This window comes from Neobacillus solisequens (assembly GCF_051233465.1).
GTDB lineage: Bacteria > Bacillota > Bacilli > Bacillales > Cytobacillaceae > Neobacillus.
Genome location: NZ_JBKFGJ010000006.1, coordinates 173,014 through 230,684, shown reverse-complemented (window position 1 = coordinate 230,684; position 57,671 = coordinate 173,014). Strand labels below are relative to the sequence as shown.

Genomic DNA, 57,671 nt, shown 5'->3' with positions numbered 1-57,671 from the left:
GGATTAAATGCTGGAAAAGTATATATTACGATTACTCAGCCGAATAAGGCAGAAAGCGACCGCTTAGAAGTTGCATTTTTAAAAGAATAATGTGAAAAGGCTTGGGACATTTGTCCTAAGCCTTCTTATTTGTTTCTTAGTGCACGACTTGCAACAGAAAGTTAGTTAAAAACAATAAAGATATGATAAAGCTAGATAATGAAAGTTGTTTGTGATTGTTTGTAAAAATCTTTGCAAGTGGGTAGGCAATAAAACCAAAGGCGATGCCATCCACAATGCTGTATGTTAATGGAATCATAATGATGACTAAAAATGCAGGAAAGGCCTCTGTGAAATCGGAAAACTCGATGTTTACTACATTTGTCAGCATCAGGCCACCGATAATGATCAGGATTGGTGCAATGGCTGCATCCGGTATTAGTTTAATAAAAGGTATGAAGAATAACGATAAAAGGATGAAAAGACCTGTAACAACAGAGGTTAGACCTGTTTTTCCACCCGCAGTAATGCCTGCCGCTGACTCAACAGTTGAAACGGAAGGGCTTGTGCCAAAAAATCCGCAAACAATGGTTGAAATGGATATGGCCTTTAATGATCTCCCGCTCTTTTCAGGTGCTTGAAGCATTCCATTCACTTGGGAATGCACCAGTCCTATATTTTCAAAAACGAGTACCAACACCATTGAAAACACGGCAGTCCAAAACGGGATTGTCGTTATTTTTCCAAAATCAGCGCTCATAAGGACATTCTTATAGTGGTCAAAAGAAATAAAGTCCGCATCCAGTTGAGAAAACTTAACTATTCCAAAGAGCCAAGAGATAAAGGTGCCAAAAATAATACTAATTAAAAAATTGCCCGGTACCTTTTTCAAAAATAAAAACAATGTAACAATCAAGTTAATGATTGATGCCATTACAATAGGCGATGATAAATCACCAAGTCCAACAAAATTATGGGAATTTCCAATGACAATTCCACTTTTTTGTAACCCGATAAAGGCGATAAATAGTCCTATCCCGACTGAAATAGATTCCTTTAATGAAGCAGGTATCGCTTCGGATAATATGGTTGAAAGTTTGGTAAAGGCCACTAAAATGAAGAGAATACCAGATAGGACAACGGCTCCTAAAGCTTCCATATAATTTAGGCCCATTGAACCAACAATGGTATACGTAAATAATGCATTGATTCCCATGCCGGGAACAAGGATCAGCGGTGCGTTTGCCATAAACGCGACTAATAGACAGCCAACTAATGAAGAAAGTACGGTTGCAATGATTCCTGCTTCAAGCGGGATACCTGCATCCTCGAGGATTTTTGCATTAACGGCAATGATGTAAACAATGGAAAAAAATGATGTTAGTCCTGCAATTACCTCCTTTTTCACATTCGTTTGATGATACTTAAGTTTGAATACTCCTCTCATAATGTTAATCACACTTTCGCGTAACGCCCTCTCCCACCCGCATTAAGTCCAAGACTAATGCCGGGGAATATTATAACACAGAAATGAAAGAAGACAAGATTGATAAGTTTGATAAAGTAAACTATAAAATTCCAAATAGTTTCAAGTTAGGCTGGGTATCACTAATCCTGGCCCCTATTATTGTACCAGGAAAACTATGGAGACAAGTGCTAAAGGATGAAAAAGTAAACCCTGAAATCTATGACATATATGAACAATTTTTGAGAGAGGTATATGGGAAGGTCAAGTCTATTAAAGCGCAAAATAAATGATTTAAGGCAGATTCAGGAGCAAAACAGAAAGAAGTTAAAGCTGAAAGCTCAATACCTATCTAATCAATTAGAATAAAAAACTAAAAATGAGAGTCCGTAAAGAGGGACTCTCATTTTTGCTATGATTAATCAGCAGTATTTGCTGACTCTGTTGTATCTCCAGTCGTCGTTGTTTGTGAACTGTCTCCTGTGGTTTGAGTGCCACTATTGTCAGATTCGCTGGTGGTACCTGATGTGGTTGTGCCTTGTTGTTCACCGTTATCATCTGGTTGAGTAGTAGTAGTTTCAGTCCCTTGGTTATCGTCACTATCTCCAGTTTGCGTTGTTGTACCGGAAGTTGTTCCAGTAGTTGTCGTTGTTGTTGGCTTGTTAGCGGCTGCTTGTGCGGCCAATGTTTGAACTTGCGTTATTTCGTTAGTAGCAAGGGCCTGAAGAGTCTTAGATTTCTCAGCTAATATAGCCAGTTCATCTGCAGATACTTTTTTATTCTTTTTATAATTAGCTAGTTGCTTGTCTACTGCTCGAAGCTTATTAAGCTCTGCGTTTAGCTTACCTTTAAAGCTGTTATATGCGTCTGAAGCAGCCTTTTTGGTTAAAACCTTGTCTGTTGTGCCGTCAGAATCTACCTTAAAATAGCTATTAACTGCAATAATAATTTTATTAATAGAATCCTCACTTGAATGAAGCTGTTTTTCCAGCGATTTCCCTACTGATGATTTAATAGTTCCTTTTGTCGTGCTGTGTCCTTTTGTAGCCGTTTTCCCTGGGCTCTTCGTAGTTACTGTTACAGGTTTTCCATGACTTTGATCTGGTCCTTTTGCACTAGCTAATGAAGCACCGCTAAGTACTAATGACGAAACTAATAAACCTGCTGAAATCTTTGAAACTAGTTGTTTTTTCATAACCTTTCCTCCTTATGGTTAGGGCAGCTCGGCTGGCATAGATTTACTCCTTAGCCCCTTTAAGCTTTGTGACACCAGGTTTCCCGTGGCTGTACCTTTATGTCGATTTTAATCGAAATTGCTTAAAGAGTAAATTTAATTTTTAGGGAAAAAGGGATTTTCATTAATTTTTCATAAATCATTGCAAAAAAGCCTCCATCCAATTAAGGATGAGGCTCTCATCGTAATATTCTAGTAATAACGTTTCCGTCTAAAGATCCCTTTAATCAATCGGATAATAATTAAAATAATCATGATATCTAAAAGCATCCCGAACATGGAAAATCCATAAGAATTTCCGTAATAATGGCCGCCGAAAGGATGGAGCATGCTTCCGATAAATGTCCCTGCTCCAAATGCTGCTGCATGGCTCCAAAAGCCACCTCGTTTTGTGGAATAGGATCCTTTATAGGATGACCCTGATTTACTGCTAAAAGGTGATTTAAATCCTGAGTAAGATTTTGTTGTAGAATGCGATCCAAATGAAGAACTATGGCTAAAGGAACTAGAGCCCTTGCTGAATCCTTTTGCTTCCGTCATCCCAGGTGCAACTAAACTAAACAGCAAAACGAAGGCAATGATTAATTTTTTCATCTATAATTCTCCCATACTTTATTGAAATGAAAAGCTATAACCTATTTACGCTTTGGTTTAAAAAAAGTTTCAAAAAGCGTCGTGGTACGTTTTTCCAAAAGTTAAAAACAAAACAGGTTGCCTTAATGGGAATCAGCAACTTGTTTTGACTTAAATGTCCACAACTTGTTCAGAAGAAAATTAAAGATGACATTAAAACTTGTGGCGGCTATTTGGGCCATTATTTTTGAAATCCCCCATAGGTCGATTAAAACAAAGAGGAATAGAAGGTTAAGTAATAGAGAGAACATATTTACCATCATAAATTTCAAAGCTTGATGCGTGTTTCTTTGCTGTTTAAACACGAAAGATGAACTAAACACATAACCATTCAAAAGTCCTGCACAGTAGGAAATTGTACTTGCAAGCAGGTATTGAACTTCAAGCGTTATAAAAATATAATAGACAACTAACGAAATGGATGTATTGGCAACCCCAACCAAACAGAATTTAATAAATTGCCAGTATTTCTGGGCAGATGGAGCAATTATAGAAATTATGGAGTGCTTTATAAACAAAGAACGAGAATTATTTTTCATCAACTTCTACCTCTTTAAAAGCATACTAACATATTTAGTATGGTTGCCTTCCGAGGTTATATTCTATTTTTTTGTAAAAAAGGTCGAAATTTGTTGTATTTTTACTTTTTTTTGTTGTTTTTTATAATAGTCATAATATACTAAAGATACAGAAGTGTTATAGGTAAAAATATCTGAATATTGACAATTATATACCAACGGGAAAAACTATGGAGGAAATGACATTGAAAAGTATTCAATCTAAATTATTGGTACCGCTCATTTTATTTTTCCTGATCGGCTGCGTCATATTATCGTTTGGATCTTATAGGACAAGCGTTGGGGAGTTTAATGATGCGAAAAAAGCACAGGTAGGGAATCTTGCGAACAATATTTCAAAAACTATTAAGGTAGATCAACTATTAGAACTTAAACGGTCCGAGGACCCAGAAAAGACCCCTTATTATCACAAGTTAAGAAAGCGTTTACTCGATTATAAGGAAATTTATGGCCTTAAATACCTTTATACATTAGATGTTAAAAGGATTGGAGATACATATAAGTTAAGCTATCTGGTTGACGGAGGAAACATGGAGTCAAAGGACTTTTCTCACTATGGTGATAAAGCCACTAATGAAGATTATCCAGAAATAACTGAGGTATTCAAGAAGAAAAAGGTCATAACAACACAGATTTATAACACGTCTGAGTACGGATATTTAATGAGTGCGTATGTTCCTATTTTTGATGATAACCGAGAAATTGTTGCGGTATTAGGCGCAGATTTGGATGCTAATGAGATTTTTGACATACAAAATGCCTTAAAGCGAAACTTTATCATTGTCACATTAGCAGTAATGGTTGTTTTAATCATTGGATTATATATTTATATCCGCCAGTTTGTAGTGCCATTGCGAAAAATGAATTTTCAGATTGCTGAGGTAAAAGAAGGGAATTTAACCGTTAACGTTTCATTAAAGCAAAAGGACGAAATCGGGGATATATCACGGAGTTTCGATGAATTAGTACTGGAACTTCGGGGCCTTGTTTCAAAAATAGAAGGGAATTCTATCACTCTTGAAGATGTGAATCATACCTTAAAAGATACCATTCTCCGAAATAATCAGCTATTTGGGAAGGTAATGGAACTCAATGAGGATATGAACCAACATACGAATTTGCAAAGTCAGAAATCGGGGGATTTGGAGTCATTTTTGTTAGAATTACAGAATAATGCGGGGGACATGAATAAGCACATTGAAAGTATTCATGATAATTCGAATGAAAATATGGCTAAATCCTATAAAGGAAAACAGGTCCTGGATGAAACGATTAAGCAAATTCATGCGATTAACCATCTAATGAATAATGTCTCAAGTGAAATAAAGACCTTAATCAGCAGATCGCAAAAAATTGAGGAAATTGTTCAGATGATTACTGAAATATCAGACCAGACCAATTTGTTGGCCCTTAATGCCGCTATAGAAGCTGCTCGAGCGGGTGAACAAGGGCGAGGCTTTGCAGTCGTTGCTGACGAGGTTAAAAAGTTAGCGGAACAATCATCTAATTCAACAAAAGAGATTGCCGCCATTATTGCGGAAATGGTGGAAAACACTAATACTACTGGAATTGAAATAAATAAAACAAACTTGGAACTACAAAAAGGTATCGAGTTAATCGGGCAATCCTCGGTAACGTTTAATGAAATTATGGAGAATATCGAAAAAACAGGTGAGAAATTAGAACAGCTATCGAATACTAGTAAAGATTTAGTTCATAAATCACATGCTGCAGCCCAAAATGTAATGGAAAACAAGGAATTATCCGAGGAAATTAATCAAAAAAATCAGGTGATTTCCTCCATTATGGGTGATCAAATTCAAGTGCTAGAACAGATGAATACAAAAGTTACACAAATAGATAATATAGTAAAAGAATATGAAAATATCCTCTCTAAGTTTGATAAATAGTAGAACAGGCAACCGCTGAGTAGGACCCAGCGGTTTTTTTGCCTGTAAATTCACTATTTATTTGTCATTAGCCAGGAAATTGTAAATATTGGCTTCGCCAGCTCCGTAAAGTGGATCAGCACCTACTTTACCAAAATCGATGGCACTTTGCCTGATAGCCGCCGCTACTTGAGCAGGGGTGTATTCAGGGTGTGCAGCCTTAATAACTCCGGCTACCCCAGCAACTTTTGGTGCTGCCATGGAAGTACCGTGTAGATAAGAATAGCCATGCCAATTGCCATCACTAAATTGGGTAGTTGCATTGGCGCCAACTGGATAAGTTGGATACGTCGATAAAGTACGATACGTGAAATCACGTTTATTTAAATAGTTTCCAGCTGGGTCCTTGCGGTATAGGCTGTCATATAACGGACCATTATCTCCTCCAGGGCCTGCCACATCAATGGCACTTCCGTAGTTGGAGTAGAAGGCGATACCTTTATCTGACCACTGATTTGAGGATGATACGGTTATGACTCCCGGAACCTGGGCTGGTGCGACACGTGATGGACCTTTAATATCAAGTCCATAGTTTGCTTTCCAATATGCTTGCATATCATGTAAATTGTTTAAATCCATAGAATCATTTCCAGCAGATACAACGACTGTTACCCCTTTTTGAATCGCATACTGTACAGCACGGTGATAGGCTACCATGGAGGCTGAGTCCCCTTTTTCGCCATAGTTATTGGCCATCCAGCGCCATCCGCCGATAGACATATTTATGACTTCTACTCCATCATTTGCTGCAGCAACAATGGCATCGGTAATCCATGATTGCTGGGCTCCACCGGTAGGGCCAAAAACGCGGTAAGCACGAACGGTTAAATCAGGGCCAACCCCTTTGACTTTGCCGTTTGCTGCAATAGAACCGGCAACGTGGGTTCCGTGGCCATTACCATCCCAAGGGCTTGTCAACCCTGGAACAAATGACTTGGAACCTTTTTCATCGGCATTTGCCTTTAAATCCGGGTGACTGAAATCGATTCCTGTATCGATCACTGCTACAACGGTATCGTGATTTCCTGAATCTAATTTATAAGAATCTCCGTTATGTGTTAATCGCTGCATATCCCATTGCTTATCCCAGTAACTGGTAGCATTAGGATCCAATGTGACCTTTTGCCCATTAGGGGTCCCCGGGGTAAATTGAATGGCGTCATCTGGGTCTGGTTCTAAGTATGCCTCCAGCTCTTTACCGGCAGATTGAATATCTTTATTCTGTGAAATGCTAGAAAGAAAGGATTGATCAGTAGATGCAGCCTCAACAATTCCTACCTCCTCAATCACACGCTCCACTTTCCCACCGGCTTTTTCAATATCTTGAGAGAAATTAGCAGGAAGTTTTCCTTTATAAGCCAAAACATAATGCTCCTGTTCGGCGGCAGCCTTGGATTTACTTGGTTGAGCCCCAACAAATAAAGAGATGGATAGAACAGAACAAATGGATAGAATAGATAATTTCTTTTTCAACGATAAGTCCCCCTTTTTTATGTACGGAATGGTTAACCTTATGAATTGATTTTAGGACAACGTCACAAATTAATTTGTCAAAACAAGAAAGGAGATTAATAGATTCTTCAGACAAAAACATGGAATTTCCTCTATTAAAACCTTAAAAATAGCATGAATCTATCAAACTTTCGAGAAAGCCCCTACTAAAACAGTAGAATCAAACAATAGAATGTAACTATTTGAAAGAAAACAGAGCTTCAAAACCCAATGTCCACCCCAGACGGCCAAAAAATTTTAGAGTCAATTTAAAAAAGAAAAGCCGTTCTATGGTTATAGGACGGCTTTTACGGATTCAGTTAAAGTAATTAATGTTCGTATTTGTTAGGAAGGTTTTAGCATTGCGAGAAAAACGGACGAAGAACGTTTACAAGAATTAGAGAAAGTGATGGAGCAGATCAAGGCTCGGAAGCAACAGGTTGAGAGTCGATTAAAGGAAAAAGAACGGAAAGCTCGAACATAGAGATTGATTGAAGTGGGAGCTATTTTTGAAAAGTATTTTGAAATGGATGGCCAAGAAGAAGCAGAAAAAGTCGCTTTGGCTTTTCAAAAAAACGTTTTAAAAAATTAAGGCAAACTATTGAATGTGAATTTTGAACAAGTTAAGAAATCTCAGCGATAAATATTAAAATAGCAAAAAATAACTTGGCAGTATAATGCAAAATATGTTTAAATATGGAACGAGAGGAAATTCCACACTTTTCCATTATTGTCAATATAACAATATAGCATTGGGGAATCATTATGAAATCTAAATCTAAAATATTAATTGATATTATTATGTACACATTTTTTCTTGTTTTTTTCGCTTTTTGGAATATAAAAGATAATCTACCTTCCTACTTTTGGGTGGTTAGTATTCTTTTAATAATAATAATTGTTTTCAAGATTAAAGAGCTCTTAATCAAGAAAAATGGATTCATGGAATAGGAAAGGATAGAATAATAAAATGAAAAAAAGAAAAGATATAATGTTAGCAATTACAATGCTTTAAACTCATGAAGTATCCGCTGCCGTCCAAGAAATGGCCGCGGGTTCTGAACAGATGAACCAATCCATGAAGGTCATTGCGCAAATTGGAGAAGTAGCAGCATCCGGAACACGTGAGGTATCAACTGTAGCCCAAGAGCAACAAATGGCCATGGGAGAAATCACTTCATCCGCCGTATATTTATCCAAAATGGCAGAAGAATTACAAGAAATGGTTGGAAAGTTTAAAATATAAACGTAAAACACGCGGTTCGAAAAAACGAGACCGCGTGTTTTTATTAAAAGACGTTTAACGGAATTTCCTTTGCTTGATTTTCAATCATAGAAGTGAATTGCATAACTGTTAACGGCTTGCTGTAATAATATCCTTGAACCTCATCACAATGCATTTCCTTTAGAGAAACAAGCTGTTCATGTGTTTCTACCCCTTCAGCGATGACCGTTAGTCCTAAACTATGAGCCAAGGAAACGATGGTCTCCACAAGTGCCTTATTAGAATGTTTGCTGATTAGATCATGCACAAAAGGCTGGGCAATTTTTAAGGTGTTAATTGGAAATCTTTTTAAATAAATAAACGAGGAGTACCCTGTTCCAAAATCATCAATCGAAATCCGCACGCCTAAATTTCTTAATGCTTGCATTTTATCAATGGCTTCCTCCGCATCATTTAGGGCTACGCCTTCCGTAATCTCCAATTCTAAAAACTTAGGATTAAATCCGGTCTCATCCAGAACATGGGCGACCATTTTAACTAGGTCTTCATGTACGAATTGAAGCGGTGACAAATTGACAGCGAGCTTTAACTGGTTATTTCCGGCATCGTGCCAAGCTTTCGCCTGCTTACAGGCTGTATAAAGCACCCATTCCCCCATGGGGATAATCAAATGTGTTTCCTCTGCCACTGAAATAAACTCCCCTGGTGGAACCATCCCGGCTTCACGGGTGTTCCAGCGGATAAGCGACTCAACGCCGACCACTTTACCGGTTTGAATATCGACTTGCGGTTGATAATAAAGGATAAACTCATCATTTTTAATCGCGCTGCGTAAGCCGTTTTCTAATGTCATTTTTCGCGATACTTGCAGATTCATATCCTTAGAAAAGAATTTGAAGTTGTTTCTTCCATCTTCTTTTGCACTATACATGGCCATATCAGCATTTTTCAAAAGCTCTTCAGTTGTTCTTCCATCTTTAGGATAAAAGGAAACACCAATACTCAGGGAAATATGCAATTCCTTTTCCTTAATGGTAATGGGCATTGCCACCACGGACTGTAATTTTTGAAGGATGGGAATGACATCTTCTTTTTTATGAATATTATCTAGCAATATTGTGAACTCATCGCCACCTTGTCGGGATAGAGTATCAGTACTACGTAAACTTTGGGCCATTTGCTTAGAAACATATTTTACTAATAAATCACCAAATTCATGTCCAAGTGTGTCATTAATATTTTTAAATCGGTCTATATCGATAAACACAACGGCCAGACGATTTCCATGCTGTTCAGCAGCATCAATAGCTTGCTCCAATTTTTCAAGAAACAGCCTTCTATTTGGCAGACCGCTTAGTACATCATGAAAGGCCATATGTCTCATTTTTTGGACGACATCCTCAAGCTGCTGATTTTTTACCGTAAGTTCTTCGGTTCTTTCTGAAATCTTCTGCTCTAATTCTTCTGTAAGATTGTGATACTGGGCAATCAGGGAATTATTCTCCAGTAGAGTAAAGATTTGACGTAAAATCACTAGGGAAATAGCAACAGCCGAACCGATCATCAAACTGTTATAGCTTTTATTTTGCAGGACCATCACCAAAAATAATAGACATACACTTAAATAAGGCAGCAATAATCGTATTGAAAGGATATCCTTTAACGAGATGCGTTTTGTCCTTTTCATTAAATTCTTCTGTCCATATCTTTCCCTTGCATATGTACCCGAAATCGCCATTAATAGAAATCCTAGCGACCATAAAGGATCAAGCAGACTTCCGGAAAAATAAATGTTATCTGCAGTTAAATATAGAAAAGCTGAGTCGGCAAGGGCCTGAATAATTAAGCTTATCAGAATATAATTGATAACCTTTGATGGAAAAAAACTTTCAGAGCCAAAATAAAAGCTTATGGCGCCAAACAAGAGGATTAAATCCCCAATCGGATAACTTACTGACACCATCATAGAAAATGGAGTTGTGTTGCTTTGAAAAATAATCCCGTGCATAATAAAGTGCCAACTAAAGGTAATAGCAACTGTCATAATGATACAGGTATCAAAGGCGAATTTAATTAAATGCAATCCTTTCCCCGTTTTAATAATTTTATAAATAAAGGCGGACATGAAAGAAACAGTTTGCACTATATAAAATAAGTCCGTCCATCCTGGAAAAGGAACTTCCCTCTTTTGGATATTCTCAATAAAAAACCAAAGGATCTCTGAGATCGAATAACTTAAGCATCCAAGAGAAAGGAGGATCCAAAAAACTTTATCTACTTTTTTCATTTTTCTCGAAGCATGAAGTAAGATAGCAAAGGCAATCAGCGGAGCGAGGATCGAGAAAAGATTCCCTCCGAAAGTCTTGATCCATTCATCGTTTTTCCAATAGTAGATCCAAAAGTAATATCCCAAAATAAATATAGGTGTAAAGTAAAACAATATCCTTTTTTGTTTGATGCAATCCATATTATGACTCCTCTTGCGGTTCAATCTAGTAATATTTAGCTACTATTCTATCATTGATAGTTGTAGAAAAATATTGGAATATATCAATTTGGTTTAAAAGTGGGTGAACCGAATTCGAATCATTACTACGTTATATAAGATGAATACTATGTTTATAGATTAAATTTCCTAATTCTCCTCATCAGCGAAGATTGGGTGATTCCTAACGCATGTGCTGCCTTTCTTGTTGATTTATGTTCCTGTAAGGCATCTTGAATCATCTTCTTTTCAATCCCCTCCAGATAGTCTGATAGGCTTTGACCATTGATAATGAAATGGCTCCGTTGCTGCACTTCTTGGATCACTTTATTGGAAAGGTCAGTGATTTCAATACTATTGAACCGGGCAGTTACCACTAAGCGTTCCATCATATTCTCCAACTCACGAATATTTCCAGGCCAGCTATATTCCTGAAGATATTCAAGTAATTCCGTGCTTAGAGTGGAGGTTTTTCCGTATTTTAACTTAAATTGCTCGAAATAGTGGTAGACCAGTGGGAGTATGTCATCTTTTCGCTCTCTTAAGGGAGGAATTTGAATGGAAACAACATTGAGCCGATAGTATAAATCCTCCCTAAATCGTCTTTTTTGAACCATTTCCAGCAGGTTCTGGTTGGTTGCGGCGATAATCCGAACATCGACCTTCTTTATATTCGTGCCCCCAACAGGTATAAAGGACTTTTCCTGGACTAATTGAAGCAACTTTGGCTGAAGGGTGATCGGCAGTTCAGCTATTTCGTCTAAAAAAAGCGTTCCTCCATGGGCTTTCTCCACTAATCCTACTTTTCCGCTGCTATTTGCTCCAGTAAAGGCTCCTTTTTTATAGCCAAATAGCTCAGATTCTAAAAGGTTTTCCGGTATGGCACTACAATTGATTTGTACAAATGGCTGATCAGCACGGTTGCTGCGTTTATGAATCTCAGAGGCAACTAAGCTTTTTCCAACACCGGTTTCCCCATTTAATAGAATCGTGGCGTCCACTGTGGCAACTCTGTTAATTAAATCAAGCATCTCTTCATGCTTTTTACTTTTCCCGATGACAGGTTCCACTGATTCTGACTGTCTGCTTTTTATTTCCTGCAATTCATCCCAGTATTTTTGGAGCAATGCCTCTGCTTTTTCCAGCTTTAAGGAGGCTCTGACTGTTTCTGTTATATCCTTTACGTGGACTAAAATATAGTTGGTTTCTTCCTCAGCGATTTCAATTAAATATCCAGTGGCTAAATACTGTCGGTCTTTGGAGGTTTGAACAATTGTGACGGTCTCCTTTTTTTCTAGGACCATTTTCGTTACGGATGGATTAAACAAGCCGTCCTTCTCTAGATCGATGACATTCCTGCCGATGACTCTTGAACGTGGCGCGCCCATCTGTTTTGAGCTGGTATTATTAATCCAAAGCGCCGTGCCATACTTGTCCGCAATAAAGATACCATCCTTTAAATGATTGAAAACACGGGAAAAATGCTCATCCTCATAAAACTTCTTTTTCACATCATTTACCTCTTTCAAATTAAATTGAGTCAGAATTGACTCGATTTGCATCGAAAACGATTCATTCTTTAACTATATATTAATAATTTTCTGACTATAATGCAAATTTAGCTTGAACTGTCTTGGTTTTTAAAGATTGGCATGGAATTTGCAATATAGGTTAGTGAAGGGGGGATGGTTATGCACACGATGATGCTTGGGGTAAATAGACAACGACTGCTAAAGACCATTGAAGTAAGTGCTTCGATTGGAGCGACAGAAAATGGCGGATTAAACCGTTTAGCGTTAACCGAAGAGGATCAACAGATGAGGAATCAACTTGTTGAATGGATGCTGCAGGCCGGTCTAAAGGTCAGGATTGATGATTTTGGCAATATTTATGGGAGAAGAAAGGGAAAATTGAAGGATGGCCCGGTTGTAGCGGTTGGCTCCCATCTTGATACCCAGCCATGCGGTGGACGTTTTGATGGGGTTCTTGGTGTGTTAAGTGCATTAGAGGCCATCAGGGTCTTAAATGAACAGCAGCTTGAAACTGATTATCCTATTGAAATTATTAACTTTACTAATGAGGAAGGCGCTCGTTTTACTCCGCCTATGCTGGGATCAGGGGGAGTGGCTGGAGTATTTACAAAGGAGTTTATTTATAACATAAAGGACAATAATCAAGTAAGCTATGAAAATGCCTTACAAAAGATTAATTATTTAGGCGAGAGAAAGCATCGTTTAAAGAATGTGAAAAACTATCTGGAACTGCACGTGGAGCAGGGACCTATTTTGGAAAAAGAACGAAAAACAATTGGGATTGTTGAAGGAATCCAGGGGATGAGCTGGTTAACGGTGACGGTGACGGGCGAGACCAATCATGCCGGGCCGACACCAATGGAACACCGCAGAGATGCCCTTGTCCCAACAGCCAAAATGATTTCAAAGCTGCATGAATTAACAAAAGAAATAGCTGGTTTGAAGATTACAGTGGGAAGGCTCGAGGTGAAACCCAATATAGCCAATGTCATCCCTGGGCAAGTAGAGTTTACAATTGACATTCGTCACAAAGACAACGATATCAGATCCAATGCCATCGAGAGCTTAAAAGAACAATTAAGTACTATTGCCCTGTTGAATAACGTGGATGTCATGATTACGGTTAATTGGGATTCCGACGCTATTGAATTTTCTTCGGAGGTCATGGATGCTGTTGCGGAGGCTTGTGAAAACAGGGGTTACTCAGCGATGAGGCTATTCAGCGGCCCAGGGCATGATGCGAAATATATATCAAAAATGGCACCGAGCGGAATGATTTTCGTCCCCAGTGTAAAAGGAATCAGCCATAACGAAAACGAACTTACATTAGAAGATGACATCGAAAAAGGCGCAAATGTACTTTTACATGTTTTATATAAATTATCAATGAAAAAATGAAACTATAAGGAGTGATTAATCATGTCTCAAAATTTAGTTGAACATAAAGGTGTACAAGCATTGGCTTCTGAAATTTCCATACTTGACCGGAAGCACATGCTTCACCCGTCAACCAATCCAAAAACACAAGCACAATTTGGTCCAAAATTGATTTTTACAGAAGGTAACGGAATTTATCTTAACGATATAAATGGGAAAATATACATTGATGGTGTGTCCATGCTATGGAATGTCAATATAGGGCATGGCAATAAGGAATTAGCAGAGGCAGCCTATGAACAAATGACCAAAGTGGCCTATTCATCTGCCTTTTATGGCTATGCCAATGAACCAACCGTAAGATTGGCTGAAAAAATAGCCGCCCTCACACCTGGGGATTTAAATACCGTGTTCTTTACCTCAGGTGGGTCAGAATCAAATGATACGGCGTTCAAGTTATCAAGATTTTACTGGCAATTACAGGGTTATACTGAGAAGAGAAAAATCATTTCATTGCGAAGAGGCTATCATGGTGTGACCATTGCAGCACAACGGGCAACTGGAATAGATGTGTACCGGGACTTCTCAGGCTCCATGGAACCTGACATGATCAATGCGAAGGCCCATCAAACTGATTGTGAACTCGGCGACAGCGGGCATCCAGAATTTGAAGGCAGTATTCGCGGCATTATTGAAAAGGTAGGAGCAGACAAGATTGCTGCTGTCATTGTTGAGCCAATCCAGGGTGCTGGTGGTGTGCATATTCCTCCTGATGGATATCTTCAGGCAGTAAGGCAGCTTTGTGATGAATACCAAATCCACTTGATTGCGGATGAAGTGATCTGTGGGTTTGGAAGAACTGGGGAAATGTTCGGTGTCAATCATTGGAAAATTGTACCTGACTTTATGTCCGTTGCCAAAGGGATCACCAGTGGGTACGCTCAGCTTGGTGGCGTTGTGATGCGTGAACATATAAGAGATGCCTTTGCTCAATACGATGGGATGCTTGCCCACGGATTCACCTATAGCGGTCACCCGACAGCTTGTGCAGTCGGATTGAAAAATATTGAGATCCTTGAGCGGGACGGCCTGGTGAAAAATGCCGCTACCATGGGGCAAGAACTAGAGAGCGGTCTTGCTTATTTAGAGGACAAATATGAGTATCTCACCAAGAGAAGAGTGAAGGGCCTATTGTCAGGATTTGATTTAATGAAAAGCCCAGAAGGAAATGTCCCGTTTGCTGATGACGTGAATGCCGCGGTGACCATAGTGGATGAATGCTACCAGCGGGGGCTATTAATTAGACCGTTCAACTTTGAATCTGGAATGAATATCGTGGCCATTGCCCCGCCATTGATTATTCAAAAAGAAGAAATTGAAAAAATGATCGCTATTGTCGATGACTCCTTGGCTGCTTTTTCGAAAAAGCTATAGAAATCGGTTATAACTAGTAAAAAATTCCCTTTGACGTTTCTCCTACTCTCTTATATGATATGGGAAGAGAAAATTGCATACTCGTTACTGAAACGGGAGAGGTTCATAGCGGATACCCTCTATAAAAAACTATGGATTCATGACGATTAAAGCCATGTCCATATCGGATATGGCTTTTTTATGTTAAATCTTTAGTTTCCACGAGACCTCTCCTGTAAAGGTTGGAATCCCATCTTACAGGAGGTTTTTTTTATGTCTGGACGTACCAATGAGCAAGGATTACAGGATTTAACACTATTAGGGAATCAGGGCACTGCCTATTCATTTGATTATGCACCGGAGGTTTTGGAGGCAGTTGATAATCTTCATGTCGACCGCGATTATTTTGTCAAATTCAACTGTCCGGAGTTTACAAGTTTATGTCCGTTGACTCGTCAGCCTGATTTTGCCACCATTTATATTTCCTATATTCCTGATAAAAAAATTGTCGAGAGCAAATCCCTTAAATTATATTTATTTAGCTTTAGAAACCATGGTGATTTCCATGAGGATTGCATGAATATTATCATGAACGATTTAATTAAGCTGCTGGATCCTCGATATATTGAAATTTGGGGTAAATTCACACCGCGCGGCGGCATTTCCATCGACCCATGGTGCAACTATGGCAAGCCGGGAACAAAGTTTGAAGAAATGGCACAGTTCCGGTTAATGAATCACGACCTTTATCCTGAAAAAGTGGATAACCGTTAATATGAGTAAAGTGTCCCCCTTTGGTTTTGAACCAAGGGGGTTTTTTTGCATAGGTATTGATTGATCTTGTTACTTGGCCGCTGTTAGTTGGATTAGGTGGAAATAGTTGTAAAAACATATTGACACGTATCTTTGTATTAGTGTACTATTTGATTAGAACACTAATACATGATTGTTTAGGAGGCTTAAATAGATGTTTGCTTTTCAAGGGTTGGTAAAGAAGGATTTCGCCATTTCCAAGCTTTGGTTTATTATTTGGCTGATTTTTATTTCGATGTTTTTGTTTATCCCATGGGCTCTCGAGCTGTATTTTGATGCTCCACTTGTCTTTCTACCAATTGCTGTCATTATACTGCTTCTGTTTCATGCCTTTTTTCTGCCGGGGATGTTATTGTCCATGCTGCGTCTTGAAGGAAAGACACAATTATGGCTTCATAATCCACAAAGCAGTAAAGTGCTGTTCTTATCGAAACTGACGGTCGGCTTTTTCTATCAATTAGCTGCCCAGGTATATTTAACGGCAGTCGGTCTGGCGATTTATGAATTCTATAAAAATCAAATTCATATTAACGCATCCGACTTGTTCTCGGGAATGATGGTATTCAATGCCGGGCTTCTGTTGATAAGTGTATATGTATCTTGCTGGGCAATGTTTTATTGGACTGTCTTTCACTCTTTGGGGAAATTCCCGGCGATTAAAAGTTGGCGCTGGCTCGTCCTTGTAGTGATCTTTTTCCTCTATAATACAATTTCTACACTATTGGGAAAGATTGGGGTTCTTAAAGAGATCGTAAATAAATGGACGATACCAGTCCTGGCAGGCACAAATTTTCAGCATAAACAAGGCAGTTGGGAGATCTATCTGAATGCGGCAGATATCCCGGTACTTGGGTTTTTGATCTATATACTCCTTGCATTCAGTCTATTCCTTGTTTCTTGTTGGTTACTCGACAGAAAAGTTGAGGTGTAGGACGATGGCAAAAGACTTTCAAGCATCAAAACCTATCTATATTCAAATAGCGGAGCACCTTTCATCACAAATTGTTCGTGGCGAGATGAAAGCAGGTGATAAATTGCCTTCTGTTCGGGAAATGGCCATTCAATCAGGTGTTAACCCTAACACCATTCAAAGAACCTATAGTGAGATGGAGAGGATGGGAATCGTGGAGACAAAACGGGGGCAGGGGACCTTTGTCACAGAAAGTGAACAGGTCCTCCAAGTAGTAAAGATACAGCTGCAAACTGAAATTATTGGCGCTTTTGTACAAAACATGAAAGAGCTTGGTTTTTCTCATGAGGAAATGATCCAGGGTTTACAGAAGTACTTTGGGGGGGAGCAAGGGTGACCGTTAAACTGACGACTGTTTCGAAGCGGTATGGGAAAGATTTTTCGTTAAAAAATGTTTCCCTGACATTTGAGACCGGAAAGATTTATGGGCTACTTGGGCCCAATGGCAGTGGCAAGTCAACGACATTAAAAATGATTGCGGGACTCGTTTATCCAGACAGCGGCAAAGTGGAAGTGAGCAGTGAAGAAGTAACAAGAAAAATTAGTGACAAGGTTGCTTATTTAACGGAACTGGATATGTTTTATCCCACCTTTACAGTGGGAAACATGGTGGATTATTATGCTTCACAATTCCCAGATTTTGATAAGGAAAAAGCGGGTCAGCTGTTACTGGATATGAAGCTAGATTCGGCAAGAAAAATAAAGCAATTGTCCAAAGGAAATCGAGGTAGATTGAAACTGGTTCTAGCCTTATCAAGGAAGGCTCAGGTCTTGCTGCTTGATGAACCGTTTTCTGGACTGGACCCCATGGTGCGCGATTCGATTGTGAGAAGTTTGGTCTCCTACATTGATTTTGACGAGCAGACTGTGATTATTGCTACGCATGAAATTGATGAAATTGAACCGCTATTAGATGAAGCAATTGTCATTTTGCAAGGGACGATCATCGATCAGAAAAATGTGGAAGATCTTAGAGAAGAAGAGGGGTTATCTGTTCTGGAGTGGCTTAAAGCTACCATGACTGAAAGGGAGAGAAAATAAATATGAGTAATCCTGTTGTGGAATTGAAAAATGTAACAAAAGTGATAAAAGGGAAAAAAATCATCGATAATTTAAGCTTCAACATTGAAGAGGGGGAAGTATTCGGATTTTTAGGGCCAAATGGAGCTGGAAAAACCACAACGATTCGGATGATGGTTGGCCTTATGGGGATTACCTCCGGCGAAATATTGATTTGCGGCAAGAATGTAGAAAAGGAATTTGAGGAAGCACTGCTGAATATTGGCGGGATTGTTGAGAATCCGGAGCTTTACAAATTTTTAACCGGATATCAAAATTTGATGCAATATGCAAGGATGATAAAGGGAATTTCTAAGCAAAAAATAGAGGAAGTCGTAGAGTTCGTCGGTTTAAAAGAACGTATTCATGATAAAGTAAAGACCTATTCTTTGGGTATGCGGCAGCGCTTGGGATTGGCGCAAAGCCTGCTTCATGATCCAAAGGTAATGATTCTCGATGAACCAACCAACGGGCTCGATCCGGCTGGAATCAGAGAGATCCGTGATCATTTGAAAAAATTAACCAAGGAAAAAGGGATGTCTGTTATTGTCTCCAGCCATCTATTAGCGGAAATGGAAATGATGTGTGACCGTATCGCGATTATTCAACATGGAAAGCTCATTGACATCCAAAAGGTTCATGAATATAACCAGGAAACAAAACCAAAATACTTCTTTGAAGTGAATCTAACCGATCAAGCCAAACTGAAAAAACTGAATGTATCCTTTGAAAAAATGAAGAATGGGATTGTCATCGAGATGGGTAAGGAAGATGTCCCAAATATGATTCAGTTTTTTGCGGAAAAAGGAATCCGTATTTTCGAAGTGAAGCCAATCGCCAAATCGTTAGAAGAACGCTTTTTAGAAGTCACGGAACAGGGAGGGAAACTCCATGCATAATCTTATTGTTAATGAATGGATCAAAATATTTAAAAGACCCGGCACCTATGTGATGATGGGGCTACTTGTTCTTAGTATCATTGCATCAGGGATTTTAACGAAGTATTTTGAAGATAAAGGAAAAACGCAGAATCCCCAGTGGGAACAGCAGCTTAACCAGCAGATTGCCAAGGATCAAAAGGAACTAAGTGAACTGCCCCCGACAGCTGGAGCGTATAAGAAAAGTTTAAAAAGGCAAATTGCTATTAATCAATATCGTTTAGATCATAAACTTCCACCTGACCAAGAATCAACGGGCTGGACATTTATTAATGACAACAAGTCTCTCATTACATTTGCTGGTTTATTTACAATCATTGTTGCGGCAGGGATCGTGTCAAGTGAATTTGGCTGGGGGACGATAAAGCTGCTAATGATTCGTCCGATCAAGCGGTACAAAATCCTCTTATCTAAATATTTTACGGTGATTTTATTCGGTGTATTGATGATGACCATCTTATTTGGGAGTTCCGCCATACTTGGCTTTGCTTTATTTGGAGCAGGAGAAAGCAATCCTGTACATCTTGCCTATGCCAACGGCAGTGTCGTTGAACAAAATATGCTGGTTTATTTAATCAAGACCTATTTCTTGTCATCTGTTGGTGTCCTCATGATTACGACAATGGCGTTTATGATTTCTGCTGTATTTAGAAACAGCTCGCTGGCAGTAGGTATTTCAATTTTCCTATTATTAATGGGGGGACAGGTCACTTCCTTGATCGCAATGCGGTACGATTGGGCAAAATATAGTTTATTTGCCAATACGGACCTAACACAATATATCGATGGAACCCCAATGGTCGAGGGGATGACAGTTGGCTTTTCAATTATCATGCTGTTCATCTACTTTCTCATCTTTCAACTCTTGGCGTTTGGGGTGTTCACAAAGCGTGATATAGCTGCTTAGAAACCGAATAGGCAATTCTGAAGTCTCCTGTCATCAGGTGCCATCTATTAGGAACTGAACTCCAAAGCGGGTTCAGTTTTTTTATTTGTTTAGTAAATCAAGGTGTTAGCATACGTTGTAAGGGCCTTATTGTATAAGAGCTAAAAATGTATCAAAAACAGGTGTCGATAATAGATGAATGATTAAGAAAAATTAACTATTACTGCACGAAAGAGCGACAAAATATTCCTATTTGCCGTGTTATTTTATTCATAACTACACACTTTGGGGAGATCAGAATGAAGAAGATAACGGCAGTTATGATTTTGATAATGGGCATTTTTTTCTATACAGATCATACGGAGGCCAGCAGTAACCAATTAATCATTATTAATAAAAAGACCAATACCCTTGCTTTTTATAGTGGAGGGACTTTAGTCAGGACTTTTAAAGTAGCAACCGGGAAAACAAGGGGATTAACTCCGGAAGGATTATTTAGAATTGTGACGATGATAAAAAATCGTCCTTACTATACGGGGAACATCCCAGGGGGAAGTCCACGCAATCCTTTGGGGGATCGATGGCTGGGGCTGAACGCTGCAGGTACGAATGGAGACACCTATGCCATTCATGGTAATAATAATGAAAGTTCCATTGGAAAGTATATCAGTCATGGATGTGTCCGCATGCATAATGCGGAGGTGCGCTGGTTATTCGGCCAGGTCCAAATGAATACACCGGTCATTATCACTTTTTCTGAAAAGTCCTTTGAGGCAATAGCTCTGGCAAATGGCTTTACGGTGAGTGGTGGTAGTGTCCCTGTTTATGGCTCGATTGATGGAGTGTCAGATGGTTGGAGCGTGGCCGATGGTAAAAAGTATTATTACGAGGATGGAAAGCCAAAAACAGGCTGGCAAATCATCGCTGACAATAAGTATTATTTCAATAGTAAGGGAGTTATGCAGACCGGTTGGCTTGATGCTGGTGGAAAAAGATATTATCTTGATCAAAATGGCATCATGAGAATAGGATGGCTGGAAATTAACGGACGTAAGTATTTTCTGGGAAATGACGGATCGATGGTGATTGGTTGGCTGGAAGATGGCACTAAGAAATATTATCTTGATCAAGCAGGGATCGTAAAAACAGGCTGGTTGGAGCTTGAAGGCAAGAAATATTATTTTGAAAGTGACGGTGCTATGAAGTTTGGCTGGCTTGATGATAGCGGCAAGAAATATTACTTTGATCAAAGTGGGATCATGAAAACAGGCTGGCTGGAGGAACATACGCAATGGTACTATTTTGATCAGCTGGGAGACTTGCAGACGGGTTGGATTAATGATAAAGGAACCTGGTACTACATTAACTCGAACGGTGTGATGAATTTAGCCATCCACGATTTGAATGGTACATCAGATTCATCAGAACTCAAGTCAGGCTGGTTAGCCTTATCAGGGAAAAGGTACTTTCTGGGCAGGAGTGAATCAGTGGTAACCGGGTGGCTGGAATATCAGGATCGCTGGTACTACTTGAATGTAGGGTCAGTTATGCTGGCAAACTCTCAGCTGGACAGTCAAATTCATGTGAAAGAATAGTATCATCTGTGGAAAAAAGAAGCCATGAACACAAATTCATAGCTTCTTTTTTGATTAGTGATAATCAGTAGGCAGCTTATTGGTGGGATCGTTGCTGCCTTGCTTTTCTTTATTCTTTTTATCCTTTGCTTGTTTATCATGTAATTTTTCAACAAACTCATGTGTGCTTTCTTGTTTCATTGAAATAAACCTCCTTGTTTTGTAACCGTAATCAGTGATTATTATCTCCGAATGGTAAAGGAATAATTTATTTTTTATCAAAAATGAATTGTATAATTTGCCACATACTCCGATAAACATTATAGTCATAGTGAAAAATAATCATGATGAAGAACAAAGGTTGTGAAACGATGAGGTTGCCAAAAGATATCATCCTTGAGGATGGAACGTTAAATGAGCAGCGAATTTTAAAAAGGGAAAGCCTTTATAAAGGGATGAATGGCAGGTTTGTTGAACGCTTTTATCTTAATCCTGATCAATCATATATTTTTAAACCTTTGACCAATAATGAGCAAATCGGGAAAGAGGTGTGGGTCCATGATCATATTCTCTCCAACTTCCCAGCTATTTTTCCGAAGATCATTGCCTCCTCCAACCATCACCACCCTGAAACCAGCTGGATGATTCTTGAAGACCTTGGTGCTCTTTCGCATATGTTTGATAAAGAAAGTGTATTGGGTGTTACGAGATATATGGCTTGGTGGCATTCCCTTCCTTCCGAGAATTATAAGGATATGGAATTACAAGGACTAAAGCCACCAATTGAGGAAATAACGGGTGAAGTGCTTGCGAATAGAGAGTATTTTTTTGAAATGCTTCCCTTCCTGGGTCTTGACGCTGAGTCTGTTCATTATATTTTTACATTGCTAAGTAGTTTCATATTTTCAAAGAGGCAGGTTTTGTCTCATGGGGACTTGCATTTAGGTAACTTTGCCATAGCAGGAGATAGAATCATAGTGTTAGATTGGGAGCATACACATTTAAATGTCCCATATTGGGATTTATATCATATGATCGATCTCTCCCATCCGACATTTCCGAAACAAATGTCCAAGTCATTGCGGGAGTTAATCTTGGATCTATATTTGGAACAGGTTGAATGGGAAGTGGATTCCCAGACATTTAAGCAGGAATACTATCTATTCTCAGTTGCTTTTTCCTTCTGGATGATCCTGCTAATAAATAAGGACCTGCAAGCCAAAGAGGCAAAATGGTCAAAAAGGCAGCTTGAAACTCAATTGTCCGAAACCATAGAAAATCTGCGTCAATGTACGGAGATCTTATTTGATACAAAAAGCTAACTAGCTTAATTATAATGAATGATTTCTAATAATCTGCTAATATAATATTAATAGGTAAAATTTTCATAATATAGGTTAATTTATGAAAATCGAAAAAGTTATTATAATGCTAATAACCTTTGTCCTAGAAGCAATCATAACTTATTTTATTGCGTTAAAATTTTCAGTAAGATTTATCGAGGTAATGTTTCTTACAGGTTTGGCTTTTGCTGTTCTTTCGTTTTTCTTTTCAACGGGTGGGGGAAAAATTGCCGATCTACATTCTTCTCAATTAAGTGGGCAAACAGGGATTATTCAAAAAAGAGAACCTTTCATTTTTAGAAGAGGCCAATTTTTATTTCTTCCTCAATTTTTCTGTTTATAGGATTGGTGCTTTTTATTCTTTTAGTCTTAGGGATTATACCACCTGCTTAAACAAAATACTTTAAATGAGTTTATATATACTTGACTGATGATATCATTTTTAAATAACCCTCGGGTAGAAACAAACTTTGGAGGGAACAATGTGCACCAACCCTTGTTTTATAAACAAGGGTTTAATTTTAATTCATTATTTTATTACTTTTGAAATAAGTATGTCTATTTTCATTATAATCTACCCTCTGTTAACTTGCTTTTAAGGCCCTTTTTGCAACTAAAGGGTGCAAATAAGCATAGGGTAATACACAGTCACATTTTAGCCCTGCTTTAACCTCGCTAATGTGAACGAGAGCACCCCCTATTTTTTAATCCGAAAGGTATTCTATTTGGATTCAAATATATTCCTCTAACAAAGCTTGATAGACCTACGAAGAATTATTGTTCTTTCTTCCTCCGCTGATCTAATGCCTCTGAAGCTTTTCTAGCCTTTTCTCTCTGGTCGTAATAATATAAAGCAAGGAAATATCTGAAGAAATATGACCTAGCAGCTACATAATCAAAGGAATATCTCCATTGGTTTGTAGCATAGGTGTGCTTAATTTATGTGGGGCCATTCTTTTATAATAAAGGACTTCGTATATTTATAGACGATTTCCTCAATCGCTCGGTTCGTCAAAGGTTTAGGCTATTTTCTAATATATTACAGCAACGCTGATACTGGTCCTATTTGTAATGTAAACCAGTAATATACTATCCTGTTAAACATTTAGAATTTAAATTAAAAGATTTATAAATAAAAGGATTTATTAAGTAAATACGTAAAAAGCCGTCCTATAACATAGGACGGCTTTTCCTTCTTAAATTCACTCTAAAATTTTTTGGCCGCATTTGGAACAGCTGTTCCAAATGGCAATATTTGTCCCGTCGCAACCTTTTTCATGTCTACTCTATAGGGCCTTTTTTAATTCAAATCATCATCTTTTTTCCAATTATAATATGATTTTTCATCATGAATATTTATTATTTTGTCATTAATAATAATTGTATTATTATCTTTCCACTTAGCCGATGTATCTTCTTTATATGGATACAACCAATATATTGTTTTATCCTTGAATTCTTTCTTATTATCTTTTAAAGATGTAATAGATACTCTTTCTTGAAAATCAACTGTTGCTCCACCTTTATTAATAATAAAGAGTTCAGCTTTATATTTTCCATTAGGAGATATATATTCTTCTTTCTTTTCACCAGTTCCATTAAGTTTATCAAGACTGATATTAAAAAATAAAGAATTTAAGATAAAAATCAGAATGGTAATCACTATAAAAATAGGTAGTATTACAAATAAACTTATTTTTTTCAATGTCATTCTCCTATGTTTTAACTCTATTCTATATTAATTGAAAATATTACGCTATTATTAATCCAAATCTATATCCATTATCATAATCTTTATATCCATCTGTAATAGCTGCTTGATCAGAAGGATCGTCAAAATATGAAGAGATAAATCCCCAATTAGATGTATTACTATACACTTGATACATTCCAGCTGCGCTTTTTAAAACTGTTGTGCTAAATCCAATTGCTCTACCCATATAACCATAATGGTGATTTCCAATATATTCTCCTGTTTTATATGAATCTTTGAAAATATACTTAGTATTTTTTCCTAATTTTCTTTTTAAATCCCAGGGACCATTTGATTTTACCAATGAGTAAAAGATTGAAAGTCTGTAAGTATTGGCAGCCACAGTGCCATTGGATGTTTTTATTTTATTATATGAACTTTTTATTTTTTGTGCTTGTTTCAAATTTGTTTGATATAGCTTTACAACCGTTGAATCTGTTAATTTAGTTGATTTAAGGTAATCAGTAGCTATAGGTGAAGTATTTACACTCAAACGTTCTTGTTCAATTTCTTGTTCAATTGCTGCCTGTTCTTTTTCAAATTCTTTAACTTGAGATGAAATAAGATTTTCTATCATTGCTTTTTGTTCATCTGACAATTCTTCTTTAATATTTGAATCTTCTACTGGTATGTCAGACATGTCCGAATAAATAGTTGATAAATCAGCGTTAGAAGTGCTTGTATTTTTTATCAAATCGCTTTCTGCAGCAGAAACTTTACTATTTCCAGTCAAAGTAGAAATAAAAAGAATTGAAATTAAAAATGTTGATACAATACAGATTTTTTTCTTTCTAAAAACAATTGAAATCCCTCCTGGAAGTTTATGACATTAGTAACTATATCATACAAATTATTAAAAGTTTAGTATTTTTTTACATTTTTGTTATTTTTATATAATTAATATAAAGCTAGGTTCTTCATTTGGTACATTCGAATTCTTTTACTTAAACAGTTTCGGCTGCCTTAATGGCATTCTTTTAGCCTTTAGGGCAATAACATAAAATACAATGTACTATCATCCGTGGCACTCTTCAGTTAATTCATTGCTACCTGTTTCCTAAAATGTTCTTGAATTAATCAGAAGATTGTAGAGGAAGTATACGAAAACCCTATTTCTTTAGAAATATTAGGACTACTGGTGAACCTCGATGCTATAATCAAAACGAAGGCTTAGAACTCTCTACCGGTTGCGACGGAAAAAAAGGATATCCATATGGATATCCTTTTTTTTCTATTTACAATTGGAATATAAAGACTTGTAGGTGTGAAATTCAGAAAATGAACAAAAGTCGAGTACTTTTTATATAAATTTCAAAAAACGAAACGTCCGTTCTTGTTCTTCGTATTACTGAATAAAAGGACTAGAGGTATTTTTGATGCATACGTTAAATAAAATATTGAAACAATATTCTAAAGTTTATAGCCCTCACAAACGGTTAGCTTTTTTGTATTATGCCTTTTGCTCAAACAGTTTAATAATTTCAATCACGTTCTGGGTAGCTTTGATCATATTATCAACGGAAATAAACTCATATTTCCCGTGGAAGTTTTCACCGCCAGTAAAGATATTAGGAGTAGGAAGTCCCATATAGGATAGCTGAGAGCCGTCGGTACCGCCTCGGATTGGCTGGATGATCGGCTTAATGTCCAGGCTTTCCATGGCCTGCTGGGCAATTTCCACAATTTCCTTTACAGGTTTAATCTTTTCACCCATGTTGTAATATTGATCCTTCAGTTCAAGTTGAATGGTGTCGTTCCCGTATTTTTCTTTTAGCTGGTTGACGATGGTCTCCATTGTAGCTTTTCGTTTGTTGAAAATGTCCTTATCATGGTCGCGAATAATGTAGGAAAGCTTTGTTTGTTCTACATCCCCATTAAAAGAAAGTAAATGGTAGAATCCTTCGTATCCTTCGGTATGCTCTGGTACTTCCTGCGGCGGAAGCTGGCTATGCAATTCCATGCCAATTTTCATGGAGTTGACCATTTTGTCTTTTGCAGAACCCGGGTGGATGTTCGTGCCGTTAATGGTAATTTTTGCACTGGCAGCATTAAAGCTTTCGAATTCCAATTCCCCGAGCGGCCCGCCATCAACGGTATAAGCAAACTTCGCATTAAAGGCTGCAACGTCAAACTTATGCGGCCCTCTTCCGATTTCCTCATCAGGTGTGAACGCAACGCGGACCTTGCCGTGTTTGATTTCAGGATGCTGAATCAAATACGCCATGGCTGTCATGATTTCAGTAACACCCGCTTTATTGTCGGCGCCAAGTAAAGTAGTCCCATCGGTGGTAATTAATGTATGTCCTTTATAATTGGCGAGATTTGGGAAGTCCTTTGGTGACAGGATGACATTTAAGGCTTCATTTAATACAATATCGCCGCCGCCATAGTTTTCAAGGAGCTGCGGGTTTACATTTTTTCCAGTGAAGTCTGTGGCAGTATCGACATGAGCTAAGAATCCGATTGTCGGCACGTCCTTATCCGTATTTGCTGGCAGTGTCGCCATTACATAACCGTTCTCATCCATTGTGACCTCTTGCATGCCAATATTTTTGAGTTCATCGACAAGCATTCGCAGCAAGGTCAACTGCCCCGGTGTTGATGGGCAAGTTTCACTGTTTTCATCGGATTGGGTATCCACTTTCACATAGGAAGTAAATCGTTGAATTAATTCATTTTTCACTATTTCCACACTCTCCTAAATTTTATGTACATTCCTTATCTTATCACTAGTATGAAGCGGTTACACGCAATAAGAATATTTTTAAAAAAAGTCACAAAAAATAGATTGACCGCACTGGTCAATAGGGAATACAATGTAATTGACCGGTGTGGTCAATGGCGAAAAGTAAAGGAAGAGGGACTGCCGGCATGTACTCAAAGTTTTTAAATCTCGAAAAAGAAAAGCAAGACAGAATCATTAATGCAGCCATTAATGAATTTGCCCAAAAAGGATTTGATAAGGCCTCTACAAACGAGATTGTAAAAGGAGCTGAGATATCAAAAGGCTTGCTGTTTCATTATTTTCAAAACAAAAAACAGTTATACTTTTTCCTGTTTGACTATTGCTATGAAATGATTGCTGATGCTTATTACCAACATGTTGATTTGGATGAAAAGGACTTTTTTGCGAGGGTTCAAAAGGCGGTCATTTTGAAAATGCAGCTGCAGAAGGACTACCCGGCTCTGTTTAAATTTATGGAATCAGCGTGTTTTGAGGATTCAAATGAGGTTAAGCAAGAAATGGAGCTTAAGATTAAGCAGCTTAGTGAAGTGAATTTCGGGAAGATTTTTGAAGGAATTGATACGTCGAAGTTCAGGGATGATGTGGATGTAACGAAAATCTTGAAAATCATTACTTGGACGCTTGAAAAAGTGAGTGAAGAGGAAAGGATGAAGGTAAGGCATTCTCCTTCACATGAAATTAATTATGCAGAAGTTAAAGTAATTGCCGACGAGTATCTTGAAATCTTAGCGAAATGCTTTTATAAATAGGGGGCTGTCATGATGAATGTCATTGAAATCAAAAACCTGACAAAGACATACGGAAAATCACGAGGGATTAATAATATCAGCTTTAATGTCGAGGAAGGCGAGATTTTTGGGTTTATCGGGCCAAATGGTGCCGGTAAATCCACCACTATCCGGACGCTGTTGTCATTGATCTATCCAACGAGCGGTAGCGCGACCATCTTTGGCAAGGATTGCATTCAATTTGCCCCGGAAGTCAAAAAGGAAATCGGTTATCTGCCGTCAGAGGTATTTTATTACGACAATATGAAGGTTAAGGACCTATTAAAATATTCGGCTAGTTTTTATAAAAAAGATTGCAGTAAAAAAATCAAAGAATTGGCCGAAATCATGGACCTGGATCTCCATAAAAAAATAGACGATCTGTCACTGGGAAACAAAAAAAAGGTCGGGATTGTTCAGGGTCTGCTGCATGAACCGAAGCTAATTATTCTGGATGAACCAACAAGCGGATTGGATCCATTGATGCAGCAAAAGTTCTTTGAACTGTTGGAGGCTGAAAACAAAAAAGGCGCAACGATTCTATTTTCTTCTCATATTTTAAGCGAGGTTCAACGCCTATGTAACCGAGTTGCCATCATTAAAGAAGGTGAAATTGTCACTGTTGAGAAAATTAGCACGTTACAGGAAAATAACTATAAAAAGTTCAAGGTGGAGACACAGGCGCCACTCGGCGAGGGTTATTTCAATATTTCTGGTGTGAACAATTTACAGGTGAAGGGGAACATAACCAGCTTTATTTTTAAAGGAAATATTAATGATGTTTTGAGAAAAATAGCTGAAATTGATGTCGTCAATCTTTGGATTGAAGAGCCTGATCTTGAGGAGATCTTTATGCATTACTATGAAAAGGAGGCCTAGGAAGCGATGAATATGTTTATTCATGAATTAAGGGCCTATCGCAAGTCCACAATTATATGGTCTATTTCGTTAACGCTGATTGTCATCCTGTATATGTCGCTTTACCCTTCTTTTGCAAAGGATGCTGACGATTTTATGAAGGTCTTGCAGGGCTATCCGGAACCAATAAGAAAGGCGTTGGGAATTCATCTTGGCTCTTTCTTTACGATTCTCGGATTCTATTGCTTTCCGTTGTCATTTGTTACGCTGTGTGGTGCCATCCAAGCTATGAATTACGGGACGTCCATTGTTAGTAAGGAGGTCCGGGAGAAAACAGCTGACTTTCTATTAACGAAACCGGTAACACGTACTGCGGTCATGACAGCCAAACTGCTCGCGGTCTTTGCATCGTTGATCATCACCAATATCATTTATTTGGCTTCCGCTAGTGTGATTGCTTATCAGGTGAGAACGGATGATTTCAGCTTTAAAATATTTATCCTCTTGTCGCTGACGATGTTATTTATTCAACTGATCTTCATGGCCATGGGGGTTATTTTATCAGTGCTAATTCCAAAGGTGAAATCAGTCCTGAGTGTCTCGCTGCCAACTGTCTTTGCCTTCTACTTTTTAGGGATGTTTAGTGATACAACTGGTGAAACAGCTAAACGTTATCTTTCGCCGTTTAAATATTTTGACACCGCCTATATTATTAAGCACTCTGCCTATGAGGCTTCCTTTTTAATCGCGGGTGCCATCATTATGTTGCTGGCGATTGCTGCAAGCTATTTCGTGTATCTCAAAAAGGACATCCATGCTGTTTAATCCGAATGGCCGGGACTGGAGGGTTGGTTATGAATATCTTTTTAAAAGAGTTAAAGTCTCATAGAAAATCATTAATATTCTGGTGTATCGGAGTTTTCCTGATGGTGGTATCTGGCATGCAAAAGTATTCCGCCTTCAAGTCATCCGGGCAATCCATCAACGATATGATTGGAAGTATGCCTAAATCGCTAAGAGCGATCCTGGGATTCGGAGCTATGGACTTATCCAAGATCAGCGGCTACTATGCGATGTTGTTTTTGTATTTGTTATTAATGGCGACGATTCATGCCGTGATGCTGGGCGCCACGATTATTGCCAAAGAGGAACGTGATAAAACGTCTGAGTTCTTATTTGTTAAGCCTGTTTCACGACGAACGATTATTACAGCAAAATTGTCTGCTTCTTTCGTCAATATCGTGATCTTCAATCTTGTCACCTATGGCTCGCTAGTCTCCATTATGGGGAAATATAGTAACGGTGAAGATGTGAACGGGGATATCGCCATTACCATGTTAGCGATGTTTATTTTGCAAGTTTTGTTTATGGTCACCGGCAGTGCGATCGCTTCGATTAAAAAACGGCCAAAAACAGCAGCATCAATATCTGCGGGTGTCCTGATGTTGACCTATTTATTATCAATGGCTATTGATTTAAATGACGATTTAGAAGGCCTGAAATATCTGACACCATTTAAATATTTTGAAGCAAAAAATATTATGTTCGGCGGTGGGCTGGAGATCAGCTTTGTCATTATCTCCGTGATCTTAATTGCCGCGCTTTCTGCTATAACGTTTGTTTTTTATGAAAAAAGAGATTTGAATGTGTAAAATGTAAGGGTACCTAAATAGGAGGTGCCCTTTTCACTTTTTTTACAATGGAAATAGTGATAAAATAAATTGTTGAATTGGAAAAAGGAGGAATTAATATGAGTGAAACTAATTTACCGCCAAAAACATGTACGATTGAACGTTTAGTTACGCTTGAAGCAGATGTGAAGAAAGTGCTTTCCGGTGAAAAAACAGCGACTAGAAGAAACGGCAGATACGCTGATCCTGGTGAAATAATGACGTTAGATAGTCAGCAATTTGTAGTAGACAGAGTGTATGAGCAGAGCCTTGGGGAGTTGACAGATAACGATGCCCGCCGTGAGGGTTTCGGGTCATTGGAGGATTATAAGCAATCCATTCTATCTATCCACCCGGGGATGCCTTGGCTTCCGCAAATGAAAGTCTGGGTACATGAATTCAGTCCAGTAAAGTAAAGTGTTACGGTCCAATTATTGGGCCGTTTTTTTATGTCCGGACTAATTATTTGGTGTCTCGAAGGAAACGTCATTATAATAGCTTTATTAGAGCATTATTCTGAGGTGGGGACATGAAGTTTTTATCAAAATATAGTAAAAAGTACTGGAAGTCCTTCAGTTTAGCTGTTTTATTTCTCACCTTTGAGGCTATTTGTGATTTGCTGCAGCCAACCATTATGGCAAAAATTATTGACGTTGGTGTCGCAGACAAAGATATTCATTATGTGTTAAAGATGGGTGGACTGATGCTGTTTATTACAGCTGTTGGAGCTGTCAGCGCCTCTACCAGAAGTATTCTGGCAAGTATTGTTTCTCAAAATTTTGGCGCGGAGCTGCGGTCTGATTTATTTCATAAAATTCAGCGTCTTTCCTTTAAAAATCTAGACCAATTTGACCGTGCGTCCTTAATTACAAGGCTGACGAATGATGTGACCCAAGTTCAGGTGTTTGTAAATGGTCTCATGCGGATCTTTGTGAAGGCCCCGCTGCTCGCTATTGGCGGGCTCATCATGGCAACGCGGTTAAACCTTCACCTCGCTGTTGTCCTTGCGGTTATCGTCCCCTTTGTTGCTGTTTTAATTATGACGAACTTACGATTGGGATTCCCGTTATTTGCCAAAGTGCAAAATGCGTTAGATAAGGTCAATAGTGTCATGCGAGAATATTTATCAGGAGTTCGCGTAGTCAAGGCGTTTAATCGGTTTGATGTGGAGATCGGCAAGTTTACCAAGGCGAATGAGCAGTTTAAAAATCAATCTGTTGCAGCGAACCGGTTGATGGCCATTTTTAGCCCCGCGATTATGCTTACCGTTAATCTGGGTATTGTCGCTGTGATTTGGCTGGGTGGCTGGGGAGTAGACAACGGGGATATCCAAGTTGGTCATATCATCGCATTTATTAACTACATGACGCAAATTCTATTTTCACTAATGATGATTTCTATGGTCTTCAATATGTTTGTCAGGGCCAGAGCCTCTGCAGGAAGGATCAATGAAGTCTTTCTGCAGGAGAGCCATCTGACGTGGAAGAAGGAAACACTGCAACCTGGCTCTGGAAGAATCGATTTTGAAAATGTATCGTTCTCCTATGATGAATCAGGTGGTGAGCCTGTTTTAAAAAATATTAACTTAACCATTCTGCCAGGTGAAATGGTGGGCATTATAGGTTCAACCGGGTCAGGAAAAAGTACGTTAGTTGGGCTGATTCCCCGTTTTTATGACGCCTTGAGTGGGACGATTAAGGTTGACGGTGAGGAGATTCGTTATATTAATCCTAAGAAGTTAAGGGAGAAAATGGCGATTGTCCCACAAAAAAATATCTTATTTTCGGGAAGTATTGCGGAGAATATCCGCTGGGGAAAAGAAGATGCCACACAGGAGGATATCGAAGAAGCGTCCAGAATTGCCTGCGCGGCTGACTTTATTGCCGTCGCGCCCGAAGGCTATGAGACTCGCATAGGTCAAAGCGGTGTCAATTTTTCTGGAGGGCAAAAACAACGGATGTCCATTGCCAGAGCCTTACTAAAAAAACCGGACATTTTGATATTGGATGATAGCACCAGTGCGGTTGACGTCGCTACCGAAGCGAAAATGAAGGCTGGTTTAAGGAAGTATGCGCAAGGAATGACCTGCATTCAAATTGCCCAACGAATCACCTCGATTTTGGATGCAGATAAAATTATCGTCCTCGATCATGGGGAAATCGTTGGTATGGGCACCCATACAGAATTATTGGCAGAGTGCAAAATCTATCAGGAAATCTACCGTTCGCAAATGGGCAAGGAGGTGCTGTAACATGGCAAATGGAACAGAACAGCAACGTAACAATCCTCCGGGTCCTCCGCCACTGCGGCCAGGCGTAGCACATCGCCGTGGTCCAGTAGTAAAACCGAAGAATTTTACAGGCACTTTAAAAAGACTTTGGTACTATTTTGGGAAAGAGCGAAACAAACTTTCTCTGGTTTTTTTATTTATTATAATCGATTCGGCACTGGTCTTGATGAATCCCTATCTCATCGGAAAAGCCATCGATGCCTTGACGTTGAAGCATGGAAAAGTCGATTTTACCTTCTTGGAAATTATGATGATCGTACTTACCATCGCTTATATTTCTGATGCTGTCCTTACCTTTCTCCAGGGCTGGCTAATGGCGGGTGTTTCCCAACGGATTGTGAAGCGATTAAGGGATTCTATTTTTAAAAAACTGCAAAAGCTTCCGGTTGCTTTTTTCGACTCCCGTACCCATGGGGAATTGATGAGCCGACTTTCCAATGATGTGGATAACGTCAGCAGTACGATTTCCCAATCGACGACTCAGCTGATGTCAGGTGCGATTGTTATCGCAGGGTCGCTGATCATGATGCTGGTATTAAGTCCGATTTTAACCTTGGCTAGCATGATTACCGTCCCGCTCGTGTTTTTACTAACCCGAACCATAGCCAAACGAACCAGTATCTTATTTAAAAACCAACAGGTTCAGCTAGGAAAATTAAACGGACATATTGAAGAAACCATTTCTGGTATTGAAGTGGTCAAGGCTTTTAACCATGAAGAAAAGGTAATTGAAGAGTTTGAGAAGGTGAATACAGAGCTTCGTGATGTCGGCCTTAAGGCTCAAATTTGGTCAGGGTTCTTAATGCCAATTATGAACGTGATTAATAATCTTGGCTTTACGGTTGTGGCGATTGTCGGGGGGATCCTTGCGGTGAAGGGGCATATTACAGTTGGTGCCATTGCCAGCTTTATCACCTATTCACGGCAGTTTGTCAGACCGCTTAATGATCTTGCTAATATCTTTAACATTCTTCAGTCAGGAGTGGCGGGGGCAGAACGGGTTTTTGAAATGATGGACGAACAAGAAGAGCCTAAGGATGAAGCAAGTGCCATTTCCTTGGAACATCCGAAGGGTCATGTGGTGTTTGAAAATGTCAGCTTTGGTTATCGACCTGATGTCCCGATTTTAAAGAATGTCAGCTTTGAAGCTCACGTTGGCAGCAGTACGGCACTAGTCGGCCCAACAGGTGCAGGAAAAACCACGGTCGTGAATCTATTGACCCGCTTCTATGACGTGACTGGCGGGAGAATTCTATTAGATGGCCGAGACATCCGGGAATATACAAGGGACAGCTTACGACGTTGCTTCGGCTTTGTTTTACAGGATACTTATTTATTTTCCGGAACAATTAAAGAAAACATCAAATATGGAAAGCCAAATGCCACCGATGACGAGGTAGTAGCTGCGGCAAGAATGGCAGGAGCGGACATTTTTATTAGAAGGCTGCCGCGCCTATATGAGACTGAACTCTCGGAAAATGGCGGAAACTTAAGTCAAGGTGAGAGGCAACTGCTGGCAATTACCAGGGTCATGTTGGCAAAACCCTCCTTATTGATTTTAGATGAAGCGACAAGCAGCATCGATACGCGGACAGAGCTTCACATTCAGCAGGCACTGTTGAAATTAATGGAGAATCGCACCAGCTTCATTATCGCCCACCGCCTCAACACCATTCGTGATGCTGATAATATTATGGTTATTGACAAAGGGCAGATCATTGAATCCGGGAATCATGAGGACTTGCTGGCTGAGAGAGGGCGCTATTACCAGATGTTTTCTAGTCAGTTTAAGAATGTGGAAGGTGCGGGGAATTAGATCGTTATTTAAATGGAGGACTGTTTTAGAAGGAAAGACGCCTTGCCTTCGGACATGAACTAGCATAAAAGAGCACCCTGTGTCCGAAGAAGCCTCGCCTTCGGACATAAACTTGAATAAAAAGCTACCTCGTGTCTGAAGAAACCACGCCTTTGGACAGGGACTAGCATAAAAGGAGCAACCGTGTCTGAAGAAGCCACGCCTTCGGACATGGACTAGCATAAAAGGAGCAACCGTGTCTGAAGAAACTTCGCCTTCGGACATGAACTTGAATAAAAGGCTCCCCCTTGTCTGAAGAAGCTTCGACATCGGACATGGACTAGCATAAAAGGAGCAACCGTGTCTGAAGAAACCACGCCTTCAGACATAAACTAGCATAATAGGAGCAACTGTGTCTGAAGAAGCCACGCCTTGAGACATGAACTTGAATAAAAGGCTCCCCTTTGTCTAAAGAAGCTTCGACATCGGACATGGACTAGCATAGTAGGAGCAACCGTGTCTAAAGAAACCTCACCTTCAGACATAAACTAGCATAAAAGGAGCAACTGTGTCTGAAGAAACCACGCCTTCAGATATGAACTTGCATAATAGAAGCAAACGTGTCTGAAGAAGCCACGCCTTCGGACATAAACTTGAATAAAAAGCTACCTCGTGTCTGAAGAAACCACGCCTTCGGACATGGACTAGCATAAAAGGAGCAACCGTGTCTGAAGAAACCACGCCTTCAGACATAAACTAGCATAAAAGGAGCAACTGTGTCTGAAGAAACCACGCCTTCAGATATGAACTTGCATAATAGAAGCAAACGTGTCTGAAGAAGCCACGCCTTCGGACATGGACTAGCATAAAAGGAGCAACCGTGTCTGAAGAAACCACGCCTTCAGACATGAACATGAATAAAAGGCTCCCCCGTGTCTGAAGAAGCTTCGAAATCGGACATGGACTAGCATAATAGGAGCAACCGTGTCTGAAGAAGCCACGCCTTGAGACATGAACTTGAATAAAAGGCTCCCCTCTGTCTAAAGAAGCTTCGAAATCGGACATGGACTAGCATAGTAGGAGCAACCGTGTCTAAAGAAACCTCACCTTCAGACATAAACTTGCATAAAAGAAGCAACCGTGTCTAAAGAAGCCACGCCTTTGGACATGGACTAGCATAAAAGAAGCAACCGTGTCTGAAGAAACTTCGCCGTCAAACATAAACTTGAAAAATAAGCTCCCTCATGTCCAAAGAAACCACGCCTTAGGACATGGACCTACTCAAAAATCCTTTGCAGGCGAAAAGATAAGGGATCCAGTCGTTAAGAAGGGCTCATAACGACCGCGTGAATAAAAAAATGGGGGCTCCGGTTGTTATGGAAGAGTTCATAAAGCCCCTCCAATTGGAAAAGTAATAGGTGTTTTATTTTGGGGAACGTAGAGACTTTCTATGTTCCCTTTTTTCAGGAGTAACTACATTTTGTGGAAGGTAGACCTCGTCTATCTACCCTTATTACACGATTGACTGCATTATTGGAAACGTAGAACCTATACACTGAAAAAAATAGTAAGTGACACATGTAAAGACAACTGTTAAAATATTTTTTGTTATTCTTTATCTAAATATATTCCCTAAAATCAACGCTTTTAGGAAATAATAATTGAAAGCAGAAGATGAATAGGAGGTAGTAAATTGAACAATATGAAAGAGATATCCGAGCGCAGGCTTCTGGGCATTGCTGGAATGGGCTGGATGTTTGATGCGATGGATGTGGGCATGCTCTCCTTTATTATTGCGGCATTAAAAGAGGAATGGGGATTAACGCCGGGACAAATGGGCTGGATTGGTTCAATCAATTCCATTGGGATGGCAGTTGGTGCCCTGATTTTTGGTTTAATGGCGGATAGCATCGGAAGAAAACATGTCTTTATTATTACGTTATTATTATTTTCCCTTGGCAGTGGTGCTTCTGCCCTTACAAATACCTTATCTGCTTTTCTAGTTCTAAGATTCTTAATCGGAATGGGGTTAGGCGGAGAACTTCCTGTTGCCTCCACTCTAGTATCCGAAAGCGTCCCAGCTGAAAAGCGCGGCAGGACAGTAGTCCTACTGGAAAGCTTTTGGGCAGGCGGCTGGTTAATTGCTGCGATTATTTCCTACTTTATCATTCCTAATTACGGATGGAAATTGGCTTTAGTCATTAGTGCCCTTCCTGCTCTTTATGCCTTATATCTACGAATTGGGATTCCTGATTCACCAAGATTCTCGGCCATAAAAGGGGCAGAAAAAACATCTGTTTTTCAAAACTTAGGGAAATTGTGGTCCAAGGAGTACAGCCGAAATACGGGTATGCTTTGGATTGTTTGGTTCTGTGTCGTGTTCTCCTATTATGGGATGTTTTTATGGCTGCCAAGTGTAATGGTGATGAAGGGGTTTAGTTTAATTAGGAGCTTTGAATATGTCCTAATCATGACACTGGCGCAGCTTCCGGGTTATTTTACGGCAGCTTGGTGTATTGAAAAATTTGGACGAAAATTTGTTTTAGTTGTTTACTTACTCGGGACAGCTCTAAGTGCATACTTCTTTGGAACAGCTAATTCCACAGCGTTATTGATGACCTCTGGAATTTTGTTATCCTTCTTTAACCTTGGTGCGTGGGGCGGACTCTATGCTTACACACCTGAGCAATATCCTACCGCTGTTCGCGGCACAGGTTCAGGCATGGCCGCTGCTGTCGGTAGAATTGGCGGTGTGCTCGGCCCATTATTAGTTGGATATTTTGTTGCACAAAAGATGCCAGTTTCGACAATCTTTACAATCTTTTGCATCTCTGTACTAATCGGAGCTGTGGCCGTTTTTGTATTGGGAAAAGAAACGAAAAAACAAGAACTAGCGTAGGAATATAGGAGGGGCCTCTTGCAAAAAGGAGGCCTCTTTGCTTTTACTGAATTTGTAAATTTATCATACTTTTTGTAAAACGTTTGTCCCTATTCAATCCGTCGTCTAATATTTAGACAAAATAATAAAAAAAGTGTTTTTCTTTTCTGATAAAATGTAAATTCTTATCTTATTTATCGGGTTTACAGTGATTTCCACTATCTACAATATAATAATTGTTATTTTCTAAATTATTTTAAAATAGAAGATATAAAGACTAGACGAACTTTAAAATATTATGTACAATGTTTTCAGAATATTAATTGTTTTAAAAAATTTGGAAAAAAGAGGATCGGTAAAAAAATTAGGGGGTAATGCAATGGGTAAGAAGAAAGTAGCAGGTATTTTTATGTCTTTCATGATGGCGGCAGGTGTCCTAGCGGGTTGTGGCTCGGCAAGTACTAGCGGCAGTGAAGACAAAGGCGGAGAAATCAAGATTGGTGCAAACCTTGAGCTTTCTGGCGGGGTGGCTTCTTACGGTCAATCGATTAAAGAAGGTCTAGATTTAGCTATTCAAGAGATCAATAAAGATGGAGTAGACGGTAAAAAGTTAAAACTTGTTACGGTGGATAATAAGTCTGATGCTTCAGAAGCAACAAGTGGTGCTATCAAACTAGTCAGCCAAGATAAAGTTGCTGCCATTATTGGTGCGGCAACAAGTACGAATACTTTAGCCCAAGTTCAAATTGCCCAAGATAATAAAGTGCCGCTTATTACACCTACCGGAACGAACCCAACCGTTACATCGAAAGACGGCAAATTAAATGATTTCGTATTCCGTACCTGCTTTATTGACCCGTTCCAAGGTACAGTTGCTGCCAACTTCGCTGCTAAAGAAGAAAAAGCAAAAACAGCTGCTATTTTAATAGACAGCTCCAGTGACTATGCAAAGGGACTTGCGGCTGCATTCAAATCGTCCTTTGCTAAGAAAGGCGGAAAGGTAGTAACGGAGGAAGCATATGTAGCTAAGGACACGGATTTCCATGCAACATTAACAAACATTAAGTCCAAAAATCCGGATTTCGTATTTATTCCTGGTTACTATGAAGAAGTTGGATTAATTGTGAAACAAGCCCGCGAGCTAGGATTAAGCGTTCCTATGATGGGTGGAGACGGCTGGGATTCTCCTAAACTAGTAGAAATTGCCGGCAAAGACCCGCTTAATAATACGTTTATCACTAACCACTATTCCTCTGGAGACAGCGATCAAAAGGTTCAGGATTTTGTAAAAGCCTTCAAAGCTAAATATGATGGTAAATCACCAGACGCATTTAACGCCTTAGGATACGACTCAGCTTACTTCCTTGCTGATGCCATTAAGCGTGCAGGAAGCAGCGATTCCAAGAAAATTCAAAAGGCCCTTGCAGAAACGGACGGTTTAGAACTAGTTTCCGGGAAAATGAAACTCGATAAAAACCATGACCCAATTAAATCTGCTGTTATTTTAGAGTACAAAGACGGCGAGCAAACGTTTAAAACGAAGGTTAACCCTTAAATTTTATAGCGTTTAAATGAATAGGGAGCATTCAGGTGTTCCCTATTCACCTTTTAATTTATTAGGAAATTTTTCCTATCCTCTAGGGAAGGAGCAACAAAAATGGAGCAATTTATACAGCAATTAGTCAACGGTGTTTCCTTGGGGAGTATTTACGCGTTAATTGCCCTTGGATATACAATGGTATATGGAATTGTAAAATTAATTAACTTTGCCCATGGAGATGTCTTCATGGTCGGTGCATTTATCGGATTTTATTCCATTACAATGTTTCATTTAGGATTTTTCTCCGCATTAATTATTGCCATGGTGGCATGCGCCATTTTCGGGGTGTTGATCGAACGGATCGCTTATAAGCCTTTGCGGAATGCAACAAGAATTGCGGCACTCATTACAGCCATTGGTGTTTCCCTGTTTATTGAGTATGGAACCATCTACATTCGCGGAGCACAGCCAGAAGCATATCCAAACGACATTGTTCACTTAAAGAGTTTGGAAATTTTCGGAGTAAAAATTAGTGGCGAATCGATTCTCATTTTGGCTGTTTCGATCGTTCTAATGATTTTACTGCAATTCATTGTTCATAAAACCAAAATCGGTAAAGCCATGCGTGCTGTTTCTCATGATATGGATGCAGCAAGATTAATGGGGATTAATGTTAATAACACCATTTCCGCTACATTTGCCATTGGTTCAGCTTTAGCAGGAGCAGCAGGTGTTATTTTTGGAATGTACTATACGAAAATTGAGCCATTGATGGGGATTATACCTGGGTTAAAAGCCTTCGTTGCTGCCGTATTGGGCGGTATCGGAATCCTTCCGGGTGCCATGACTGGCGGATTGTTATTAGGTGTTATTGAAGCTCTTGTCAGCGCAGCAGGCTTCTCGCTGTGGCGTGATGGGGTAGCGTTCGTTGTATTGATTCTGATCCTGATTTTCCGTCCAGCAGGGCTTTTTGGAAAAAATGTCAGGGAAAAGGTTTAGGAGGTGGCTTAAGCGATGAAAAAGGGAAAAGGGTTTTGGGCATCAGTCGTTTTAGCCGTTGTTTTTGGAGTTGTCGTCCAATTTCTTATTAATGGGGAGATATTGAATTCCTTTTATGTGAATACCTTGTTTTTTATGGGGATTAATATCATTTTGGCTGTCAGTCTGCACTTAATCATAGGGATTACCGGACAGTTCTCGATTGGACATGCTGGGTTTTTAGCCGTGGGTGCCTATTCGTCAGCGATTATCACAATGAAATTGGGAATGCCGTTTCCGGTGGCGTTACTAGTTGGCGGTATAGCAGCAGCCATTGCTGGTCTAATTATCGGGATTCCTACATTAAGACTTCGAGGGGACTACTTGGCGATTGCCACTTTAGGATTCGGCGAAATCATGCGGATTGTCTTTTTAAATATTGATTACGTCGGTGGAGCGAGCGGTATGACCGTATCCCACTTCACAACATGGCCTTGGCTATTTGCTTGTGTTCTAATTACGATTATTGTCATTGTAAACTTTACAAATTCTACACATGGACGTGCTTGTATTTCCATTAGGGAAAATGAAATTGCTGCAGATGCAATGGGAATCAATACAACCTATTACAAAGTTATTGCCTTTGTGATTGGTGCTTTCTTTGCAGGTGTGGCAGGTGCCTTACATGCACATAATTTCTATATTATTCAGCCAACCAACTTTGGCTTCTTAAAGTCATTTGATATTTTAATCTTTGTTGTGCTTGGTGGTTTGGGTAGCTTGTCTGGCTCTGTGATTGCTGCGATTTTATTAACGATTATTTCAACTTTCCTATCCAATTACCCAGAGGTTCGGATGGTCATTTATAGTCTCGTGCTCATTGTGATGATGCTATTTCGCCCGCAAGGCTTGATGGGAACGAAGGAAATTACCTCTTTCTTAAAACTTGGAAAGCCTGCTAAAGGAGGGTCTCATAATGCGAACTAATACACCATTGCTTAAAGTAGAGAATGCCGGGATCCGATTTGGCGGATTAAAGGCAGTTTCTGCTGTAAACCTTCAATTAAATCAAGGCGAGCTAGTGGGCCTTATTGGTCCAAACGGTGCGGGAAAGACCACTTTTTTCAACCTATTAACAGGTGTTTACGTTCCAACTGAAGGAAGCATCTCGCTAGATGGGGAGAAATTAAACGGACAGGCCCCTTATCGTATTACAAAAAAAGGGATCAGCAGAACGTTCCAAAATATTCGTTTATTTGGTGAATTATCTGTATTAGATAATGTTAAGGTAGCTTATCATTCCTTAGCCAAGCATTCTATTATTAGCTCCATTTTTCGTCTCCCTTCTCACTTTTCCGGAGAAAAGGAAATGGAGGAGAAAGCGATTGAGTTTTTAAAAATTTTCAAGCTCGACTCGGTGATGCATGAGCAGGCGAAAAACCTACCGTACGGTCAACAGCGCCGTTTGGAAATTGCCAGAGCACTTGCGGCGAATCCCAAATTATTATTATTGGACGAGCCTGCGGCTGGGATGAACCCTCAGGAGACAGAAGAACTGATGAATTTAATAGCCTTGATTCGTGAACGGTTCTCGCTAACAATTCTATTAATTGAACATGATATGGGTTTAGTAATGGGAGTCTGCGAGCGAATTTATGTGTTGGATCATGGCCAACTAATTGCCGATGGTACTCCGGAACAAATCAGAAATAATCCAAAAGTCATCGAGGCGTATTTGGGCGAGGAGGTCTCTTAACATGCTAAAAGTAAATAATATCAATGTCTATTATGGAAATATCCATGCATTAAAGGGAGTATCCCTCGATATCAATCCAGGTGAGATTGTCACGTTGATTGGAGCCAATGGTGCTGGCAAAAGTACACTATTAAAGACGCTTTCCGGATTGTTGAAGCCGAAGAGCGGGGAGATTTTATTTGAAAATGAGCATATCTCAGGCAAGGTGCCCCAATTGATCGTAAAGCGGGGGATGTCTCAAGTTCCGGAAGGGCGTCGTGTTTTTGCCAATATGTCCGTTGAAGAGAATCTGGAATTAGGCGCCTATTTGCGCAAGGATAAAAAAGGAATTCAAGAAGATTTTGAAAAAATCTATCAGTTATTTCCTCGTTTACACGAGCGTCGAAAGCAGCAGTCAGGTACCTTATCAGGCGGTGAGCAGCAGATGCTTGCCATGGGAAGAGCCCTAATGGCCCGCCCTCGTCTGTTATTGCTGGATGAGCCTTCAATGGGCCTTGCACCACTGTTGGTAAAAACAATCTTCCAAATTATTGAGGAAATAAATAAAACGGGTACCACTATTTTATTAGTTGAGCAAAACGCGAATATGGCATTGTCAATCGCTGATCGTGCCTATGTTATTGAAACGGGAAAAATAGTTGCCTCGGGTACGGCTGATGAGCTAAGTCAAAGTGACCAAATCAGACAGGCCTATCTTGGAGGGCATTAAAAAGGGAATCGGAGAGGTCCGATTCCCTTCAATTTTTACATTTTTATTTTTCGCTGCTCAGGATCCCATTTAAGTTGGAATCGTTCTTTTGGTCTTAATTGAGCCTTAATTTTATTGGAATAATCCTCGTAAAGCTGTTCTAGGCCTACTAATGCCAGTGAAAAGAAGTTTGCATAATTTTTCTGTACTTCCCACTTTAACTCATTCTTTCCACAGATACTGTAATGATTCAATTCCACAATTTCCTTTTGCAGCTTGGCTAGTGGCTCTGCCCGCTCATCTTCAGGAAGGACCAGAATTTGATCAATTTTTTCAATATACTCCTTGGATTTATGAATTTTATCTTGGATATCCTGATAGCCGTCCAGATCAATTAAGTGATATTTTAATTTGAAATCATTCAGCTTTTCTGCTGCTTCATAGGTAGAATTCACGATATCATCCCGGGTCATTTCCCTAGTTTCGTAGCTTAGCATATGCTTCCACGATGGCTGGGTGATGGCCTTACGGTGATCCTCAAGTGTATGACAGAATTTTTTATAGCCGTGAATTTCCGGATGCTCGAATGCCGGGCTGGCCGGATCCAGGAATGGAGCAAGCGGTGCGACAAAGTAAAAGATTCTTGGGTCTTGATTACAGGCAAGGTGAATCGTTTCGCAAAAATCAATGTTGTCAACAGCGCTTTGGTAGGTCTGTCCAGGGATCCCGACCATGAAAAATAAGTCGACTTTTTTACAGCCGTGTTTTAAGGCGTAATTAAGCGTATCGATTACTTTGTTATTGGTGCAGTTGAACTTCCCATTATACCGTCTGATGTTTTCATCGTGTGTTTCCAAAGTAATTTCAATACTGTAGTTACGCACACTATCATTGATTCGCTTAAAGAAATCCTCATCGGCATACTGGAATAATTCAAAGACCAGTTCATTTTTTAGATTCATTTTCTTAATTCCATCCAACAATTCATTCATATATTCACGTCCGCCCTGACGGATATCATGAAGAATAAAGATGGGCGCACGGCTGAACCGTTGGATAAATTGAATGTCTTCTAAGAGCTTTTTGGGCGATCGAAGAGCAAGTGAATTTCGGTTGCAGTTTTGGTTATACGCCTCTTTGGAGCCACCGCAAATCAGACAGTTTTGCGTACAGCCACGGGCAGTCAAAATTGCGGTGTTTGGATATTGCAGCCAACCGTTATATGGAAGCGGATCCAAAAAGTTGCGATATTTAAAGACAGAGCGAATCGTATAGCGGTAACCCGGTACATCGACATCATCAATATCCGTTGGAACGTAAGTGATGGGATTGAAGCCAATTTCACTTCCCTTTTTCCATGTAAGATTGGGAATATCCGCATAGTAGGTGTTCCCGGTCTCAATTTTGTTCATCAACAGAAGCATCAGTTTTTCCGTTGAATCACCACGCATGACAAAATCGATAAACGGATATTCGATTAGCTCCTTATGATAATAGGTTGAAGACAATCCTCCAAAAATGATCGGGGTGGTTGGATGTAGTTTTTTTACAATTTTGGCTAATTCAATGCTCCCATGTGCATGCGGCAGCCAGTGGAGATCGATTCCGAACGCCGTTGTTTGTATTTTTCGTAGTTTCCCCTCAACATCGAAGCTCTCGTTCATTAACATCCGATTAGCAATATTGATTATTTTTACCTTGAGCCCGTACCTTTCCAAATAGTCAGCAATACTCGTCAATCCGATTGGGTACATTTCAAAAACGGGTGAAGACGGCACTACATCACTAATCGGGCCGGCTAGCAGTGAATTTTTCCGAAAGTCATATACGCTGGGAGCATGTAATAAAACTAAATCATATTTCATGATTACCACCTCAAAAGAATGTAAATGGGCAGAACTGGCGCTTTTTAGATCAGTACAGATCCTATATAAAAAGCTCTATAATACGTGAATAATCTCACATTCATATTTTTGTAAAATATTTCAGTAATTTTAGTTTACTATAATCACTTTTTAATAGAGTGACAAATGGGTGACAAATTTTGGTTGATTTTGTGTAAATCCATTATGGATAAGGTATTAAATCAAAAATTTGTTATAATGCCATTAAAGAAAGGATCAATTAAACTTGTCTGTTGATTTCTGCTCCAGGCACTTCGCTTTCCGTGGGCGTTTCGGCGAGCCTCCTCGGCGCTTGCGCCTGCGGGGTCTCTCCAGAACCGTACTCCCACAGGAGTCTTCGTGCCTTCCGCTCCAATCAACAGTGTTCTTTAATACAGCCTATAGAAAAAGAAAAAGGATGGTTTAAATGGCGGTTTCCAAAACAAATGCAATGAGAATATTGGATAAACAAGGGATCTCTTATGAAATTCTTACTTACGATCATAAAGATGGAAAAATAGATGGCGTATCTGTGGCGGAGAAAATTGGGAAGGATCCGAACGAGGTCTATAAAACACTTGTTGCTATTGGAGCAAGCAAGAATATTTTTGTCTTTGTCATTCCGGTCGCGGAAGAGTTGGACTTAAAAAAGGCGGCAAAGGCTGCTGGTGAGAAAAACATGGAAATGATCCCAGTGAAGGATATCCAAAAATGGACAGGCTACATCCGTGGAGGCTGCTCACCGGTTGGAATGAAGAAGCAATATAGAACTTTTATCGATGAGAGTGCGTATGAGCTCCGGTCGGTGGTTGTCAGCGCCGGGAAAATTGGCATGCAGTTGGTGATATCACCCGTACAACTACAAGAAGTGGCATTAGCGGAATTTGTAGATTTAACCAAGTGAAATTTTATAAGAATCCCTATGGGCATTCACCTATATTCGGCAAAAGCATAAGATATGGTGATAAAAAATTCTTTTCGATTCGCCAAAGAGTGGAACTGAACTTTGACCAGATTTGCTATAAAGGGAGTGTTCATGAATGCCAGGGAAAATTAAAAATTATTTTGCTGGTGGAAATACAGCAAGAGGATTTCATAATCTTTACGACTCCAACCTTCAAGGGCTGAATCGGCTCTTTATTCTAAAAGGCGGACCAGGCACAGGAAAGTCATCTTTAATGAAGAAGGTTGGCAATGAGTGGGTGGAAAAAGGTTATGATATTGAATTTCTTCATTGTTCTTCCGATAATAACTCCATTGATGGCGTCATCATTCCAGCCCTAGGGGTTGGCATTGTGGATGGAACGGCACCGCATGTGATTGAGCCCAAAGCACCAGGGGCAGTTGAGGAATACATTAATCTCGGTGAGGCTTGGGACGCCAAAGCGCTGGCCGTACACAAAGTGGAGATTCAAAGGCTGACGAATCAAATTAGCGAGTCATTCGGGGCTGCTTATGCTACATTTAATGAGGCATTGGAGATTCATGATGATTGGGAAAAAATATATATTAACAGCATGGATTTTCAAAAAGCTGATCAACTAACCAATAAATTAATTGAATCATTCTTTGGAAAAATGAACTTGAATAAACAAGCCGATGTCCGCCATCGTTTCTTGGGAGCTGCAACTCCGAAGGGTGCGGTTGATTTTGTTCCGAATTTAACGGAGGAAATTCCGAAGCGTTATTTTATTAAAGGACGCCCGGGCTCTGGGAAATCAACGATGCTGAAAAAGTTGGCGGCGGCGGCTGAAGAGCGTGGAGTGGATACGGAGGTTTACCACTGTGGTTTTGACCCGCACAGCCTTGATATGGTGATTTTCAGGGAATTAGGCATTGCCATTTTTGACAGCACGGCCCCGCATGAGTACTTCCCAAGCCGGGATGGCGATGAGATTATAGATATGTATGAAATTTTAATTGAACCGGGTACGGATGAATTGTTTGTGGAAATTATAGAAAAGATCGCAGCCAAATATAAAGATAAAATGGCTGAGGCCACACGTTACCTTGCCAATGCGAAAGAGCTTCATGATGTGCTTGAGGAAATATATATAGGGGCAATGGATTTTTCAGTCGTAGAACGAATTCAAGCCAATATTTCTGAGGAAATAAGTGCATTAGCACGGTGATAAATAGAAGCTGTCTCATAGTTGAGACAGCTTCTATTTTTATTCATGCGGATTCGTTTTGCTTTGCTGGCCTTTATTGCGTTTGTTTCCTTTGCTGTTATCGCCGCTGACAAATTCTGTGCCAAATTCAGCTTCAGCGTGCCCGGCCTGTGGAGAATTTTGATTTTGGCTGCCTTTATTAAACTTTTTGGTCATCATAAGGCTCCTTTCCATCATATGGTCATCAATAGTTTGGCATTCGAAGATGACTTTATTCATCAGACAATTTTTATTAAAATAATGGAAAACGAGGGAATCAGGTGAAGAGGATGTTAGCTTATGTGAAAAGATTGACCGAACTATACGAAGCCAACCGCAATGAGGAAAATGCCGGTCCAATGAGCAAATATATGAAAAATCACTTTCCCTTTCTGGGAATTAAGAAACCAACACGGGCAGAATTAGAAAGGCAGTTTTTCAAAGAAACAGGGGTCTTAAAAGAACCATTTAACCATGAATTTATATGGGAACTTTGGAATAGAGACGAGCGCGAATATCAATATACCGCTTTAACTTATATCGAGAAGTCACTACATAAATTGACAAAAAATGATATGGAATTAATGGAGCTGCTAATCCGGACAAAATCCTGGTGGGACACGGTTGACGTGATTTCGCCAAAGCCGGTTGGCGCAATCGCACAAAAGTTCCCGGAAGTAGTTCATGAAATGATCAGTGGTTGGGCCACTCATGATTATTTATGGCTCCGGCGGGCGGCAATTCTTTTTCAATTAAAATTTAAAGAAAAGACCAATGAGGATTTGCTTTATGAGTACGTAAGAGAGAATGCAGCTAGTCGGGAATTTTTTATCCAGAAGGCAATTGGCTGGGCGTTAAGAGAATTTTCAAAGACCAATCCGGCATCTGTTAAAGAATTTATTTCCGAGACTAAATTAGCACCTTTAAGTGTCCGGGAAGGCAGCAAGTATCTGGGCTGAGCAAAAAGGGGAAAATATCCAGATGTTCATGGTATGATAGCGATAACGAATCTTGATTTAAAGGGTGGACAACATGGTGAAATGTATTGCAACAGATATGGATGGAACATTGTTGAATTCGATGCAGCAGATCAGTGAGGAAAATAAAAGGGCCATTTTAAAAGCACAATCACAAGGTGTAGAAGTAGTTGTAGCTACCGGCAGATCCTATCAGGAGGCTAGTTACGTGCTTGATGAGGTTGGATTAAAGTGTCCAGTGATTTGTGTGAATGGGGCGGAAGTCCGGGCTCAATCCGGCGAGATTCTTTCTGCAACCCCAATTCCAAACGTATTAGCCCGTGAAGTAGCCGGTAGGCTAGCGGAAAAGGATGTTTATTACGAGGTCTACACCAATAAGGGTGCATTTACGATTGACCTCAAAAAGGCTGTTTCGATCCTTGTTGATATCGTGGTAAGTGCGAATCCTGAAATGGATCCAAAAGTGGTAGAGGAACAGGCTGGTGCTAGGGTCTCAGACGGGTTAATTCACATCATCGAAGATTATGAACATATATTTTCGAACGAAGAATATCAAATTTATAAGTTTTTGGCGTTTTCCTTCGATCTTGATCAGCTCGGGGAAGCACAGGATTCGCTTAAAGATTTGATAGAACTCGAAGTGACTAAATCAGGTATTGAAAATATTGAAATTACTCATCGAAATGCGCAAAAAGGGATTGCCCTTGAGGCATTTACCAAAGCAAAGGGAATTTCTTTAGAGGATACCGTGGCTATTGGTGACAATTTTAATGATGTATCGATGTTTAATAAGGCAGGCCGTGCCATCGCCATGGGAAATGCGAGCTTTGAGATCAAAGCATTATGTGATGAGGTCACTGACACGAATGATAACAGCGGTGTCGGTAAAGCGATTTTAGACCTATTGTAGGAAAATGAACAAGGTGACAGCACTCCGGTGCCTGTCACCTTTTATTACATGTCTGAAGCTAGCATTACAAAATTTCAATTTTGAGAGAGTTAACCTGGGAAACCAGGAGATCTTCGTATTGTTGCTGTGCCTGGTAATAAACTTCTTGGTCGCCGTAGCTTGGGTGTTCTTTTTTAATTTTGTCAATAAGGTCTTTTTGAACCTTTTGAGTAAGGACGATTTGTTTGTATTGTTGCTTTTCAATACCCCAGAATCTGTCTTCACCGTAATTTTGAATTAGGGCCTTAGTAGATTCAAATTGATTATATTGATCACGAGCTTTATGCATTGCCTGCTCCACCTCGGCATCGGTTGCTTTATGCCCCTTTTCCTCAGCTAGCATGGCCATGGAACGCAGCCTAATAATTTGCGTTAGCAGTTGATTTTTATTCTCTGCAGATTTTTCTTGTGAATCAAGATAAGCCAATTCTTCCTCTAATTGCGGTCCGCTGTACTTCTTTTTGGCGGCCTCACGATTGATTTCAAGTTGAAGCTTGTTAATCAACGTGTAAAAGGCAATATCCTCATTGGTAATCCATTGCCCATTGATCATTGCCACACCTTTTGACTTGGTGACATTGACCGTCATCACTTTTTCGGTTTTCTTTCCATCCTTTTCCAATGTAAAGGCGGCTTCATACTTACCGCTCATAGACAGATTTACTTCGCCGGAATACGTCCCTTTTTCCCCTTCAGTCAGGGTAGCCTTCGTGGTGCCATGGTCCATGCTGGCCATTGATAATTCCGCTCTCACCTTTAATCCCGTGGCCGGCTTATTATTTTCCGTTACCTTAATTTCAAAAGGGCTGGCTTTGTCTTGCTGGAAATATAAATCCTTGGTTACTTTAATGGTATAATCAGGCCCTGAGCTGCAGCTAGTAAGAATAGCGGCCAGTAGCAGTAAGGCGAACATTACGCGTTTCATCATGCTTCAATACCCCCTAAATGATGTGTTTCTAAAAATTCCCCTACGGTATATTTGGTCATTTTGGCATTGTCTAAATAAGCGACATGTGTGCAAACCTGGCGGATCTCATCAAGGTGATGGGATGAGAGCAGAATGGTTTTATCGTGCAGTGATTTTAACACCTCAAGAATTTCTTTTCGGCCTAGCGGGTCAATCCCACTTGTCGGCTCATCGAGGATTAATATGCTTGAATCCTGATAAAGTGTAATCGCAAGGCCAAGCCGCTGCAGCATTCCTTTTGAATACTTTTTCACCTGGACATTGCGGTCATCCCACAGCCGCACTGCGGTTAACACTTGCTCCATTCGCTCTTGGTCAGAGGCCCTTGAAACTGCCTCGGCAAAAAAGGTTACATTCTCAATACCTGTCAGCATCGGGTATAGCATGAACTTCTCTGGTAAATAAGCAATCGACTTTTTCCATTCATCTCTTTTCTTCGAGACTTGAATCCCATTAATCTCGATTGTTCCTTGTTTGACCGTCAAAAGTCCGAGAAGGCTATTAATAAACGTAGATTTACCAGCACCATTTCGGCCGACAAGGGCGCAGATTTCATTTTTTTCAATTCCTATGTTAATCGAATCTAAGACGACTTTTTTCCCGAAGGATTGGTGTAAATCCGTTACCTTAATCATTCGTACCCCTCCTTACGGTTCAAGAAGATTGCAGAAATAAACGAAACAGCAAGCCAGAAAATCAAATTTCCCAGTAAAAAGAAGATTGGTTTCGTCCACATGAATGACTGGAGCAGCCGTGACATGTGTCCGAAGGAATAAATTCCAGTTCCCGTTTCTAAAAACATCCTTACAGCCTGGAGCGGATTTAAAAAGTAACCGACTGAAAATAGCTTTACATTTTCATATGTCACGTCAGGTAAGAATGAAAGTAATAGGAAATCATGTAAGAAGAAAAAGTAAAACCAAACGAAGATCGTATAGCCGATAATCTGCATCCGTGAACGGCTAAAGCTGCCGATGGCTGTCCCCATTTGTAAAAATATCAGCGCCATGATCAAAATAGCCAGAATGAAAATGAAATAGCCTTTTAGATCCAACTGGAATTGAAATTTTAATAAAACTAGATAAAGGAAAAACCATATAAATAACGGTAGTAGAACCACCGTGTATAACCCAAGGCTTTTCTTGAATAAAAAGCTTCCGTAATGTTCCGTTTTTGTCAGCAGCATGATTAAGGTCTTTTGTTCCTTTTCCTGAAAAATCGAGAATGCCCCAATAAACAGGCAGAGGATTGGAATGAAGTAAATAATCGTATCAAATAAATTAATTAACAGAATATAAAAGCCTTTATCAAAGGAAAGGGCAGCGGAACGAACCAAGATACTAATGGAAATTAAAAAAATAATACTTAAGGAGAGCCAAAGACCTTTTCCTCTTATATTTTCTTTCCATTCCTTCCAAATATAGTGCATAATGGCTGTCTCCCCTTTACTAAAATCAACACGGTTAGCACGACCAATGCAGCAAATAAGAACAAAGAGTGGTTGCCCTTAGCCGACATTAGCGGATATGGATCCTTAAACATCACTTCATCTTCTGATTGTGAAGCATTAATTTTTTCATAGATGTGGATGGCTGGACTTTTTAAAAATAAATTGGTTAATTCCTGATCCTCAATCAGTTGATGAAGAGAGGAATGATAGACTATAGGAAAATCCCCGATGCCATCCTGATTTAAATCGGTGAGAGGGAAGGTGTTGCCCCAATCATTGCCCTTGCCGTTTTTGCTCCAAGCATTGCCTTCACCCTTACCGCCAATGGTCACCGAAGGAATCGTATTTTCAGTAATTCGGTTTCTCGTAAAAACTTGATCATTAGAACTGGCCCATAGCTCGATGCCAATCTGATTCTGAATAATTTTGTTATCGCGGATAAGATTTCTTGTTGCTTGGTCAATATATAAGCCGCGCTGATTCATATAGAATGTATTGTGTTTGATTTGATTATCATTCGCCTGCAAAAGCAATAGACCAAATGATTGGTTTCCGTAGTTTACGATAAATTGATTGTCTTCAAGCTCAAGATTATTGGAATTCATGACGGCTGCGCCGCCGGTGTTCATCGTAAAGGTATTGCGTTTAAAAATATTTCCGTCGGAGTACATATAATGTAGCCCGTAACGGGTATTGCTAATGTGATTGTCATAGCTTTGATTCTTGTTGGCATAATCAAAGAACATCCCGTCGCGGGTGCCGTCAATCGTATTGTGGGTAATAAGGTTGTCTTTAGCATAAAAAACATGTATTCCGTTTCCTTGGGCTGCTATTTCACCCTTGCCAAACCCCATAATCTCGTTGTAACGGACTATATTATGATGGGCCTTGCTTAAATAAATACCGTGAAAGGAATGCCGGATTTTTATGTGCTCGATTACGTTGTTGTTAGTATAGACCTTGATGGCAGCGTACTCTTCAGCGGAATTTCGGTTCATGCTGCTATTCGTCACCGTAAAATGCGAAAGTTTCACATTAGTGGCTTTAACGGAAATGACATTCCCTGTTCCGTCACCCTTAATCACGGTATTTTTGGAGCCAATTAGCGTCAGCGGTTTTTTGATCACGATATTGCCCTCATAAGACTTATCTTCAAGCCTCAATATCGCTCCCGGTTTCATGGAGTCGATCCTGGCTTGCAGATGTTCGGCTGCCATATTTTTCTCAGGTTTTATGAAAAAAAGAAGAGAAAATGTTAGAAACAGGAGCGTCGTTTTTTTCATTTTTTTCGATCCTTCCATAACGGAATGAGTAGTAAAATAAAGGCCGCTATAACAAAGTAGGTGCCTGTGCCCAGGATGCTGTGGGTAATAAAGTTTGCTACCGTATTTTCGCCTACAATCGGCGGAACAAACGGATCAATTTTAATTGGTGCTTTTGGGCTTAGATTGGATCCATATTTTTTTAAAGCAAAGTGAAGATCCAATACTCCGGCCAAACCGCCAATAACAAAAATCGTAATTAATCCATAAAGAACTTTTTTATTGCGGAGGATGGCTGTCATAAGAGTGAGCAATGCCAAACCACCAATAATGTAGATTAGATAAGAAAGTTCAGGAAAGTTCTTTTCGCTGAAGTTGGACATCCCAATATAATGGTTGAGCCCATTAATAATATCAATTTGCCCTTCCAGCTTATTTGGATACACGATGATATTTAAGCCTTCCGGATATTGAGGAGCATAAAATACCATTTTCCACCAAGGGAAAAACATGGAGATTGCAATCAGAATCGTAGAAAGGCCAATTAATAGGGAAGAAATAACGGATAATTTATTTTTACTATCATTCAAGTGAACCACTCCTTTTTTGTTAAAAGTCTCAATTAAAAACAAAGCGGGTATCAATTATTCCCTTGATACCCGCCTTTATTGCCATGTCTAGCTGCAGCGCCTGACCAAGGCCCTGCAGCTTTGAGTATTATTGCTTTGGTTTTACTAGGAAGTAGCCGTTCATTTCCTGATGCAGTGCAGAGCAGAAATTCGTACAGTAAAGTGGGAATGTTCCTGCTTTATCTGCAGTGAGCTCCATTGTGTTTGTTTGGCCAGGCTGAACTTCCATGTTTAAGTCATAGTCGTTAATGGCAAAACCGTGGGTAATATCTTCATCAAAGTCAATATTGGTTAAATGGATAAATACATGATCTCCTTGGTTAACCTCAATCGTGTCAGGACGTTTTGCAGTGTGGTCAAAGATAAATCTTGAACGCATCGCAATACCGTAGACATGGACTTCGTTTCCTTTTCGGACAATTTTGGTGTCGCTTTGCTTATAAACGGCATCCTTGTTATTTGGATCCTTCGGATAGACATTGATCGTTTTAATCTTATCTGCCTTAATCATTTGGGCATAGTGAGGTTCCGGATCGACCGGCGCCGATTGAACAACCTTCATCTTTCCGCTGATATCAATCAATTGCATGGATTCTGGGTGTGAAGGTCCAACGGATAAGTAGCTGTCCTTGGCAATTTTGTTTAAGGCAACAAGCCATTTTCCATCTGGTGCCACCGTGTCGCCTTCAGCAGCCACAGAATGACCTGGAGAATATTGAACAGGAACACGGTCTAACGTTTTACCTGTTTTAGGGTCCCACTTAACAATTTCAGATGAAATAAACATCGTTGTATAAGCCATGCCTTTGTCATCAAATTGTGTATGAAGCGGTCCGAGTGCGTTTTCTGGGTTTACTTCTCTTTCCATTACTTTTTCATATTTTAAAATCGGAATACCATTGCGTTCACCAGCGAATTGTTTGTTTTCAATAGCTTTAAATGCTTTTTCAAAAGAGAATACGGTCATAGCTGGCGCAAGCTTACCGGAAGCGATAAAGTACTTGCCGTCTGGTGATACGTCAACTCCGTGCGGTGATTTCGCAACGGGAATTAAATAAATACCGCCTTTTTGTTTCTCAGGGAAAATCATTTTTTGTCCGTTTACATCTTCATATTTACCGTCCTTGACCATCTGTGCAAGCTCTTTCCAATTAAATAGCACGATGTAGTCACGGTCTGCCTGTGATGCATTGACTTCCATTGTTGTAGTAGCTTCTTCTGTATTATAAGTAGTCATAACAGCCCAGTCTTTAGAGCCCTTTTTACCTGCATCTGAAAGGTCATAGGACCAAGGTGGAAGGGCCACCTGGTAAGCGACGTTAAGTTTTACTTTTTGATTGTCGAAAGTTACCGCTGACATGACTCCGCGATACTTTGAACTGTAGTCATCTAATGATTCATATTTTTGACCTAGAGGAACAGCGAAACGGGTAGGAAGGAACATATACTCGGTATTTTCGGTAACAAAGGCTGCACAATGTGGCCCTGCAGTGTTTGGAACCTTGATAATATCTTTGGTTGTAAAGGTTTTGAGGTCAACAACCGCTGCACGGCTGTTACCGACGTCTGTTGCAAACATCCATTTCCCGTCATAATCACCGTTTGTTTCAGAGAAGGCCGGATGGTGAAGGTCACCCCATGTATAGCCGCCCATCATTTTTTTGGTCTCTTCATCAAAGCCATAACCTGTTGCGGAGTCAGGGGAGAATACCGGAATCGTTCTAATTTTCCGCATAGATGGTACACCGTAAATAAACATTTGACCGGAGTGGCCGCCGGATGCGAATAAATAATAGTCATCTTTTTTGCCAAAAGGTACATACACTTTTTCCGCATTGCTCTTGTTGCCTGCGGAAGCGACATCATGATTTGAACTTGATGAAAAGTCCGCAAAAGAAATCGTTGCTGCGACAAAGCCGGCAAGTAAACCGGATGCGATCGGAATCCATTTTTTCATTCAATACACCACCCTTATTATTTAGCCTCTGATGCTTGTTTTAATAAATCGAGGACTTGCTTGCGTTCTTCATCGGTTAGTGGATTTTTGCCGATCACTCCTGACATAACTGCTGAAGTCGGCTGTTTTAGAAATTCTTCAATGGGCTTGCCGTGTTTTCCTTCCACGTTCACATAGGCTTGTGAAAGATCCGGGCCAACAGCACCACCTTTAAGATTGAGTGCTTCTACACTGTGGCAGCCAAGGCACCCTCTTTTATTGAGAATGTTATCTTCGGCTACTGCTGAAGACGTGGCAGGCTCCGTCGAATCCTTGCTTTCCTCTTTAGTAGTTTTCTCTAATGGTGTATCTGTTTGTGCCACCTGCGACTTATTACCGGAGTCGCCCATTAAGACGCCAAATACTAGGTATCCAACCCCAAATCCTAGTAAAGCACTAATAACAAAGCTAATCATTGCTTTTTGCAATTTTGTCCCCCTCCTTTTTATTCAAATGAACACTTTTATCCTATTTGGAAAGCTCTTACAAAATTGTGATGTTGAGCACACTTTTATTCGGGCTTTTTGAACGTTTTGTGAAGTCGGTCTTGAAAGCAAGGAATAATGCCCATTTGAAAAATATGAACGTTTTGTGAAACACGTCACTACTAAATGGAATAGGAGAGTTTACAATTGATGGTAAGGGAAAAGGTAGAACTTTCCTTTTAAAAAGGTGGTGTGGGAATTGAATCAGATTTTACGAGAAGGTAATGAAATGGTTTTTCAAAAAGGTGAATTACTGAAGAAAATTGTCATATTTAAAGACTTGTCGGAGAAGTCACTTACACTTATTGAAAAACGTCTTCAAACGTTTCAGTTAAAAAAAGGGGACCACATTATGTCTGAGGATGATGTAGCGCGTGGTGTCTACTTTATACAATCAGGGTCGGTTAAACTCACAAAAGAAGATGAAAGTGGAAATGAGGTCATTGTTTGTGTGAAGCAAACAGGGGATGTTTTTGCTGAAGCCTGTTTATTTACTAATAGGAAGGAGTCATATCCGGCTACTGGAACTATGCTTGAGGATGGGACGATTTCATTTTTGGATAAGCAGGGGCTTGAGCAGGATCTCTATCAATACCCAGAATTGGCCGTCCAAATGATTCATTATATGAGTGATACTTTGAGAGAAATGACATCGCAACTACGTGATGTTGCTCTGTTAGATGTGTATGCAAAATCAGTCAAAACCCTTGAACGGCTGGGTCGTAAGTTTAATGCGGATAGCAAGCGGTGGGGAATTGAAATACCATTGACTGTGCAGGAATTTGCCACGGTTGTCGGCACCTCACGGGAGAGTGTCAGCCGGGTGTTTTCGAAGTTAAAGAAAGATAACATGATTGAATTGAAGTCACGAAAAATAATCATCTTGGATTGGTGCTTATTTTGTACCCTGCAGCATAAGGGGTATTAAAAATGAAATGGCCCTGCAGCTAAGGATGCTGCAGGGCCACTATTTTACCATTTGTATGTCCAGAATCGTTCAAAATTGATTCGGGCCATAACTTGCGGATCTTGATTTTTCAGTTTTTCTTCCATATCTTTAAACGTTAGTTCTGTCTGGGAACGGTGCGCTTTAATGGCCGCCAATTTGATATGGGCTACGTTACTAATTTCGTTGATAATGTCTGCTTCCCCAAGTTTTTCCACACAGTCATTGGAAAAAGCAACACAGTGTAATTTAGGCCGTGCGGCAGCTGGAAGTTTTCCAACAGCACGAATGACGGCTGCACCGGTAGCATCGTGGTCAGGGTGTACAGCATATCCCGGGTAAAATGTGATAATAAGTGAAGGGTTTATTTCTTGGATAATGGATAACAAGTGGTTTGCTAATTTTTCATCATCCTCAAACTCAATGGTCTTATCACGGTACCCAAGCATGCGTAAGTCCTGAATGCCTAATACATTAACAGCATCTTGTAATTCCTTTTTTCTGATTTTCGGAAGATCTTCTCTATTGGTAAATGGAGGATTCCCTAAATTTCTTCCCATTTCTCCTAATGTTAAGCAGGCGTAGGTAACTGGACTTCCGTTCTTAACGTGAGTGGCAATCGTTCCGGATACGCCAAAGGCTTCATCGTCAGGGTGTGGGAAGACAACCAGGACATGACGTTCTTTTTCCATGGTACCCTCTCCTTTCTTATTCAAATGGCGTGGTGCTGATCTCCAATGCTACCGCCAGTTTTCCAGTATAATCGTGGCCAGCAAGAAGTAAGCGACCTTGTTCATCGATTTCGTAGTGGGTAATCCCTTCAGCATAGACCCAGCCAAGGTTGATTTTTAATCCAACACGAAAAGGGCCGTTTCCGGTTATTTTCCCATGTTCATATTGGACAAGGGCATTGCGGATATAGGCTCCGGCAGAAAAGAATTTCTGATCAATATGAGATGCATACGCACCGTTTGTAGTCTCCAAATGAAGATAGACATCCTTGTTTGCAAAGTTGTTGATCGCTTCCTGAACTTTTTGGATATGAACTGACTCCATTGCGGGGCCTCCTTTCCCAATAGTATCGGTTTGGATTTATCTACAGAATAATGTTAGTTAATATTGTTACTATCATACTAAAATTAGTAAGAAAAAGCGAAATGAATGCTTGGTAATGGGGGTGAATGGTGTTTTGCAAGTAAATCTGTGTTTTTCGCAAGGAAAGTATGATTTTTACAAATAAAATACTCTCTAACGCAAGTAAGAGCTGGATGAACGCAAGTAACCGACTTAAGGGCAGAAAATTTTTAGCGTATA

At 39.8% G+C, this 57,671-nt stretch carries 54 protein-coding genes and 1 riboswitch (1 of these 55 running past the window's edge); of the genes, 32 read left to right on the top strand and 22 right to left on the bottom strand.

The annotated features are described in order from the left end of the window. Nucleotides 1-90, top strand: partial view of a hypothetical protein gene (locus ACI3K6_RS08645; RefSeq protein ID WP_435554483.1) — the end only. 1,797 nt of this gene lie to the left of the window's left edge; only the last 90 of its 1,887 coding nucleotides appear in the window; its start codon lies off the left edge, out of view; it ends in the stop codon at nucleotides 88-90. Between the two features lie 46 nt (nucleotides 91-136). Here the strand turns inward: ACI3K6_RS08645 and ACI3K6_RS08640 are convergent, their stop codons facing one another. The 4 genes from ACI3K6_RS08640 to ACI3K6_RS08625 form a co-directional block, all read right to left on the bottom strand. Then, entirely contained in the window at nucleotides 137-1,426 is a 1,290-nt protein-coding gene (locus ACI3K6_RS08640) for an NCS2 family permease (RefSeq protein WP_435554560.1), read from the bottom strand. 436 nt (nucleotides 1,427-1,862) lie between these two features. Next, nucleotides 1,863-2,639 carry a hypothetical protein gene (locus ACI3K6_RS08635; protein WP_435554482.1) on the bottom strand — a complete coding sequence of 259 codons (777 nt, stop codon included), beginning with the start codon at nucleotides 2,637-2,639 and terminating at the stop codon, nucleotides 1,863-1,865. 19 nt (nucleotides 2,640-2,658) lie between these two features. Further along, nucleotides 2,659-2,745: riboswitch (cyclic di-GMP riboswitch) on the bottom strand. 125 nt (nucleotides 2,746-2,870) lie between these two features. After that, entirely contained in the window at nucleotides 2,871-3,272 is a 402-nt protein-coding gene (locus ACI3K6_RS08630) for a hypothetical protein (RefSeq protein WP_335476388.1), read from the bottom strand. A 122-nt stretch (nucleotides 3,273-3,394) separates the two neighbouring features. Continuing rightward, nucleotides 3,395-3,850, bottom strand: a complete 456-nt coding sequence (locus ACI3K6_RS08625; RefSeq protein WP_435554481.1) for a GtrA family protein — start codon at nucleotides 3,848-3,850, stop codon at nucleotides 3,395-3,397. 224 nt (nucleotides 3,851-4,074) lie between these two features. On the opposite strand from ACI3K6_RS08625, the gene ACI3K6_RS08620 reads away from it, so the two are divergent. Continuing rightward, nucleotides 4,075-5,799, top strand: a complete 1,725-nt coding sequence (locus tag ACI3K6_RS08620; protein WP_435554480.1) for a methyl-accepting chemotaxis protein — start codon at nucleotides 4,075-4,077, stop codon at nucleotides 5,797-5,799. A 57-nt stretch (nucleotides 5,800-5,856) separates the two neighbouring features. On the opposite strand, the gene ACI3K6_RS08615 is transcribed toward ACI3K6_RS08620, so the two are convergent. Then, entirely contained in the window at nucleotides 5,857-7,311 is a 1,455-nt protein-coding gene (locus tag ACI3K6_RS08615; protein ID WP_435554479.1) for a S8 family serine peptidase, read from the bottom strand. Between the two features lie 1,084 nt (nucleotides 7,312-8,395). Between ACI3K6_RS08615 and ACI3K6_RS08610 the strand changes: the two genes are divergently transcribed. Further along, a complete protein-coding gene (locus tag ACI3K6_RS08610; protein WP_435554478.1) occupies nucleotides 8,396-8,575 on the top strand; it encodes a hypothetical protein in 180 nt (59 codons plus the stop codon). Nucleotides 8,576-8,618: 43 nt separating this feature from the next. Here ACI3K6_RS08610 and ACI3K6_RS08605 read toward each other — a convergent pair whose 3' ends face one another. Next, nucleotides 8,619-11,021, bottom strand: coding sequence for a DUF4084 domain-containing protein (locus ACI3K6_RS08605; RefSeq protein WP_435554477.1), 2,403 nt, complete (start codon nucleotides 11,019-11,021; stop codon nucleotides 8,619-8,621). 152 nt (nucleotides 11,022-11,173) lie between these two features. Beyond that, complete coding sequence (locus tag ACI3K6_RS08600; RefSeq protein WP_435554476.1) at nucleotides 11,174-12,550, bottom strand: sigma-54 interaction domain-containing protein; 1,377 nt, start codon at nucleotides 12,548-12,550, stop codon at nucleotides 11,174-11,176. Nucleotides 12,551-12,730: 180 nt separating this feature from the next. On the opposite strand from ACI3K6_RS08600, the gene ACI3K6_RS08595 reads away from it, so the two are divergent. From ACI3K6_RS08595 to ACI3K6_RS08555, 9 genes are all read left to right on the top strand, one after another. Further along, complete coding sequence (locus ACI3K6_RS08595) at nucleotides 12,731-13,969, top strand: Zn-dependent hydrolase (RefSeq protein ID WP_435554475.1); 1,239 nt, start codon at nucleotides 12,731-12,733, stop codon at nucleotides 13,967-13,969. Between the two features lie 21 nt (nucleotides 13,970-13,990). After that, a complete protein-coding gene (locus ACI3K6_RS08590) occupies nucleotides 13,991-15,382 on the top strand; it encodes an aminotransferase family protein (RefSeq protein WP_435554474.1) in 1,392 nt (463 codons plus the stop codon). A 252-nt stretch (nucleotides 15,383-15,634) separates the two neighbouring features. Beyond that, nucleotides 15,635-16,135: a preQ(1) synthase gene (gene queF, locus ACI3K6_RS08585; protein ID WP_435554473.1), complete on the top strand. Its 501-nt coding sequence runs from the start codon at nucleotides 15,635-15,637 to the stop codon at nucleotides 16,133-16,135. 193 nt (nucleotides 16,136-16,328) lie between these two features. Further along, nucleotides 16,329-17,105: a hypothetical protein gene (locus ACI3K6_RS08580; RefSeq protein WP_435554472.1), complete on the top strand. Its 777-nt coding sequence runs from the start codon at nucleotides 16,329-16,331 to the stop codon at nucleotides 17,103-17,105. 4 nt (nucleotides 17,106-17,109) lie between these two features. Next, nucleotides 17,110-17,481, top strand: coding sequence for a GntR family transcriptional regulator (locus ACI3K6_RS08575; protein ID WP_435554471.1), 372 nt, complete (start codon nucleotides 17,110-17,112; stop codon nucleotides 17,479-17,481). After that, nucleotides 17,478-18,185, top strand: coding sequence for an ABC transporter ATP-binding protein (locus ACI3K6_RS08570; protein ID WP_435554470.1), 708 nt, complete (start codon nucleotides 17,478-17,480; stop codon nucleotides 18,183-18,185). The genes ACI3K6_RS08575 and ACI3K6_RS08570 overlap by 4 nt, the downstream gene beginning before the upstream one ends. Nucleotides 18,186-18,187: 2 nt before the next feature. Further along, entirely contained in the window at nucleotides 18,188-19,102 is a 915-nt protein-coding gene (locus ACI3K6_RS08565; RefSeq protein WP_435554469.1) for an ABC transporter ATP-binding protein, read from the top strand. Further along, nucleotides 19,095-20,048 (top strand): ABC transporter permease, encoded by a 954-nt coding sequence (locus tag ACI3K6_RS08560; protein WP_435554468.1) that lies wholly within the window; start codon nucleotides 19,095-19,097, stop codon nucleotides 20,046-20,048. The genes ACI3K6_RS08565 and ACI3K6_RS08560 overlap by 8 nt, the downstream gene beginning before the upstream one ends. A 278-nt stretch (nucleotides 20,049-20,326) precedes the next feature. Further along, nucleotides 20,327-21,622 carry a L,D-transpeptidase gene (locus ACI3K6_RS08555; protein ID WP_435554467.1) on the top strand — a complete coding sequence of 432 codons (1,296 nt, stop codon included), beginning with the start codon at nucleotides 20,327-20,329 and terminating at the stop codon, nucleotides 21,620-21,622. A gap of 54 nt (nucleotides 21,623-21,676) precedes the next feature. Here the strand turns inward: ACI3K6_RS08555 and ACI3K6_RS08550 are convergent, their stop codons facing one another. Beyond that, nucleotides 21,677-21,802 (bottom strand): DUF4023 domain-containing protein, encoded by a 126-nt coding sequence (locus ACI3K6_RS08550; protein WP_335476356.1) that lies wholly within the window; start codon nucleotides 21,800-21,802, stop codon nucleotides 21,677-21,679. 170 nt (nucleotides 21,803-21,972) lie between these two features. Here ACI3K6_RS08550 and ACI3K6_RS08545 point away from each other — a divergent pair, with 170 nt between their 5' ends. Together ACI3K6_RS08545 and ACI3K6_RS08540 are read left to right on the top strand one after the other, a co-directional pair. Beyond that, a complete protein-coding gene (locus tag ACI3K6_RS08545) occupies nucleotides 21,973-22,923 on the top strand; it encodes a phosphotransferase family protein (protein ID WP_435554466.1) in 951 nt (316 codons plus the stop codon). Nucleotides 22,924-23,005: 82 nt separating this feature from the next. Continuing rightward, on the top strand, nucleotides 23,006-23,287 hold the full coding sequence (locus ACI3K6_RS08540) for a hypothetical protein (protein WP_435554465.1): 282 nt from the start codon (nucleotides 23,006-23,008) through the stop codon (nucleotides 23,285-23,287). 957 nt (nucleotides 23,288-24,244) lie between these two features. On the opposite strand, the gene ACI3K6_RS08535 is transcribed toward ACI3K6_RS08540, so the two are convergent. The 3 genes from ACI3K6_RS08535 to pepT form a co-directional block, all read right to left on the bottom strand. Further along, nucleotides 24,245-24,649, bottom strand: a complete 405-nt coding sequence (locus tag ACI3K6_RS08535; RefSeq protein WP_435554464.1) for a DUF5412 family protein — start codon at nucleotides 24,647-24,649, stop codon at nucleotides 24,245-24,247. A gap of 46 nt (nucleotides 24,650-24,695) precedes the next feature. Beyond that, nucleotides 24,696-25,391 carry a polymorphic toxin type 44 domain-containing protein gene (locus ACI3K6_RS08530; RefSeq protein ID WP_435554463.1) on the bottom strand — a complete coding sequence of 232 codons (696 nt, stop codon included), beginning with the start codon at nucleotides 25,389-25,391 and terminating at the stop codon, nucleotides 24,696-24,698. 756 nt (nucleotides 25,392-26,147) lie between these two features. Further along, nucleotides 26,148-27,380, bottom strand: a complete 1,233-nt coding sequence (pepT, locus tag ACI3K6_RS08525) for a peptidase T (RefSeq protein WP_435554462.1) — start codon at nucleotides 27,378-27,380, stop codon at nucleotides 26,148-26,150. Nucleotides 27,381-27,535: 155 nt separating this feature from the next. Here pepT and ACI3K6_RS08520 point away from each other — a divergent pair, with 155 nt between their 5' ends. The 13 genes from ACI3K6_RS08520 (at nucleotide 27,536) to ACI3K6_RS08460 (ending at nucleotide 42,684) form a co-directional block, all read left to right on the top strand. Continuing rightward, the gene (locus ACI3K6_RS08520) at nucleotides 27,536-28,192 is read left to right on the top strand and encodes a TetR/AcrR family transcriptional regulator (protein WP_435554461.1); all 657 of its coding nucleotides are present in this window, start codon (nucleotides 27,536-27,538) and stop codon (nucleotides 28,190-28,192) included. Between the two features lie 12 nt (nucleotides 28,193-28,204). Beyond that, the gene (locus ACI3K6_RS08515; RefSeq protein WP_435554460.1) at nucleotides 28,205-29,089 is read left to right on the top strand and encodes an ABC transporter ATP-binding protein; all 885 of its coding nucleotides are present in this window, start codon (nucleotides 28,205-28,207) and stop codon (nucleotides 29,087-29,089) included. 6 nt (nucleotides 29,090-29,095) lie between these two features. Continuing rightward, a complete protein-coding gene (locus ACI3K6_RS08510) occupies nucleotides 29,096-29,893 on the top strand; it encodes an ABC transporter permease subunit (RefSeq protein ID WP_435554459.1) in 798 nt (265 codons plus the stop codon). 29 nt (nucleotides 29,894-29,922) lie between these two features. Continuing rightward, a complete protein-coding gene (locus ACI3K6_RS08505) occupies nucleotides 29,923-30,720 on the top strand; it encodes an ABC transporter permease subunit (RefSeq protein WP_435554458.1) in 798 nt (265 codons plus the stop codon). 98 nt (nucleotides 30,721-30,818) lie between these two features. Next, nucleotides 30,819-31,154 (top strand): ASCH domain-containing protein, encoded by a 336-nt coding sequence (locus ACI3K6_RS08500; protein ID WP_435554457.1) that lies wholly within the window; start codon nucleotides 30,819-30,821, stop codon nucleotides 31,152-31,154. Nucleotides 31,155-31,267: 113 nt separating this feature from the next. Next, a complete protein-coding gene (locus tag ACI3K6_RS08495) occupies nucleotides 31,268-32,989 on the top strand; it encodes an ABC transporter ATP-binding protein (RefSeq protein ID WP_435554456.1) in 1,722 nt (573 codons plus the stop codon). Between the two features lies 1 nt (nucleotide 32,990). Next, on the top strand, nucleotides 32,991-34,844 hold the full coding sequence (locus tag ACI3K6_RS08490) for an ABC transporter ATP-binding protein (protein ID WP_435554455.1): 1,854 nt from the start codon (nucleotides 32,991-32,993) through the stop codon (nucleotides 34,842-34,844). 1,681 nt (nucleotides 34,845-36,525) lie between these two features. Next, nucleotides 36,526-37,722: an MFS transporter gene (locus tag ACI3K6_RS08485; RefSeq protein WP_435554559.1), complete on the top strand. Its 1,197-nt coding sequence runs from the start codon at nucleotides 36,526-36,528 to the stop codon at nucleotides 37,720-37,722. Between the two features lie 358 nt (nucleotides 37,723-38,080). Next, nucleotides 38,081-39,256, top strand: coding sequence for an ABC transporter substrate-binding protein (locus ACI3K6_RS08480; protein ID WP_335474114.1), 1,176 nt, complete (start codon nucleotides 38,081-38,083; stop codon nucleotides 39,254-39,256). A 102-nt stretch (nucleotides 39,257-39,358) separates the two neighbouring features. Beyond that, nucleotides 39,359-40,240, top strand: coding sequence for a branched-chain amino acid ABC transporter permease (locus ACI3K6_RS08475; RefSeq protein ID WP_335474116.1), 882 nt, complete (start codon nucleotides 39,359-39,361; stop codon nucleotides 40,238-40,240). 15 nt (nucleotides 40,241-40,255) lie between these two features. After that, complete coding sequence (locus ACI3K6_RS08470) at nucleotides 40,256-41,206, top strand: branched-chain amino acid ABC transporter permease (RefSeq protein ID WP_335474118.1); 951 nt, start codon at nucleotides 40,256-40,258, stop codon at nucleotides 41,204-41,206. After that, nucleotides 41,196-41,975, top strand: coding sequence for an ABC transporter ATP-binding protein (locus ACI3K6_RS08465; RefSeq protein WP_435554454.1), 780 nt, complete (start codon nucleotides 41,196-41,198; stop codon nucleotides 41,973-41,975). The genes ACI3K6_RS08470 and ACI3K6_RS08465 overlap by 11 nt, the downstream gene beginning before the upstream one ends. A 1-nt stretch (nucleotide 41,976) precedes the next feature. Next, nucleotides 41,977-42,684: an ABC transporter ATP-binding protein gene (locus tag ACI3K6_RS08460; protein WP_435554453.1), complete on the top strand. Its 708-nt coding sequence runs from the start codon at nucleotides 41,977-41,979 to the stop codon at nucleotides 42,682-42,684. Between the two features lie 35 nt (nucleotides 42,685-42,719). On the opposite strand, the gene ACI3K6_RS08455 is transcribed toward ACI3K6_RS08460, so the two are convergent. Then, on the bottom strand, nucleotides 42,720-44,528 hold the full coding sequence (locus ACI3K6_RS08455) for a TIGR04190 family B12-binding domain/radical SAM domain protein (RefSeq protein WP_435554452.1): 1,809 nt from the start codon (nucleotides 44,526-44,528) through the stop codon (nucleotides 42,720-42,722). A gap of 445 nt (nucleotides 44,529-44,973) precedes the next feature. Between ACI3K6_RS08455 and ybaK the strand changes: the two genes are divergently transcribed. Both ybaK and ACI3K6_RS08445 read left to right on the top strand, forming a co-directional pair. After that, nucleotides 44,974-45,450, top strand: coding sequence for a Cys-tRNA(Pro) deacylase (ybaK, locus tag ACI3K6_RS08450; RefSeq protein ID WP_335474125.1), 477 nt, complete (start codon nucleotides 44,974-44,976; stop codon nucleotides 45,448-45,450). Nucleotides 45,451-45,586: 136 nt separating this feature from the next. Further along, a complete protein-coding gene (locus tag ACI3K6_RS08445) occupies nucleotides 45,587-46,678 on the top strand; it encodes a PRK06851 family protein (RefSeq protein ID WP_435554451.1) in 1,092 nt (363 codons plus the stop codon). A gap of 39 nt (nucleotides 46,679-46,717) precedes the next feature. Here ACI3K6_RS08445 and ACI3K6_RS08440 read toward each other — a convergent pair whose 3' ends face one another. Next, a complete protein-coding gene (locus tag ACI3K6_RS08440; protein WP_335474129.1) occupies nucleotides 46,718-46,873 on the bottom strand; it encodes a hypothetical protein in 156 nt (51 codons plus the stop codon). Between the two features lie 113 nt (nucleotides 46,874-46,986). Between ACI3K6_RS08440 and ACI3K6_RS08435 the strand changes: the two genes are divergently transcribed. Together ACI3K6_RS08435 and ACI3K6_RS08430 are read left to right on the top strand one after the other, a co-directional pair. Beyond that, the gene (locus ACI3K6_RS08435) at nucleotides 46,987-47,655 is read left to right on the top strand and encodes a DNA alkylation repair protein (RefSeq protein WP_435554450.1); all 669 of its coding nucleotides are present in this window, start codon (nucleotides 46,987-46,989) and stop codon (nucleotides 47,653-47,655) included. Between the two features lie 73 nt (nucleotides 47,656-47,728). Then, nucleotides 47,729-48,583, top strand: coding sequence for a Cof-type HAD-IIB family hydrolase (locus tag ACI3K6_RS08430; RefSeq protein ID WP_435554449.1), 855 nt, complete (start codon nucleotides 47,729-47,731; stop codon nucleotides 48,581-48,583). Nucleotides 48,584-48,647: 64 nt separating this feature from the next. On the opposite strand, the gene ACI3K6_RS08425 is transcribed toward ACI3K6_RS08430, so the two are convergent. From ACI3K6_RS08425 to ACI3K6_RS08395, 7 genes are all read right to left on the bottom strand, one after another. Next, nucleotides 48,648-49,550: a FixH family protein gene (locus tag ACI3K6_RS08425; protein ID WP_435554448.1), complete on the bottom strand. Its 903-nt coding sequence runs from the start codon at nucleotides 49,548-49,550 to the stop codon at nucleotides 48,648-48,650. Then, nucleotides 49,547-50,224, bottom strand: coding sequence for an ABC transporter ATP-binding protein (locus ACI3K6_RS08420; protein ID WP_435554447.1), 678 nt, complete (start codon nucleotides 50,222-50,224; stop codon nucleotides 49,547-49,549). Before ACI3K6_RS08420 ends, ACI3K6_RS08425 begins: the two co-directional genes overlap by 4 nt. After that, entirely contained in the window at nucleotides 50,221-51,018 is a 798-nt protein-coding gene (locus ACI3K6_RS08415; RefSeq protein WP_435554446.1) for an ABC transporter permease, read from the bottom strand. Before ACI3K6_RS08415 ends, ACI3K6_RS08420 begins: the two co-directional genes overlap by 4 nt. Beyond that, nucleotides 50,982-52,322, bottom strand: a complete 1,341-nt coding sequence (nosD, locus tag ACI3K6_RS08410) for a nitrous oxide reductase family maturation protein NosD (RefSeq protein WP_435554445.1) — start codon at nucleotides 52,320-52,322, stop codon at nucleotides 50,982-50,984. The genes ACI3K6_RS08415 and nosD overlap by 37 nt, the downstream gene beginning before the upstream one ends. Then, nucleotides 52,319-52,891 (bottom strand): hypothetical protein, encoded by a 573-nt coding sequence (locus tag ACI3K6_RS08405; protein ID WP_335474141.1) that lies wholly within the window; start codon nucleotides 52,889-52,891, stop codon nucleotides 52,319-52,321. The genes nosD and ACI3K6_RS08405 overlap by 4 nt, the downstream gene beginning before the upstream one ends. A gap of 127 nt (nucleotides 52,892-53,018) precedes the next feature. Further along, entirely contained in the window at nucleotides 53,019-54,887 is a 1,869-nt protein-coding gene (gene nosZ, locus ACI3K6_RS08400; protein WP_435554444.1) for a Sec-dependent nitrous-oxide reductase, read from the bottom strand. Nucleotides 54,888-54,904: 17 nt separating this feature from the next. Next, entirely contained in the window at nucleotides 54,905-55,354 is a 450-nt protein-coding gene (locus tag ACI3K6_RS08395; RefSeq protein ID WP_435554443.1) for a cytochrome C, read from the bottom strand. Between the two features lie 256 nt (nucleotides 55,355-55,610). Between ACI3K6_RS08395 and ACI3K6_RS08390 the strand changes: the two genes are divergently transcribed. Beyond that, nucleotides 55,611-56,339, top strand: coding sequence for a Crp/Fnr family transcriptional regulator (locus ACI3K6_RS08390; RefSeq protein ID WP_335474147.1), 729 nt, complete (start codon nucleotides 55,611-55,613; stop codon nucleotides 56,337-56,339). 44 nt (nucleotides 56,340-56,383) lie between these two features. Here the strand turns inward: ACI3K6_RS08390 and bshB2 are convergent, their stop codons facing one another. Both bshB2 and ACI3K6_RS08380 read right to left on the bottom strand, forming a co-directional pair. After that, the gene (gene bshB2 / locus ACI3K6_RS08385) at nucleotides 56,384-57,049 is read right to left on the bottom strand and encodes a bacillithiol biosynthesis deacetylase BshB2 (protein ID WP_335474149.1); all 666 of its coding nucleotides are present in this window, start codon (nucleotides 57,047-57,049) and stop codon (nucleotides 56,384-56,386) included. A gap of 16 nt (nucleotides 57,050-57,065) precedes the next feature. Continuing rightward, nucleotides 57,066-57,413 (bottom strand): YojF family protein, encoded by a 348-nt coding sequence (locus tag ACI3K6_RS08380; protein ID WP_435554442.1) that lies wholly within the window; start codon nucleotides 57,411-57,413, stop codon nucleotides 57,066-57,068. Between the last annotated feature and the right edge of the window lie 258 nt (nucleotides 57,414-57,671).

Excerpts from the sequence above, each read along its gene's own strand:
- ACI3K6_RS08640 (WP_435554560.1), bottom strand. The coding sequence starts at position 1,426 with ATGAGAGGAGTATTCAAACTTAAGTATCATCAAACGAATGTGAAAAAG.
- ACI3K6_RS08635 (WP_435554482.1), bottom strand. The coding sequence starts at position 2,639 with ATGAAAAAACAACTAGTTTCAAAGATTTCAGCAGGTTTATTAGTTTCG.
- ACI3K6_RS08630 (WP_335476388.1), bottom strand. The coding sequence starts at position 3,272 with ATGAAAAAATTAATCATTGCCTTCGTTTTGCTGTTTAGTTTAGTTGCA.
- ACI3K6_RS08625 (WP_435554481.1), bottom strand. The coding sequence starts at position 3,850 with ATGAAAAATAATTCTCGTTCTTTGTTTATAAAGCACTCCATAATTTCT.
- ACI3K6_RS08610 (WP_435554478.1), top strand. The coding sequence starts at position 8,396 with ATGAACCAATCCATGAAGGTCATTGCGCAAATTGGAGAAGTAGCAGCA.
- ACI3K6_RS08605 (WP_435554477.1), bottom strand. The coding sequence starts at position 11,021 with ATGGATTGCATCAAACAAAAAAGGATATTGTTTTACTTTACACCTATA.
- ACI3K6_RS08595 (WP_435554475.1), top strand. The coding sequence starts at position 12,731 with ATGCACACGATGATGCTTGGGGTAAATAGACAACGACTGCTAAAGACC.
- ACI3K6_RS08590 (WP_435554474.1), top strand. The coding sequence starts at position 13,991 with ATGTCTCAAAATTTAGTTGAACATAAAGGTGTACAAGCATTGGCTTCT.
- queF (WP_435554473.1), top strand. The coding sequence starts at position 15,635 with ATGTCTGGACGTACCAATGAGCAAGGATTACAGGATTTAACACTATTA.
- ACI3K6_RS08580 (WP_435554472.1), top strand. The coding sequence starts at position 16,329 with ATGTTTGCTTTTCAAGGGTTGGTAAAGAAGGATTTCGCCATTTCCAAG.
- ACI3K6_RS08575 (WP_435554471.1), top strand. The coding sequence starts at position 17,110 with ATGGCAAAAGACTTTCAAGCATCAAAACCTATCTATATTCAAATAGCG.
- ACI3K6_RS08565 (WP_435554469.1), top strand. The coding sequence starts at position 18,188 with ATGAGTAATCCTGTTGTGGAATTGAAAAATGTAACAAAAGTGATAAAA.
- ACI3K6_RS08560 (WP_435554468.1), top strand. The coding sequence starts at position 19,095 with ATGCATAATCTTATTGTTAATGAATGGATCAAAATATTTAAAAGACCC.
- ACI3K6_RS08555 (WP_435554467.1), top strand. The coding sequence starts at position 20,327 with ATGAAGAAGATAACGGCAGTTATGATTTTGATAATGGGCATTTTTTTC.
- ACI3K6_RS08550 (WP_335476356.1), bottom strand. The coding sequence starts at position 21,802 with ATGAAACAAGAAAGCACACATGAGTTTGTTGAAAAATTACATGATAAA.
- ACI3K6_RS08545 (WP_435554466.1), top strand. The coding sequence starts at position 21,973 with ATGAGGTTGCCAAAAGATATCATCCTTGAGGATGGAACGTTAAATGAG.
- ACI3K6_RS08540 (WP_435554465.1), top strand. The coding sequence starts at position 23,006 with ATGAAAATCGAAAAAGTTATTATAATGCTAATAACCTTTGTCCTAGAA.
- ACI3K6_RS08520 (WP_435554461.1), top strand. The coding sequence starts at position 27,536 with ATGGCGAAAAGTAAAGGAAGAGGGACTGCCGGCATGTACTCAAAGTTT.
- ACI3K6_RS08515 (WP_435554460.1), top strand. The coding sequence starts at position 28,205 with ATGAATGTCATTGAAATCAAAAACCTGACAAAGACATACGGAAAATCA.
- ACI3K6_RS08510 (WP_435554459.1), top strand. The coding sequence starts at position 29,096 with ATGAATATGTTTATTCATGAATTAAGGGCCTATCGCAAGTCCACAATT.
- ACI3K6_RS08505 (WP_435554458.1), top strand. The coding sequence starts at position 29,923 with ATGAATATCTTTTTAAAAGAGTTAAAGTCTCATAGAAAATCATTAATA.
- ACI3K6_RS08500 (WP_435554457.1), top strand. The coding sequence starts at position 30,819 with ATGAGTGAAACTAATTTACCGCCAAAAACATGTACGATTGAACGTTTA.
- ACI3K6_RS08495 (WP_435554456.1), top strand. The coding sequence starts at position 31,268 with ATGAAGTTTTTATCAAAATATAGTAAAAAGTACTGGAAGTCCTTCAGT.
- ACI3K6_RS08490 (WP_435554455.1), top strand. The coding sequence starts at position 32,991 with ATGGCAAATGGAACAGAACAGCAACGTAACAATCCTCCGGGTCCTCCG.
- ACI3K6_RS08485 (WP_435554559.1), top strand. The coding sequence starts at position 36,526 with ATGAAAGAGATATCCGAGCGCAGGCTTCTGGGCATTGCTGGAATGGGC.
- ACI3K6_RS08480 (WP_335474114.1), top strand. The coding sequence starts at position 38,081 with ATGGGTAAGAAGAAAGTAGCAGGTATTTTTATGTCTTTCATGATGGCG.
- ACI3K6_RS08475 (WP_335474116.1), top strand. The coding sequence starts at position 39,359 with ATGGAGCAATTTATACAGCAATTAGTCAACGGTGTTTCCTTGGGGAGT.
- ACI3K6_RS08470 (WP_335474118.1), top strand. The coding sequence starts at position 40,256 with ATGAAAAAGGGAAAAGGGTTTTGGGCATCAGTCGTTTTAGCCGTTGTT.
- ACI3K6_RS08465 (WP_435554454.1), top strand. The coding sequence starts at position 41,196 with ATGCGAACTAATACACCATTGCTTAAAGTAGAGAATGCCGGGATCCGA.
- ACI3K6_RS08460 (WP_435554453.1), top strand. The coding sequence starts at position 41,977 with ATGCTAAAAGTAAATAATATCAATGTCTATTATGGAAATATCCATGCA.
- ACI3K6_RS08455 (WP_435554452.1), bottom strand. The coding sequence starts at position 44,528 with ATGAAATATGATTTAGTTTTATTACATGCTCCCAGCGTATATGACTTT.
- ybaK (WP_335474125.1), top strand. The coding sequence starts at position 44,974 with ATGGCGGTTTCCAAAACAAATGCAATGAGAATATTGGATAAACAAGGG.
- ACI3K6_RS08445 (WP_435554451.1), top strand. The coding sequence starts at position 45,587 with ATGCCAGGGAAAATTAAAAATTATTTTGCTGGTGGAAATACAGCAAGA.
- ACI3K6_RS08440 (WP_335474129.1), bottom strand. The coding sequence starts at position 46,873 with ATGACCAAAAAGTTTAATAAAGGCAGCCAAAATCAAAATTCTCCACAG.
- ACI3K6_RS08435 (WP_435554450.1), top strand. The coding sequence starts at position 46,987 with ATGTTAGCTTATGTGAAAAGATTGACCGAACTATACGAAGCCAACCGC.
- ACI3K6_RS08430 (WP_435554449.1), top strand. The coding sequence starts at position 47,729 with ATGGTGAAATGTATTGCAACAGATATGGATGGAACATTGTTGAATTCG.
- ACI3K6_RS08425 (WP_435554448.1), bottom strand. The coding sequence starts at position 49,550 with ATGATGAAACGCGTAATGTTCGCCTTACTGCTACTGGCCGCTATTCTT.
- ACI3K6_RS08420 (WP_435554447.1), bottom strand. The coding sequence starts at position 50,224 with ATGATTAAGGTAACGGATTTACACCAATCCTTCGGGAAAAAAGTCGTC.
- ACI3K6_RS08415 (WP_435554446.1), bottom strand. The coding sequence starts at position 51,018 with ATGCACTATATTTGGAAGGAATGGAAAGAAAATATAAGAGGAAAAGGT.
- nosD (WP_435554445.1), bottom strand. The coding sequence starts at position 52,322 with ATGAAAAAAACGACGCTCCTGTTTCTAACATTTTCTCTTCTTTTTTTC.
- nosZ (WP_435554444.1), bottom strand. The coding sequence starts at position 54,887 with ATGAAAAAATGGATTCCGATCGCATCCGGTTTACTTGCCGGCTTTGTC.
- bshB2 (WP_335474149.1), bottom strand. The coding sequence starts at position 57,049 with ATGGAAAAAGAACGTCATGTCCTGGTTGTCTTCCCACACCCTGACGAT.
- ACI3K6_RS08380 (WP_435554442.1), bottom strand. The coding sequence starts at position 57,413 with ATGGAGTCAGTTCATATCCAAAAAGTTCAGGAAGCGATCAACAACTTT.